This is a genomic window from Streptococcus mitis (assembly GCA_001560895.1).
GTDB lineage: Bacteria > Bacillota > Bacilli > Lactobacillales > Streptococcaceae > Streptococcus > Streptococcus mitis_Q.
Map to the genome: position 1 here is coordinate 2105489 of CP014326.1, position 57671 is coordinate 2163159.

The window sequence follows — 57671 nt, forward strand, 5'->3', positions numbered from 1 at the left end:
GAACATCTGGCGCTGCCAAACTTCGTGGAGCTATTTCACAAGCTAGCACCCTAGCAGAGATTGAAGCCCTCTTGCAATTGGATAAGGCATAAAATGGTTCATACGGCTCTACTGATTATCGATATGCAAAAAGCATTTGATAACCCTATCTGGGGAGAACGGAACAACCCTCAAGCTGAACACCAGGCATTGAGGGTACTGGCATACTTCCGTAAACACGCTCTTCCAGTCTTACATGTTCAACACATATCTGACAATCCCCAGTCGCAATTTCATAACAAACAAAATCAGGAGTTTAAAAGTGGATTTGAACCAGTTGCTTCAGAACCTGTCTTTCAAAAAACGGTTAATAGCGCCTTTATTGGAACAAATCTTGAAACCTATTTACGAAAAAATCAGATTTGTCATTTAGTCCTTGCTGGTCTGACTCTGCCTCATTGTGTATCTACTACGACACGAATGGCAGCAAATCTTGGTTTTGAAGTCACTTTACTAGCAGATGCTACTGCCAGTTTTACCCTAGCTAACAAAAACGGTCAAGTCATCTCTCCTGAGACTATCCATGAAATTAATCTCCTTTCTCTACAGGATGAATTTGCTCAAATTCTTACTACAGAAGAATTTTTAACCCAAGTATAAGTATAAAATAATCCGTCGACTCTTATTGAGCTGACGGATTTTCTTTGGTTGTAAAAATTCAAATACTGAGAACTATTATTGATTCAAAGCAACACTGGAAACCTTGCCATCCGCTCCTGTTGTAATTTGGATGACTTTTCCTACACCGATTTTGGCATTATACTTACCATCATCGAGAGTATAAGAATAGCCTTTGATAGAGTAGTTTTCTTTCTTTCCATCAGCAGATTCTACTGTAAATTGACCACCTGATGAAACTGTGATGGTTTCGCCATTGGCTCCCTTCCAGTTGCCCGCTGCAGCTGAGAAATCACCATCTGCCATAGTTAAAACACCCTTATAGCGTTTATTTTGCTCTGCTTGTTTGTCTTGAAGTTTGCGGTCAGTTGTAGGATCATAGCTTGATTGGTTAGACTGGGCTTGAGGAGCCTGTTGAGTTGAAGGAGCCTGAGCAGGAGTTTGTTGACTAGCCGCCTGTTGATTAAACACTTCTTGACCTTGTCTTTGTTCAGGTGCCGCTTGCGATGGCGTTGCAGTTGCTGAAGACTGGTCGGTAGATGTCTTGGACTTTTCAGATGAAGCTGAACTTGAGGACTTCTGAGTCTTGCTTTCTTTGCTAGAAGAAGCTACTTTAGAATTTGATGACTGGCTTGTCTTAGCAGAACTGCTTGCTTGAGTTGTTTCCTTTTTATTTCCACAAGCTCCTAATAGCAAGGTAGAAGCTAATACAGTTGCTGTCATCAATTTGATATAGGTTTTCTTTTTCATTTTTCTACTCCTTTGTAATGTTTTTGAAACATTAAGAAATCTTTTTGTAATGTAATTGTAACATTTGAATTTAAATATGTCAACGATTTATCTAAACTATTTTAAAAACCTTAAATACTTTAAATACCTTTACTCCTCCTACTTTTCTATTCGTAGTCTAATAGCAAAAACAGAAAAAAATTCCTATTTTGAGTAATATTTTTAAATCACTCTTGTGTAATCGCTTGCATTGTTTTAGACAAAGGAATATAATAACATTGAAATAGGATATTGGAGGTGTAGACTTATGTTAAGCAAATATTACAAGTATCTTCCTGGGTTGATTTTGGGAGCTATTTGCTCTTATGAAACAGCCACTTACTATGCGCGAACTGCTTTTGATGTCTTCTATCTGACTACAAGCTTTATGATTGTCTACATCGCTTTGTTATTTTTACATGAGAACTATCTCAAGTATCGATACAAAGACTTCTTTACGCACATGTTTAGTAATTCTAAGAAAGATAGCCACCCATAAAAGCAGTCACAACACAAAACCATCTCATGATGGTACATAAAGAGGTCAGGAACTTTGTCCCGACCTCGTTTTTTATTTCAATCGATAGGTTTTTCTTGGTTTCTTTTTGGGCACTCGCTTGAGTCCGACTTCTTCTACATATTCGCCGTATTTTACGAGAAAGTTATTGCTGACGATGGGACGACCTGAGTTGATAAGATTGACCAGTTCGGTTCCCTCGTAGACAGTGAACTCCTCCTCTAGCAGATAGAGGAAGGTCGGGTTCCAGTCAAGTCGTCCTTGGATTCGTTTGATAGATCCTTGGATAATGGCATAATGGTCAAAGGCGAAGGCTTGCTCGTCCAATTCGACTCCCTCCAAGAAGCATTTGCCCGTCTGAAAATCGACATCTACGAAAACGACATCCTTGGCATCGTCTCCTGCCTGAACGAGGTCTAGGGCGCGACTAGGCAGATACACCAAATGGGCAATGGTCACCGTCCAGCCCCGTGGATCACGCCCAGGAGTCGACACAGTCATCAATTGCTCGATTTTTTCTAAAGGAAGATCGAGATTGACTTCTTCACGCACCTCGCGCTGACAGGCATGAGCAGCATCTTCTCCCTTATCCATAAAACCTCCAACCAAGGCCAAACAGTTTTGATAAGGGTGAGCCTTGCGACGAATCAGCAAGAGCTTGATCTTTCCTTCAACAAAGCAGTAGGCCACCATATCCACTGTCACACTTGGTTTTTCATATTGAGGGAGTTCCTGCTTGTAGTACCAGTCTAAAAACTCCTCCTGACTGGCATGCATTTCAAAATATTCTCTTTCCGTCATCCCTTCTGGAATCTTTATATCTGCCATCTTATGACTCCTTTCGAACTGCCTTGGTCCATTGGTACCAACCCACTAGACTATTGAGTGTATAGACCCAGTACATCCCTTGGATGTGGATATTTTCACCCCACCAGAGGTAGATACTAAAGAGATTGGTTGCAATCCAGAAAATCCATTGCTCACGGTAGAGACGTGTCATCAAAAGCTGACCAACACCATTGGTCGCATCGGTAACACTATCACGGAAAGGGCGAGCACTATGGATACTTTGATAAGCTAAGCCCATACCAATCCAGATGATAGCAGTCAAGGACAAGTACTTGAACCAATCAAGAACAGATAATTTCTTAGCTTCAAAGTGAGATTCTTCTACTTTTCCTTGGTCATTGATACGGTTGGACAGCCAAGCATAGAGACCAATCGGCTGCATTACAAAGAAGTAAACGGTCGTCAAGACTTCGCCATAAAAAGTTGCATTCATGGCCAAAATCAAATAGATAGCAGAGTTAATAGCCCCGAAGAGATAATTACTTGCACGCCCTTCTGCTACCAAGATAACACAGACAATCCCAGTCCAAGAGGCAAACAAGCTCAACCAGTCATGACTTTCTGTATTTTGCGTGAATTCCAAGATCAAGGGAACACTTGACAAGGCGATGAGATATAACCACTGGAAAAGGCTACGGCCCACAAAAAGATCTCTCCAGAGCAGGTTCATGATTCCTGCAAAGCCAATCTTGCGGGCTTCGGCATGGACATTTTTAAAATTTTCGATAAATTGTGTGATTTTTTCAGTTAGTTTTTTCATATTTTTCTCCTAATCTGCTTGGTAAATGGCATCAATAGCCACTTTTGCTGCTTCATAATTACCTAGATAATCCTCTGCTAGATAAACTAGTGGAATGGTGGTTAAATATCGCTCTCTCATCTGGTCCAAATGCTGGGAAAAACTTTGACGAATATGGTCTTCTGCCATGGTCATATCTCTAAATCCGTCATTGACATAGGAGCCGATAGGCTGCACAAATAGAATCAAGTCCCATTTCTCCTTAGCCAAGATCGAGGCAAAGAGATTGTCAAATGTTTCTCCTGATAAGTCCTCTTGATCCTCAGTCTCCATATAATAATCATAGTAGCCCTTGGTTACTAAGGAGTTGGTATCTGCTATCACCAGTCCCCTATTGGCATTACTGTCAATTAACTTAGAGGTCTGGTCATACTGTCCCAACAGGAGGTAATAGTAATCCTTTGGAGTCAATTCATCATCGCGGACGTTATTTTTAATCTGATACTCACGTGCGTATTCCAGACTAACGGGCGCATCGTAATACCTTGCCAAATCCTTGGCCAGAGTGGTCTTCCCATTACTGGCACTTCCCATAATCAACACTTTCTTGGTAAACTGACGACGGAAAGGTTGAGCGATGTACTTCCAATATTTGCTTGGATTTTCTCGAATCATAGTTGCTGAAATACCAAACTTTCTTCCTTGCAGAACGGTCTCAAAGCCACGATTAGATAATTCTTGCTGGTAGTCTGCTTCTCCTACAAAAAAGATCAGCTCTTGCTGGGTTTCATCATAGGAAATCTCCGCTAACATCTGGTCCAACCACTCCTGCCAGCCCATAGGGTAACGGGGAAGATTGGTTTCATCTAACTTGCAAACAGAGGTCAACTCATCATCCCGAAATGCTTCACGAATATAGCGAAATCTCTTTTGAAGCGTTAAGCCTACCTGCTCCCCTCGGTCTCCCTCATATCCTGAAACGACCACCCAGACCTGATCACACTGACGCTTCGCTCGCTGAATCAGATCGATATGGCCCTGATGAAGAGGGGCAAAGGTCCCAAATACCACTGCTATTTTCTTTTTCATAAACGCATTACATTTTTATAATTTTCTATATTTTTGTTATCTATGTTTTTATTATAAATTATATTTTTGTTTTGTCAATAGTTTTTTATCATTTTTTATAAAAAAATTGCGAAAAAAAGAATCAAGATTGCTCCTGATTCTCCATTTTTATGCAATATCAAATTTTAACTGGCCTGCTTTGACACCAATCTTAAGTGTGCTACCTGCCACTAAATCTCCCTTAAGAAGAAGTTCTGCCAACTTGTCCTCCACTTCTGTTTGCAGAGTTCTACGAAGTGGGCGAGCTCCCATCTCTGGGTCATATCCTTGATTTGCCAACAATTTCAGAGCTGAAGCTTGTAATTTCAAGTCAATACCTTTTTCAGCCAAACTTGCCACTAAAGGTTTGACCATAATCTTCACGACTTCCTGCATATGGTCGCTAGAAAGGCTATGGAAGACCACCTTTTCATCAATACGGTTGATAAACTCAGGTCTATAAGCTTTTTTCAGTTCTTCAAACATGCGTTTTTCCATATTTTCCTGGTCAAAACGAATGTCCTTAGCTCCAAAACCGACGGTCTTGTCATCACGAAGGGCTGTCGCACCAAGGTTCGATGTCATGATGATAATGGTATTTGAAAAGTCGACCTTGCGCCCCTTGCTATCTATCAAGACACCATCATCCAAGACCTGCAAGAGCACATTAAAGATGTCTGGGTGGGCCTTCTCTACCTCATCAAAGAGGAGAACGGAATATGGTTTGTTGCGAACTTTCTCGGTCAACTCCCCACCTTCTTCATAACCCACATAGCCTGGAGGAGCTCCGTTGAGACGGCTAGCTGCGAATTTCTCCATATACTCACTCATATCAAAGCGGATAAGAGCTGATTCGTCGTCAAAGAGGACTTCTGCCAGAGCCTTGGCCAATTCGGTCTTCCCGACACCTGTGGGTCCTAGGAACATAAAGGAACCAATCGGACGCTTGTGACTGCGAATTCCTGACTGATTACGGCGAATCGCACGGCTAATGCTTGAAACAGCTTGATCTTGCCCGATAACACGTTTGTGTAGTTCAGCTTCAAGATTTAGATACTTCTTAGCATCCGTTTGAGTCAGTTTTTGGACTGGAATTCCTGACAAACGACTCAAGGTGGTCAAAATATCAGACTCTGTCACCAAGTCTTTGTAGACTGGGACTTCCTCTTCTTTTGCGATTAGCTGGGCTGCCTGTTTCCACTTACCATCCATCAGGGCCTTATCAGCTGGACTCAAGCCAGAATCGTCTGCTTTCACATGTTTGACATTATTTTGCACTGTTGCTGCTGCTTCATCTAAGAGGTCGATAGCAGAGTCTGGCAAGTGACGACTAGTCAAGTAACGATGAGCCATCTTGACAGCTGTTTCGACAGCTTCATCTGCGATTTGCACACGGTGATGCTTCTCATAAGTCGCCTTCAAGCCTTGCAAAATGGTCATGCTGTCTGCCACGCTTGGTTCTTCAATCGTCACTTTAGCGAAACGACGAGAAAGTGCCGCATCTTTTTCGATATGTTTTTGGTATTCTTCCTGAGTAGTCGCACCAACCGTTCTCAAGGTGCCACGCGCCAAGGCTGGTTTTAAGATATTGGCCGCATCCAGAGTTGAGTCAATCCCACTACCAGAACCCATGATAGTGTGAAGTTCATCGATAAAGAGGATGACTTGGCCATCTTCTTCAATATCCTTGATGATATTGTTCATGCGTTCTTCAAAGTCACCACGGAAGCGTGTCCCTGCAACGACATTCATCAAATCAAGCTCCAACACGCGCATCTTAGCCATTTCTGCAGGCACATCACCACTAGCAATACGCTGGGCAAGACCAAGCGCCAGAGCTGTTTTCCCGACACCAGCATCTCCAACCAAGACAGGATTGTTCTTGGTCTTACGACTCAAGATTTGAATCATACGCGAGATTTCCTTGTCCCGACCGATGACTGGCTCCAACTTGCCAGAACGAGCTTGCTCTGTCAAATCATGGGTATAGTCCTCGAGACCACCGCTCGGAGTCTGGGGCATACCCATCATATTAGCCATAGAATTTTGCTTGTCAGCTACTGTACGATGGCGCTGGCGTAGAGCCTTGAGGTCTTCACGAGTCCAGCCTGCACGTTCTTCTAGATTTCGACGAAGAGCAGCAATCTTAACCTGATCTTTCTTGTCTTCATAAGAAAAACCAGCCCTCTCCAAGATACGAGTCGCCAAGGCATTTCCATCATGCAAAATCGCATAGAGGACATGCTCTGTCCCTAGCACCTTAGCATGGACCACTGACGCTACATACTCTGCTTCGTCAAAGAGAACCTGCAAACGATGGGAGAACGGCAATTCCGTAAAGGTTTCATCCTGGCTATAGTCCGTTTCAGTCAGTTCCAAAGCCACCTCTTCTAAACGGTCCATCTCATATGGATAATCGTTTAATGTCGCCCCTGCCACACTATAACTGTGATTGGACATAGCAATCAACAAGTGCCAAGACTCTAGATAACGAGCTCCAAAATGGCCAGCAACCATGTAGGCACTTTCGATACATTCATTCAATGCTTTTGAATAGTTCATCTTACTTCCCTTTTCTATCTACCTCTTGTATGACCTGTCGTAGCATATTAGCACGAAGGACTGGAGCTTCTTCTCCTAGAACGCGATCCACAGCTACTGCTAGTAGCAAATTCATCTCTTGCTTGGTCATCAATTCCTGCTCAACCAAAAGCTGCAGAATATCTTCATAAATCTCTTGACTAACTCGCTCACCAATTGAATAAAGCAAATCACGGAGCATTTCATGATGACTAGAAAACTCAATCCGTCCTATGCGAATGTAGCCTCCACCACCCCGCTTACTTTCAACCAAGTAGCCTCTACTTTCCGTAAAGCGTGTCTTGATCACATAGTTAATCTGACTAGGAACAACCTGGAAGGTATCCGCCAACTGACTCCGTTGCAACTCCACGATACCAGATTGATCTAAAATTGCCTTGATGTAGGCCTCAATATGATCCGATGTATTTTTAAATCTCATTACAAACCCACCTCTCTCTTTAAACCTTGACTATCTTTGACTATACTATCATTTAACACTCTATAAGTCAAATTTTTAGAGCTCAGCCCTTGAAAATACTGACTTTCTTTAAAATCATTTAGGCATTAAATAGCCTTAGTTTTTCTTGAAAGTTCCTAAAAAAGTCCACAAAAAAGAGCCCTAAAAGGGCGTAATATTGACGAGTTCAGCAGGCAAGAAACTAGCACGGTCAAACGTGCTTTTTTAATACCTAGTAATATTATAGCATATCTTCCACAGCATTTCCATTTCGTACATTTGTACCAAATTAGACACTAATTCGAGGGTGTAATTTTTTTAATATTGACAACTTCTACTTAGTATTCAAAGTCTAGTTTAGTTTCTTCAATGCTTGTAAGTTCAATATTTAAAATGTTTATTTTTTCTTCCTTCTTAAATATGCGTAAAGAAAAGGAAAAACCTCAGAATTATCTGAGATTTTTCAACTATATAATGTTTGTCTTTCATTTTTTCTTCAATTGTTTCAATGCATCAATCTTAAGATAAATTGTAATTACAATCAAAGTGAACTGAATTAAGAATAAGCAGATTTTAACAAGATTAATTGGAACTCCAAGGAGCACTAAGATAATTCCTACAATAAATCCAAAAACAATAATTTTTTCAATGTTATAAATCATCTACAAATCATCCTTTCTTAAATTATAGAGATACTACTATAAAATAATTTAAAAACTCAATTGTTTTTATCTAAGTACAGAATAGATAATTAAATGAAAAAAGTCAAATTTTGAACTATAATTTTACTCTCTTCTACCTGCCATTTTTTCTTCGCTCTTAAAAAGAGTAATCTATTATTCTGAACATAGCCTATTTTTTAAAAATTGAGTCAATCTTTCTGAATCACTCAGTTTTTACCCCCTTTTTGTCTGGAGGTCTCCGACTTGGAAAAAGTTCCCTTCACCGGTACCCTACTGGCCAGAAAGATTTTTTAAAAGGTGGGGGGAGTCAATATCCTTTCAACTCAACAAATCTTTTAGCGATTACCTTTCTACGGCTATTTATATAACGAGTAGTTTTATTTAGTTTCTCTGCCACGTCTTCCCAAGTCGCACCAGCTTCTAAATATCTCATTTTAAAAATGACTAGATCACTTTCAATTAAGTTTTCCATCAAGGTATCTACAACTAGTTTAAAGCCTTCTAAATATCTTAGCGTTTGGTCTTCTTCAATTCTAATGATGGTTGCTTCAGTAGGACTATATACTGTCTTGCCTTTCCCACCAGTACAATCTTCAGCGCTATGTTTCTTATTATGTATTAGTTCCTGTCTTCTCAAATAAATTTTATTAGCAAGCGTTCTATATCGTCCTAACTCAATATCTATCCCGTCCAGGTCTCTATTACTCAACTCGTACATAGGCAAGTACCTCCACTTAAATTTAAAAATTTTTTTATCTTGCAATTTGTCAAATTGTAAATTCTGTCAAACTGACAAAAAGCGCTAAAAGCCTTCCAACACTCCACTTACCAGGTATCATTGTTTTAAGTTTGACAACTCTTCAGTATGACAAGTTCAAGGGAAATTTCTTTAATTTATCCCCTCAGTTTCTCATATCTTACATTCTGTGAAACTCACTCCATTCTGTAAACCCCTGATATACCTTGCTTTCAAGCTATTACATCTTTTCAGTTTATGCTTACTTTGTTATGTGAAACTTAGTAAAGCATAAAAGTAGGACTAGCGATATTTCTTTTGTTTCAGCCATATATCACTAGCCTTACTTAATTTGTTCCCTATTTTTCTAAATACACTTTGATATCCCGATATTCCTTAGAAAAATTCATCCATCCGCTAGAATCAGGGGTTAAGAATGGTAGGACAGTAAGCGGACTTACTTCTGTTCGATACGGCGATAGAGAATGTCTCTGACCTATTTCTCTGACTACACCTGTATGGATTTCTTCTACATCCTTCTTCAGTTCTTGAATTTCATCATATGCGTCCAGAATTAGTCTAAGTTTCTTTCGGTATTGTTTATAGATCTTCTTAGTTTCCATCCGTTGCTTAGTTTCTTTAAAAATGTATTCAAAGATGACTGCATTAGCTTCTGAAAAATCACTATCAAATTTTTCCTGAAGGCCATTAATAGCTTTTTCCATCTTTTCCAGCTGCTCTAAAGATTCTAAGTTATTTGACAAAAAAGAATCTATGTTCTCAAATGAAACTGCTTGATTGCCTAACAGGCTTTTCCTTTTTTCGCTTAACTGTTCTCGTGCTGAATTAATCTTACTTTTTTTATTATCTAAATCATCCAGTGTATCAAATACTTGATTAATATCCATTTCTTCCTCCTAGTTCCATTGAATAAAGTAACCACAATCTTCTTCAACTTTTTTTACATCAAATCGGGTATGTAAAATCAACCGTTTTCCAAAATAGTCATTCGCATTCACCCAACTAAGTGTATCTTTCTTGCGATCAAACAAAGTAACAAAGTTTTCTAAATCTCCGATAAAGCCTTTTTTGTCACCTTTATTCCCTAATGTTGTATCATCTACAATTAAAAAGTTATCTACAAAGAATGTTTCACTTGTCCCTGTCTCTTTATCAACTTTAAGAAGATAATTTCCTGAAGTGTCTTTCATTTTTTCTAAGACACTAAATAGTGATTGACTAACAACCATAGATACATTGCGCTCTGGATTGATTAAAGAAACAATAGATTTCAAGTCGTCTATACTTGTAGCAGTCTGCACTTTCGCAGTTTGGAGAATTTTCCCAATCTCTCTATTTCGTGTTCTACGTTTTAATTTAATAATCTTCTTACCAAGAAAATCCGTTAAATTATATTGGCCATCATCTAATTGTTCCTGTGAAAAATCAAGTTTTCCACTGAATAATTTAACTAAGTAATCAACGCTGATAGTTTTCTTTTTATCTGCTTCTGTTCTCTCAGCCGAATTTTCGCTAACTTCTTGTAATGAATCAGATTCAAAGTCAGTTACTTCATACTTCCCACCACGGGTACGAGTCTCAATAACATTTACTAGATCAACCAGCTCTTTACGTTGATGTTCATCTTCATAACTATCAAGGATTGGTTTTTCAATGAGTACATGATTATTTTCTACGTTCATCCCTCTAGTGTTATAACCTGTACTTCGGATATAAGCTTCTAAATTTTCTTTTTGTTTAACTAAGTTAGTTGTCATTTTTTTCTCCTTCATCTTTTAATATCTGATTTTTGTTTATAATTTTTTCTAAAATTCTTTGCTCTTAGTTTTTCTTTTATGACTCTCCGAGCCTTTAGAATCATTTTTTCTAGATTTTGATTTGTCTTGTTTGTTAGCATATTTTTCTAGTATTTCTTGTTTCCGTTGTTCTAAGCTATCATCTTCTTTTTTACACTGAGAAAAGATTTTCTGTCTTTTATCTGGATCCATAGAAAACTTATTGGCTACTACATACCCTAAAGAAGTATCTCCTGACATCTCCCTCACCCCCTTTCTATGCAAACAAAAAGGGACATACCACTAGCATTATATGCTTACGGTATGTCCCTGAGTTGTTCTCAATAGACTTATTTTTTAGTTTCTTTTTTGACTAGATGGGTAAATTTTCCATCTGAGTAGAATAAAGTTATCTCTCCAAACCTTGGAACTTTTTCTATCTCTATTATACCACATTTTTCGTAGACAACAAAGCCTTTTTCTGTTGAAAATCGCATTTTATCATCATTCATTGATATTCTCCCCTCACTGTGTTTATAGTGTATCTCTTATCTTTGATTGTAAAAGCCTTGAAAGTGTTCCCTTCTAAACCTTTCAAAATTCTACTTGAATTTCTAGCATTGTATACCGTCCGCAGTTCACTACTATCTAGGTTCGTGTTGAAAATCGTAGTTTCTCGATTATTGATAATATCAAACAAGAAATCCTGTTCCCAATCGCTCTTAGGGGTTACCGTCCCATTTTTTGCCCCCAGGTCATCAATGATTAGAAAATCAACATCAACAAGCTTTTTAACCGCCTCATACTCTGTTAAGTTTGCATTTCTTCCATAAGCCCAGCCTTCTTTTATCTGCTTTATAATCTCGGTTAAGCTGACAAATAAGACACTCTTAGGCTCGTTCTTCTCTCTGAAGCTCTCATTGATTTCTTTGGCCAGGGCAAGCAATAAATGACTTTTTCCTATTCCTGTGCTACCACTGATTAAAGTATTTCCCATCATACCTGCAAGGTACTTCTGGGCTTGACCTTTTACAAACTCTAACATCTGACGCTCCTCTGTCGTCTTAACAAAGAAATTATCAAATGTTGCCCCCTTCAACTCGTTAGGAATCGTACTATCACGCATTAAGACATCATAAGTTTTAAAGTAAGCCTGTCTGTCCTCAAACTGCTGTAACAAGTCTTGCTCTTTTTGTTTAATCTCTCCCTTCACACACTCTGGGCAAAAAGCTTGTACTTTTCTTTCTGAACTCCCTAACACTGGTACAGAAATTTCCCAATAATTTACCTGGTGAATATCGCAAACCGTATCCAATATTTTTCTGTTATTAAATTCTTTAAATTGTTCCTTCATCTTTGCAACTCCTAAAATGGTAGATCTGGAAAGTTGTCTTCAGACTTCCCTTTTATGGTTTTAGGCTTTTGATTCAAATAACCATCAAACTTAGATCCGAAAAGTGTTTCTGGTCTCAGATATTTAGAAAATTCAGGACTATCCTTCCATTCTGCCGTTTTTATATCTATCACCTGTTTAAAATCTTCAAGTGTATAGCCTTCTTTGAATCGTGCTAGTAAAAGCCTTTTTGTCTTATCAACAAACTTATACCTCTTATTAGCTACTTGATTCAGATAAACAATAGGAATCCAAAGTTCTTTATATTTTGTTTTCTCTAAATCTTTTATAGCTGTTTCTTCAAGCCAAGTAGGAAAATTGTAGTCGGGATTTCCCGACAATATATTATCTAAATATAAATTATTACTCTTACTACTAACTCTATTCTCTTTCTCTATCTCTGTTGGACATGAGTTGGAAATAGTCTTTTTATTTTGGACATTCTCCAATTTTGGTATATCTTGACTATTTTTTCTTTGGTCTCGCTTGTATTTTGCCCAGTTTGTTTCACTCTCAACCATGGCTTTTGCTTGTGATAATGTAGCATGGCCATCATCATCGATCTGAATTAGTCCGCATTTTGTAAAATATGCAAGCGTCATATTTATATCATCTTCAGAGACATCCAGTTTTAAAGCTAATTCCTGTACCAAACTATCAAAATATCCTTCATAGTACAAAATACAATCATCTTCTAAACTTTCCAACATAAGACGGATATAAATCACTGTCATAGTGTAGCCACCAGGCATATTTTTAAGTCGCTTAATAAAAAGATTATCAAAAAACTTCTTATCAACTTTTAACCAAAAATATATTTTAGTCTTTGCCATCATCTACCCCCAGGAACTTCAAAATGTCCGTAACTTTGTAATAGACTTTTCTAGTATCTTCAATAGGCGGTATATACTGCGGTAGTCCTGCACCTTCCCATTTTGTCAAGGTTTTATCTCCTATACCCAGTTCTTCCTTTAGTTCCACCTTGCTAATCAAATCTAATCTTTTTTGTGGCACTTTCTCATGGCTTTTTAAATACCGTTCCACTGCTTCCAAAATCTTAGACTTTAAATCTTCAATCATTTTTTCAAACATCTTAGTACCCCCATGGCTTAACACCTGCAAGCTAAATATATCGCCCATAATCAGGGTTTAATTCCTCGCTAGTCGTTTCTATCGTCTGTGTACTCTCTCGCTCGATTTGAGCGCTTTTTTTGCGGTCTCGACGGTTTAGATAAAGTAGTAGGCAAAGCAGTAGCAAAGTAAAGACAATAGACTGCGTATTGCTTAATTCTAGTTCATTCATGCTATGCCCTCGCTTGGTAATTCTTGATATATAAATGTTGGGCTTGATGTCCCATATTTTGGAAAGCTTCAACTTCCTTGATAGATACTTTTTTATTGATAAAATCAACGATAAACTGGAATAGGTTTGGTTCATTTTCATTTAAATCAACCATAAAGTTATCAAATTCTGTTTGTGTCATTTTTCTTATGTCTGGTGTTATCATCTGACTTGTACCCCAATTCTTCAAAATTCTCACAATTAAGGAGATAAACTGCAATCCCGTCCAACTCTCTATAGAGTTGTTCCATCTGGTCACGAATAACGGCCAAACCCTCTTTCATCTGTCCAGATAAGATAGCAGTATCTGCTCCGTTATTTTTCGCCATTATCAGCGAATTGCTCAACTGTCTAACTAATTCAATTCTGGGAAGCACATCTCCAAGTCTGCCCCCTTGCTCTTGAATTTCCTTTATGTTTAATGTCATATTGTTTTCCTGTGCCTTTTTCCTGCTTTTTCCTATATTGGATTGTTTCACCACCCCAAACGCTGGGCGATTGCCCCTAGTTGGCGGACGCATGTAGTGATGTTTCGTGGGTGATCCACCCACATTTTTGCTAAACAAGTGCTTAGAATCACCGTGTCAGCACTTGATTTCAAAACCTTTTCTAATTGCTTGCCTGCTCTTCGGTTTTTCTTTAGGTATTTGATAGAATAGATATTTTTTGCTATAATCAGAGCATAGAAAAAATTTCTATACCTTGAATCTCGTCGCTTGCTCGCCTTGGCCAAAATTTGAGCAAGTGATTTTTTTATTTTCTTTTTGCATGATTACTACCCGACTGTGGTTTATAAAGCAAGTCTTTACTTTCGATAAGATCCAGAATCCAGCTGAATCCCTGCTCCACCATTTCAAGAAATGCGCCCAGGTCTTCACTCTCCAGGTTCTCGTAGTTCATACAAAGATATTCGGCTAGTTGTCTGTCTTTCTCAACTAGCTTTTTAAAATCCTTGGGATACTTGGGAATTTCTAACCCCTTGGCATTTTTAACTGTCTTAAAATCATTTTCCATTTTCTATACTCCTATACTTTAAAAATGAATTCCTTAATTTCTGAATATCCCCTATTCAAGTTAATCATAGCTATTGCCATATCTTCCAAACGTTGGTAGTTTGTCAGCTCTACACTTGTTAAGCCATCAATACCGTTCTTACTTTCTCGCTCCTTCATGAGTTGCGCTTTATTCTTCCCTGTCACTCCCTTTAGTAGTAAGTTTGTAAGGGTACTATAGGCGTGCTTAGGTGCTTTCTCCCATGCTTGGATAGCTTCGGTTAAGCTTTTGCGCTTTGGCTTTTCCAGTTCTCTTTGAAGATAGCGTTTAGAAAGTTCATCACGCATTTCAAAGAAGGCTTTGACTAGGTTGGTTTTGAAGTTGGCCACTTGCTCAGTATTTTTTAAGAATGTAACTAACAAGGTCGCTTGTTGCTCATTCAAAATATAATCCTTAGTATTCTGGCCACTTTCCATAGCTTGGATTTTAAATCCAACCTTTCCGAACCCTTCAAACCTTGCTTGATGTTTGCGGATTGTCTTGGTTATTGTGTGATGCTGTAAGTTTGTACACTCTGCCACAATACTGCTCAGTGTATACGGCTCTTTCTTGCCGTCTATATATACTAGTTCCATAAGTTTCCTTTCTTCTTGTTGCTCGTGCTTGCCACCTAAAACAGTACCAAGGTAAATCATTGAGGTAGGGAAAATTTAGGAGAGAATAAACCCCTACAAACCCTTGATACTGCCATAGGTAGCAAGCAAATCACTCTATCAAATATTTAACTAGACCCGTTTATCAATCCCCAGTGGTAAAGCACCACATGAGAAATCTGTAAATGTAGAGTAGTATTACGATTAGTTCGCTCCTTTCTAATAATCTTCAGCAAGCCACTGCATGGCTTTTTGATAAATACTAGGCTTTACTTCGCCACCGTCTCGAATTTTTCGATAGGTAACTTGTGTAACTCCGATTTCTTCGCCTGCTTGCTTTGCAGTCAATTTCTTATCTGCTTGCTTTCGGCGGATCGCTTTTGCTTGTGTTGAGGTAATAAGCAATGAAGTTCCTCCTTTCTTTCGCTAACTATTTGTTAGCTTTCTTGTAGTATAGCGTATTTTTTGTTAGCTGTCAATGATTAAATAACAAAAAGTGAATTTTTTGTTAGCTTTTTATTGTTTTGTGATATAATTAAAATTGAGGTAATATATATGAACAGACTAAAAGAATTAAGACAAAAAAAAGGCGACACACAAGAGGTCGTCGCTAAAGCTATGGGCGTGACCCGTAGAGGTTACCAAAAATGGGAAAACGGAGAAAGCCAAATCAAACCAGATAAAGCCCAGCAACTAGCTGACTACTTTGGGGTAAGCGTTGGGCATCTATTGGGGTATGAGGATTATATCACTATTCAAAATGAAGCATTTGATAGCTATAGAAATATGGCAAAATTATTACTCACCAACCCAGATTTTAAAAATATAATTTCAGAATATGATGAAACTAATCGAAAAAACGGTAAGCGGGATTTATCTCTTTTTGTACAAGCTGAAAGCCTTCCCATAATCGAACAAGATATTAAGGATCTTATTCTTGAAGAGTGGGAAAAAACTCAACCCGAAGATAATTATGAAGAAATCGACGGGACTCTTTCTGATAATATTTCAAGAATCTATATAGCTCTTGGACAATTGCCACTACTTTTTCAAAATTTTTTCGGTTCTTTTCTAACCCTGTCAACATCTGATAAAAAAATCGTTATGCAACTAGTAAATAGTCTATACGAAAAAAATAAAGATATAGGTATCATAAAAGAGTATACTGATAAAAAATAATTTAGAATTTACTTAGAATTATCTAATTAAAAACTAATAAGGAGTGACCCCATGGGATTTTTTGACACTGTAAAACAAGAAGGTAGTTTTTCTACTGCTTCTGGAGTAAATGGACTACACTACGTTGTCCTTCAAGTAACCTTAAAAGAGAAATTTTTTGGTACTGGATCAGGAAATTTGACAGAATTAGAAAACGTCATTAACACCCAAGTAGCAAAAGGTTATCGCCTTCATACCATCACAACCGCCAATGGTGGAAGCAAAGGTTTAGGCGGTGGTGACCGCATTCAAGCCACAATGGTATTTGAGAAGATTCTATAAAAATTCCCCATCTTTTATTAGAAAACATCAGCATATAGGAGGCTACTTATGAAAAAATTACTAAGCACATCAGCTATTTTACTTTCTGCTACCGTCCTAGTGGCTTGCTCTAACAATCAATCAACTACTAAAGATAGCTCGGAGCAACCAAAAACGGAGCAAAAAAACACTACTTCAACAAACGTTAAAACCAAAGTAGATAACAGTAAGTACGACAATCTAATTTCTGAAATCAAATCAAAATTAGATCCTGAATCAACTGGAGCAATAAGCGTTAAAATTCAAAATAACGTAATCGATTCAGATTCATCCGAACCACATGATACAATCATAATTTTGCTAACTGGAACTGCTAAAGATAGCGCAAAAGAGACTATGGACGCAATCAATTCAAATTCTGCTACAACTAATCAGCAAAATGCAATTACCGTATTTCGGATGTCTATATCTGAGTTTGCTAAAAAATTACCAGACGACAATACTACTCTTTCCCTTGGGTATGAAAAATCTGCTGATCAATACGACTTAATCGCAAAATCTTCAAAACAAAAAGATTTTATCCCTGTTGGAGAAATCATCGTAAATTAAAAAACTCCCCCATATTCGCCAATAACGCCCCTATTTCTAAGGTCTATTGTGCAAAAACAGGGGAAATTGAAGAATAGAAAGCCGATTTTACAGACTAAAACGCAAAAATAAGCGAAATTGACAAATAGAAAAAGACAAGCCTGCTACTGCTAACTTGTCTGACAATGCAATAAAAGCAACGTTCCCAGCGTTGAGTTTTTTCGATACTCAAAAATTTTTAAAAAACAAACTAAAAATATTGACAAAAACTAAAAATTACAGTATTATTAGGCAATGAGAAGAGTTTCTGCTCCCAAGGGAACAGAGTACGCGAAACACCGCCTAGTGCTACTAGGTGGTGTTTTTGTATACAAGGAATATATATGAAACCATTTCAAACATTAGATGAACAAATAAAACTTCTCCAGTCTAGAGGTTTAGAAATAGATAACATAGAAGAATGCAAAAGATACCTTCTAACTAACAACTATTACAACGTCGTCAACGGATATAGTAAGTTTTTTCAAACATCAAAAGATAAATTTATAGCTGGTGCAGACTTTAGAGAAATAGCTGCAACACACTTTTACGATAAAGAAATTAAATCAGCTTTTTTAAAAGCAATTATAGATGCAGAAAAACACTTTAAATCCGTACTGGCATATCGTTTTTCAGAATCATATCCAAAGCCATACTCTTATCTAGATATTAATAATTTTGAAACACAAAAAGATGCAAAAAGGCTCGCACAAATTACAAATTTAATCAGTATATTAGCTAGAATACTCAATGATTATAATAGGGATAAGCAAAACAATTCTATAAAACACCACTATAAACAACATGGCGTTGTTCCTTTCTGGGTTATCATCAATGAACTTACACTAGGGCAAGCATTTAACTTTTATAGAAATCTAAACACTGATATAAAAAATCAAATAGCTAGAGATTTATCACCATTCTTACAAGAAAATATTGAATACATCCAAAATAGACCTAGTAAAGACCTTTTAAGCGGAAAGGCTTTAGAAAGTATTATTAAAAATATACTAGAAATTAGAAATATCACTGCTCATAATAATAAACTTTTCAATTATAAATGTCGGGAGAATCTTCCACAACTAGCTTATTTTCACTATTACAATAATAATGCTAATACGTCAAGACAATCTGTATATTATGTTTTTCTTGCCTTGCAATGCCTACTTGCGTCCACACAATACGCTCAATTACATAACACTATTATAAAAAGAACCAAAGCTCTAAATAAAAAAGCGCACTCCATTGAAGCCGGCATTGTATTGGATACACTTGGATTTCCGAATAATTGGTATAATATCACCGACACATTAAGATAGAACTACTTGCAATATATGGGCATTTTCAAGCCCCATATCCGCCTTATTTCCTATTCTGGTACAATTTACCGTCTGACTGCTTAAAATCGAAAATAGGGGCATTCTCGTAGCTCCTCGCATGGTATAAACTCAAAACCTTTTCTAATTGCTTGCCTGCTGATGGAAAAGGAGTTAAAACCATGAAAATTACACAACACACGAAAAAAGACGGATCAGCAGTCTACCGCTCTAGTATCTATCTTGGCATTGATTCTGTAACTGGTAAGAAGGTCAAGACTACCATATCAGCACGAACAAAAAAAGAACTCAGAAATAAGGCCACTCAGGCCAAGGTAGAATTTGAGAAAAACGGCTCTACACGGAAACAACGCTCACATATAACAACCTATAGCGAACTTGTAGACTTGTTTTGGCAAACCTACCAGCATACCATAAAGACTAATACACAGATAAAGATAAAAGGCTGCTTAAATAACTATTTCTTGCCCTCATTTGGCACTTACAAACTAGATAAACTCACCCCTGTTATTATCCAAACTCAGGTAAATAAGTGGGCGGATCAGTACAATCAGGACGGAACGGGGTATAAAGAATACAATCACCTTCATGCCTTAAATAAACGTATTCTACAATACGGAGTTTCTATCCAGGCATTAGACAATAACCCTGCTCGTGATATTGTCATTCCTAGAAAGATAACAAGAGATAAACAAGAAATTAAATACTTTCAAGATCAGGAACTTAAAAGCTTTCTCTCCTATCTCGATAACCTAGAAAATACCTTTATCAATTTTTATGATACTGTGCTTTATAAAACGCTCCTAGCTACTGGACTGCGCATCCGTGAATGTCTGGCTCTGGAATGGTCTGATATTGACCTGCAGAACGGAACGATCGATATTAACAAAACACTCAACATTTTAAACCAGGTAAACAGTCCTAAGACAAAATCAAGCTATAGAGTTTTAGATATCGATCATAAAACGGTGCTCATGCTTCGTCTCTATCGAGCGAGACAAGCGGAAAACGGTAGAAATATTGGCTTAACCTATGAAAAAGTATTCTCTGATAGCTTTGACAACTATGTCAATACTCGAAAGGTTGATTATCGCCTACATAAGCACTTAAAAAACGCTAACTGTACTGACTTAGGCTTTCATGCTTTCCGACACACTCACGCTAGTATCTTGCTTAATGCTGGTCTACCTTACAAGGAGATACAGACACGGCTTGGCCATGCAAAAATATCTGTAACCATGGACACTTACAGCCATTTATCAAAAGAGAACCAAAAAAGAGCAGTCTCATTCTTTGAAACTGCCCTCGAAAAAATAAAAAGTTCTTAAAAAAGTCCACAAAATAAAAAAAGCGATACATAAAACCCTTATGTATCAACGATTATAGAATGATTTCGGTATAATTGACTATTATACCGAAATTTTCTCATTTTTAAAAGAAAAAGGGCGCTGGTAAAGGATAATCTTCACCAACTCCCTATTTTTCTACTTATTCTAAGCCTAATTCTGCCAAGATTTGACGTTTGTAGGCAATCTTTTGAACTTCCTTGTCTTCATCTTCAGACCAATCTAGTTTAATTTCTGAAACAATCTGCCCAGGGCGATTTTTCAAGACATAGATGCGGTCGCTGAGATTGAGGGCCTCCTCGATACTATGAGTAATAATCAATGTTGTCAGGTGCAACTGCTTGTGAATCTCAAGGTACCAAGCGTGGAGTTCCATCTTTGTCATCTCATCCAAGGCGCTAAAGGCCTCATCCAAGAGAAAGAGCTTGTGCCCGAAAAGGTAGGTCCTGAGCAAGGCCACACGCTGACGCATCCCACCGCTAAGTTCATGAGGATACTTATCCCGTACCGCCGTTAGCTGAAAGGTCGCAAGGATTTCATCTGCTCGGGCAATGGCCTCCGCCTTATCCACTTTTTGAATCAAGAGGGGCAGGATGATATTGCCAAGCACCGTCTTGTGCTCCAAGAGTAGATCCTTTTGTAGCATATAACTCACCCGCCCCTTGGGATTTTCTTCACCATCAAGGACAATTCTCCCTGACTGAACTTCTAAAATCCCAGCGATTAGATTAAAGAGGGTCGTCTTTCCAACACCACTTGGACCTAGGATGGAAACCACTTCACCTGAAGTCACTTTCAGATTGATGTCCTCTAAAATCCTCTCCTGACCATAAGCATAACTGACGTGTTCTAGTCTAATTTCTGTCATTATTTCACAAATTCGTTGGTGAAGCCTTTGTCTGTCAAGTCTTCTTTAAGGATACCATTTTCTTTATCCCATTTGTAGAAGGCGTTCCAGCGAGCTGCATCAAATTGACCCCATTTTTCCTTGTCGCTTGCGTATTCTTTTGACAAGTATTTTTGAGATTCGATGACAAAGTCACGTTTTTCCTGAAGTTCAGGTGCATTTTTGATGAGGATATCAGCTGCTTCTTCTGGATGCTCCATGGCATATTGGTAACCTTTTTTGATGGCTTGGATGACTTTACGAGCTTCTTCTTTGTTGTCTTTCAAATAGTCGTTGTTTGCGATGATAACTGGTGAGTAGTAGTCAAATTCTTTAACGTAGTCTTTCAAATACATGAAATTAGCATCTACACCTTGAGATTTAGCAAGGATACCATCCCAACCGTAGTAAATCCAAGCAGTGTCAAAGACGCCATTGGCAATCGGTGTGATAGAGTTTGAGTCGTTATTTGGTACTTTTTCAACCTTCTCAAAGTCCCCACCTTGTGATTCTACCAAGGTTTTCAACATTGCAAGCTCAGTTGGGTCATTCCAAGTTCCGTATTTCTTACCAACCAAGTCCTTCGGACTGCTTACATTGTCAGATTTACGAGAAATAATTCCTGATGTATTGTGCTCAACGATAGCTGCAACGGCAGTGATTCCTGCACCTTTTTCCAATTTTTTAGCCATGTAGTCTTGGAAATACACTGCAAATGGTGCCTTACCATTGATAACCAAGTCAGAAGAACTTTCTTCTGGTGGCAATTTCAAGTCAACATCCACTCCAGCTTCTTTGAAATAGCCTTTTTCCTTGGCAACATAAAGCCCTGTGTGGTTGGTATTTGGTGTCCAGTCTAGGATAAAGTCAATTTTCTTGAGTTCTGCTTCTTTGTTATCCTTAGAAGCAGTTCCTTGACCACAGGCCACAAGCACAACAGCTACAAGAGCTGTCACAAGCGTTAAAAACACTTTCCATGTTTTCTTCATTTTGATTTCCTCTTTTCTTTTTCAGAAACATTCTAATTCTACGAACGTTTCCATTTAATAACATATTTTTCACTAATATCGACCAATTTCATACCAAGAAGGCTGATAATCGATACCAGAATAATAATAGCAAACATGGTATCATACTGAAACAGTTTCTTGGACTGAATCATGTAGACACCTAGTCCTTCAAAGCCTCCCAACCACTCAGATACCACTGTTGTGATAAAGGCGTAGGAGACACTGACCCTCAGACCTGCATAAAAGTAGGGCAGGCTGACTGGAATTTTAAAATGCCACAGGATTTGCCAAGGCTTGGCCCGCATCAGACTAAATAGGGTCAGCATATCCTTATCACAATGCCTAAAACCATCCAAAATGCTGACTATGATAGGAAAGGTTGTCGTCAAGATAATCAAGACAATCTTGGGCAAAATCCCATAACCTAGCCACAAGACCAAGATAGGAGCTATGGCAATGGTCGGAATGGTCTGGACGACCACCATCATAGGGTAAATCAGGTCATTAAGCCAAGTCAAACTGTCCATAAGCACAGCCATGAGACAGGCAATCAAGACTCCTAGAACCAACCCCAGTAAAGCCACTCTCAAGGTGGCCCAGCTATGGTGCCAGAGAAATTCTCTATCACGAGCAAAGGCCTGGAGAATTTCAAGAGGTGTCGGCAGGATAAACTTGGGGAGAAGTTTAAGAAAACCTGCTAACTGCCAAATTGACAAGACTCCGAGAAAGCCCAATAGACTAATGTGTCGTCTCAGTATACTTTTCAAGTTTCTCATCAATACTTAAAATCTCTCCTACATTTATTTTGACATTGGCAAAGACGTTATCTGCCTCCTGCCCTGCCACTTCTAGCGCTTCTTTGAGAATGCGCATGAGCTCATCAAACTCCCCTTCCAAGACCGTTTCAAATGGTGTCACTACCATGGTCACTTCTTGAGCTTGCAGATAAGCAATAACCTGATCGATAACAGTAATCCGATCAATCCCCTGTGATAGGGGTAAAACTTGCAAGGCAATGCTTGCTTTCATAACAACCTCCTCTTCTCGTTTTCCTCTTTATAAAAAGAAAAACCTTTACCATATATGGAAAAGGTGAAGAATAGACTAAGTATCGTTCCCTACGCTGGCATTACCCAGATCAGGTGCGGTCGAAGTTTAACACTTCCTCTCAGACTGTACACAGACTCCCATACATTATATGGACATATGATAGCGCAAAACAAAAAAAAAGTCAAGGAAACTGCTTACAGAAAAGAGCAGGAAATTTTTCCTACTCTCATTTTCTATACTCGTTCTCCATCACTGTTTACTCTGTAGCCATCCACTGTCGTATTAACAGCTAAAGCGCCTGAAGAGTAAGAATAATACCACTTACCAGATACTTGGTACCATCCTGTTTTCATTGCACCTGAACTGTCCAAATAGTACCACAGACCATTTTCCTTTAACCATCCTGTCTGCATTTCACCAGATGATTTCAAATAATACCAACTAGAACCGTCTTTCAGCCATCCTGTTGATTTAGAACTATTTGATTTGAAATGATACCAACTACCATTTATTTTCTTCCAACCAACAGTCAGAACATCATTGGAACTACCTTCTGTTTGATTCTGCGATGACGCAACCTCCTCTAACTGAATATAACGACGACTTCCACTATAAGATATATAACTCAACCACTTGTACCCATCTTTTTCAAGTACCTGATCATAATGAACACTCTCACCTGGAGAATAATATGCAATTGAAGTTGCACTAACTAAAGGTTGATTTTTTATAGCTGCCTTATTCTTAAAATAATGTGTTCCTCCTGTCGAAGACAACGGTTGACTATCGAATACTTTGCCACTACTTACTACATTACCCCCATCCAAATCTTTAAAATGAATAAATCCTGTCATCGTATTGGCTTTTATAATTCGTTTATTATAGGATCCTGTATAACCATAGTTGTATTCCTCAATTTCTATATTATCCCCCATTACATTTGAAACCCAGGCAACATGACCATATCCTCCTGCAGTAGACCAAGCAATCGATCCAATCGTTGGTACACTATCTACACGATAGCCTTCACGACGAGCACGATAGCCCCATTCATTCGCATTTCCATAAGCTCCTGTAATCTCAAAACCATTGACACTACTCAATCGAAAGGCTGCAAATGAAGTACACTGACGAGAGTACATGCGCCACTTATCAATTTCCTGACTCCCATTTTTATAGTAAGCAGGATAATCATCCCCACGCGCAATCGATCCATTTCCTCCAGAATAGGCATATACACTATCACTTGCTGCTAGCATCAATCCTGCTACTAAAAAAGGAACAACCTTTTTAACTGATTTTCTCAAAGAAAATCCTGTCTCTGTTACTTTGAATGGTAAAACTTTCATTCTTCCTCCTTGAAAAATAATATAAATTGAAGATTACCTTCACTTAAACTATTCGGAGAAAAAAGAAAAAGTGAGAAAATTTCTCACTTTAGTCAAGATAATGAATCAAATTCTTTTCTGTAAGAATATCTGAGTAAGTAAAGGACTCAACATAAACATTAGCTTGTTTATCTCCTTCAACGTTCCCAAATTCCACGATAAATAGGGATGGATAAACTTCAATTAGCTTACCCAATCTATTTTTTTGGCGCTTACGCCCATTTTCCAAAGTCATTTCGATTACATGACCCTCATGCGCCTTGATTTCCTCTTTAATTTTTTTCATCTTAGCTACATCTGTAAATGCATCTGTCATCTTATTTCCTCCCTTTTTGATATACTTGAAAATTTATTGTATTCTTTTTGGAAAATTAATTCCACAGTTCCACGAGCTCCACTACGGTTTTTCTCAATGATAACTTCTACCTTATTATTTGGGATACCTTCCTCTTCTTCACCACCACGCTCATAGTAATCGTCACGATAAAGAAAGGCTACGATATCAGCATCCTGCTCGATAGATCCCGATTCACGAATATCAGACAAGACCGGTCTCTTATCCTGACGTTGTTCTACACCACGAGAAAGCTGACTTAGAGCGATTACTGGAACTTTCAGTTCCTTAGCTAAAATTTTCAACTGACGTGAAATTTCTGAAACTTCTTGTTGGCGGTTTTCTCGGCCAGTTCCCGTGATAAGCTGCAAGTAATCTATCAAAATCAAACCAAGATTTCCAGTTTCTTGAGCCAATTTACGTGAACGTGATCGAATCTCTGTAATCCTAATTCCTGGAGTATCATCAATATAGATACTTGCATTGGCTAGATTCCCTTGAGCAATGGTATATTTTTGCCATTCCTCATCAGTCAGTTGACCCGTACGAATAGAATGCGACTCAACCAACCCTTCTGCAGCCAACATACGATCCACTAGACTTTCCGCACCCATTTCGAGCGAAAAGATAGCTACCGTCTTGTCCAACTTGGTCCCAATATTCTGAGCAATATTCAAGGCAAAGGCTGTCTTACCGACAGCTGGACGAGCTGCTAGGATAATCAACTCCTCCTCATGCAAACCAGTCGTCATATGATCCAAGTCACGATAGCCTGTCGCAATCCCTGTAATATCAGTCGTTTGTTGCGAGCGAGCTTCCAGATTTCCAAAGTTGACATTCAACACATCTCGAATATTCTTAAATCCACTTCGATTAGCATTTTCACTGACATCAATCAACCCTTTTTCTGCCTGAGCAATAATTTCATCAGCTGGTTGTGAAGCCTCGTAAGCTTGATTGACAGACTCTGTCAACTTAGCGATTAAACGCCGTAGCATGGCTTTTTCTGCAACAATCTTAGCATAGTACTCTGCATTAGCAGAAGTTGGCACAGAATTGACAATCTCAACCAAGTAAGACAAGCCACCAATATTCTGTAAATCACCTTGATTATCAAGAATGGTACGAACCGTTGTTGCATCTATAGCATCGCCACGATCCGATAAATCAACCATGGCTTGGAAAATCAAACGATGGGCATACTTAAAAAAGTCCCGAGACTCAATATATTCTCGTACAAAAACAAGCTTACTCTCATCAATAAAGATAGCACCCAAAACGGATTGCTCAGCTAAGATATCTTGAGGTTGTACCCGTAACTCTTCTACTTCTGCCATCTGGCTTCCCTTCCTTTTACAATCTTGTCAAGAAGGTGTAAATTTACCCTTCTTTCACACGAAGATTGATGATACTTGTGATATCTTGATAGATTTTCACTGGCACATCAATCAAACCAACTGCTCGAATCGGAGCTTGTACTTGGATATGACGTTTATCAATCTTGATCCCAAATTGCTTTTGCAATTCTTCCGCAATTTTCTTATTGGTAATAGAACCAAAAGTACGGCCATCTGGACCAACTTTTTCAACAAATTCTACAACAGTTTCCTCTGCTTCAAGTTGGGCTTTAATTGCTTTTGCTTCTGCAATCATCTCAGCGTGAGCTTTTTCTTCAGATTTTTGTTTACCACGAAGCTCACCTACCGCTTGAGCAGTTGCTTCTTTGGCTAGATTCTTTTTGATAAGAAAGTTTTGCGCATACCCTGTTGGTACTTCCTTAATTTCGCCTTTTTTTCCTTTTCCTTTAACATCTGCTAAAAAGATTACTTTCATTCTTCTTTCTCCTTTTCCTTTATTTCATTTAATACAATTTCTGTCAGTTTTTCACCTGCTTCTGACAAGGTTAAATCTTTAATTTGAGCTGCTGCCAAATTAAAGTGGCCCCCACCACCTAGCTCTTCCATAATCCGTTGTACATTCAATTTACTACGACTACGAGCTGAGATAGAGATAAATCCTTGTGTATTCTTCGCAAGAACAAAACTCGCTTCAATACCTGACATAGCTAACATGGCATCTGCTGCCTTACTAATAACAACTGTATCATAGCATTTCGAGTCCTGAGCCTCTGCTATCAATACATCTGAACCTAATTTACACCCCTGTAAAATCAGTTCGTTGACCTCACGATATTCTTCAAAATCTGTCGCAGCAATTTCTTGGATGACAATACTGTCACTTCCTCTCGTTCTGAGATAACTCGCAACATCAAATGTCCGACTAGTCACTCGTGAAGTGAAATTTTTAGTATCCAGCATCATACCAGCCATCAAGACACTGGCTTGCATACGACTCAGACGATTTTTCTTAGAATTCTGGAACTGAATCAATTCCGTTACCAACTCACTGGCACTGCTTGCACCACTTTCGATATAAGTGATAACGGCATTATCGGGAAAATCCTGATCCCTTCTGTGGTGGTCAATGACGATGGTTTGGGTAAATAAATTATAAAATTCTTTCGATAAAGTTAAGGCAGTCTTCGAATGGTCTACAAGAATCAACAAAGAACGATTGGTCACCAAGCCCATCGCCTCCTTAACAGACAACAACTTCGTAACTCCTTCTTTTTCTAAGAATGAAACAGCTCGTTCAATATCTGGTGACATTTGATCTTCATCATAAAGAGCATAACTATTTTCAGTCACATTGCTAGCAAACAACTGCATACCTACAGCAGAACCCAAAGCATCCATATCTAGATTTTTGTGACCAACTACAAAAACTTGATCCACACTCCGAATCTTATCTGAAATAGCTGTCATCATAGCGCGCGTACGAGTCCGTGTACGTTTGATTGACGCAGCAGACCCACCACCAAAATAAACGGGATTTTTCGTTTCATCATTCTCCTTGACAACCACCTGGTCTCCACCACGCACTTCAGCCAAGTTCAAGTTGAGTAAAGCAACTTTCCCTATTTCATCATGATTTCCATCACCATAAGAAAAGCCCATACTTAAGGTCAAAGGTAACTGTCTCTGTTTGGACTCTTCTCTGAAAGCATCAATAACAGAAAATTTATCATTCATCAATCCCTCAAGTACCGTGTAGTCCGTAAAGAGATAGAAACGGTCCATACTCACTCGACGAGAGAACATGGCATGTTTTCCAGCAAATTCTGAAACAAAATTGGCCACAAAACTATTGATATGACTGATATCAGACTCTGATGTTTCATCTTCTAAATCATCGTAATTATCAACAGAAACGATTCCAATCACAGGCCGACTCGTTACTAACTCAACAGTCGCTTCATATTCACCAGACACATCAAAGAAGTAAAGAACCCCAGACACCTTGTCCATATGAACCGAATAACGGGTCTCACCCAAGGTAGCATAAGAACCTGGGTTCCCCACAGAAGCCTTGATAATTGTTTGAATTAATGCCACATCAATCTCGCCCACTTCATTAGTCAAAATCAATTCAGCATAAGGATTAAACCATTCAACGTCACCTGACGACAAGTCTAATTTAATGACTCCGACAGGCATCTGTTCTAACAAGGTTGTCAAACTATCTTCAGCTTGGTGGTTTACATACTGGATTTGTTCTACTTCACTCCTTGAGTAGTAGTCTCTTTGATGGATGAATAGTAAAATATATGAACCCAAAATAAGTAGCAAAAGAAATAGCGTTACCAGTGTATTCGTTACAAAAACAAGTTGCACAGATAGCACTCCGAACGCCACTATTCCTAATATTAAGGGGAAAATAGGACTTACATAAAATTTTTTCATTCCAAACCTCTTGGCACCCATTATACCATAATAACCACCAAAAAGCGACTTTTTAAAAGTGTAATTAGCAATTCTACAAACTATAATAAAAAGGAGGTTTACAATTCAGTAAACCTTCCTTTACACATATTGAAATTAAGATTCTTTAACTTCTAACAAACCAATTTCGCCATCCTCACGACGATAAATCACATTAGTTGTTTGATCTTCAACATCCACATAGATAAAGAAATCATGTCCCAACAAATCCATCTGTAGAATAGCTTCTTCCAAATCCATTGGTTTTAAATCAATTTGTTTTGAACGAACAACTCTAGACTGGACAACATTTGGATCTTCCACCAAGGCATCTGTAAATAATTGACTAGTTGCTACCTTGTTTTTATTTTTACGCTCAATTTTTGTTTTATTTTTACGAATCTGACGTTCAATTTTATCGGTTACAAGGTCAATTGAACCATACATATCTTGAGACACATCTTCTGCACGAAGAGTAATTGATCCAAGCGGAATCGTCACCTCCACTTTAGCCGTTTTTTCACGATACACCTTCAAGTTAACTCGAGCATCCAACTCTTGTTCAGCTTGAAAATACTTTTCGATCTTTTCGAGTTTAGAAACTACATAATCACGAATTGCTTCTGTTACTTCTAGGTTTTCACCACGGATACTATATTTAATCATATGAGTACCTTCTTTCTAAACATTTTTGTTTTTCTGATTTCATTATAACGCTTTCATTTTTTTTTTGCAAATTTTTTCCTCATCTTACAAGAGAAAAAGTTTTTACATCCTCAGCACCAGCTTCTTCCAGCAATTTCTTCACACGATTTATAGTTGTTCCTGTAGTATAAATATCATCTATAAGTAGGATTTTCTTAGGAATGCTGACTCCACTTTTAATAAAGAAAGGAAGTTCTGTCGTCAAGCGTTCTGAGCGACTTTTAGAAGAACTAGCTCTCTCTTCTCTTTTCTCTAATAAATCCAGATACTTGAAACCTGCTGCTTCAACTAAACCTTCAACCTGATTAAATCCTCTGTCAAGCAATCTTTCAGGACTTAGGGGAATTACAACAAATTGATACTCTTTGTACTTTCTCAACTCCGCACTTAAAACTGAAGCGAAAACTTTTCTTAAAAGGAAGTCTCCGTCAAACTTATACCGACTGAAAAAATCCTTCATAGCTTGATTGTAAGTAAAAATCGCTCTATGACTGACTTCAACTCCTTCTTTACACCAAAATTGACAATCTTGACACTTTGTTGACAAACCTGTTTTCATACAGTTTGAACAGTGCTCTTCTCCAATCCTCTCAAGAGTAGAATCACAGCCTGAGCAAAGATAAGAGTCATCATTCTTCAAAAACAAGAGACTACTAAAAGTTAAAACAGTCTTCATAGTCTGCCCACATAACAAACACTTCATAACCCTGCCTCCTTGTTCATCTGCTGAATTTCCTTAATCGCCTTCTTGATTGAATCATTTAATCCGTCATGAAAGAAAAGCAAATCTCCTGTCGGTCTATCCATGCTTCGTCCAACTCGTCCACCAATCTGAATCAAACTAGACTTGGTAAACAAACGATGATTGGCCTCTACTACAAAAACATCCACACAAGGGAAGGTAACTCCACGTTCCAATATCGTCGTACTGATAAGTATTGTCAGTTCTCCGTCTCGAAAAGCTTGTACTTGCTCCAATCGATCTTCTGTGACAGAAGACACAAAACCAATTTTCTCATTTGGAAATTGCTCCTGTAAAATTTCTTTTAGTTGCTCTCCTTTCTTAATTTCTGATGCAAAAATGAGTAACGGATAAGCTGTCTTTCTCTGTTTCTCAATATAAGACTTTAACTTTGGTGACAAACGATTTTTATCCAAATAACGATTAAAATCCGATAACCAAACTGGTTTAGGAATAATCAACGGATTCCCATGGAATCGTCTAGGCAAGCTCAGTCTTTTTAATTCTCCTAAACGGACTTTCCTATCTAATTCATCTGTCGAAGTCGCTGTTAAAAAGATTCTCAGCCCATTCTCCTTTACACTATTCTTGACAGCATGGTAAAGCGTTAGATTATCAACATAAGGAAAGGCATCTACTTCATCCACTATCAGTAAATCAAAAGCTTGATAAAATTTCAATAACTGATGAGTCGTCGCAACAACTAATGGTGTTCGAAAATAAGGTTCCGATTCTCCATGTAGGAGGGCTACCTCACAAGAAAAATCATTTTGCAGGCGCTTGTACAGCTCCAAACAAACATCTATGCGAGGACTGGCCAAACAAACTGCACCACCCGCATTGATCACCTTAGCCACAACTTGATAAATCATTTCTGTCTTTCCAGCCCCTGTCACCGCGTGAACTAAAGTTGGCTCTTGCTTGTCTACTGCTTGAATCAGTCCCTCTGACACCTTCTCTTGAAAAGGAGTTAATTGACCACGCCATTTAAGAACATCCTGTTTAGGAAAATCCTCCTGCGGAAAATAGTATAAAGCTTGGTCACTCCTGACTCGCTTCATCAGCAAGCACTCTCGACAATAGTAAGCACCAATGGGCAAATACCATTCCTCCAGAATAGTACTATCACAACGTTGACAGAAAAGTTTCCCCTTCTCCTTTCTCATTGCTGGAAGTTTCTCCGCCAACTGACGTTCCTCTTCTGTTAATTCATTCTCCGTAAACAAACGACCGAGATAATTTGGATTTACTTTCATACTTCTTTATTCGTAAAAACCTAGCGCTTTAGATGATTTTTTAGTACAATTAAATCATGGAATTTAGAACAATTAAAGAGGACGGTCAAGTCCAAGAAGAAATCAAAAAATCTCGCTTTATCTGTCATGCCAAGCGTGTTTATAGCGAAGAAGAGGCTCATGACTTCATTACTGCCATCAAGAAAGAGCACTACAAAGCTACGCATAACTGCTCTGCCTTCATTATTGGGGAACGTAGTGAAATCAAACGTACAAGTGATGATGGTGAACCTAGTGGTACTGCTGGCGTTCCCATGCTTGGGGTGCTAGAAAATCACAATCTGACCAATGTCTGTGTGGTAGTGACGCGCTACTTTGGTGGTATTAAACTAGGCGCTGGAGGATTGATTCGTGCTTACGCTGGCAGTGTTGCCTTAGCTGTCAAAGAAATTGGCATTATTGAAATAAAGGAACAAGCTGGAATTTCTATTCAAATGTCCTACGCTCAGTACCAAGAATATAATAACTTCCTTAAAGAACATACTCTCATGGAGCTGGATACAAACTTTACAGATCAAGTCAATACAATGATTTATGTTGATAAAGAAGAAAAAGAAAATATTAAAGCTGCACTTGTAGAGTTTTTTAATGGAAAGGTCACTTTAACTGATCAAGATTTACGAGAAGTTGAAGTTCCTGTAAACTTAGTGTAAATAAAGGAGAAAAATATGGCATTTGGTAAATTCATTCAAGGACTAGCTGGTAACTTTAGCGAGCAAAACAAAGAAACTCTTATCAAAGAATATGGACAATATCTACTAGAAAATGAGGAAATTCAAAGTGGATATAAACTGATTCGTGACTCAATTATATTTACAAATATACGTATTATCTTTACAGATAAACAAGGCGCTACCGGTCGTAAGATGTCTATTAAATCAATCTTTTTGATGAACATTGTTAACGTTGAAATGGAAACTGCTGGAGCAGGTATAGATGATAGTGAAATTACTATTACTTATTTAGAAAATGTCTTTCTAAAAGCACATAATGAGCATTTTAGTGCTCATAAATTTGAATTCCCTAAGAAAACGGATATCGTTCCACTTTACACCTATTTATTAGAATTAGCTTATCACAATCGCTTGAAAATTAATGGCTTAGACCTATGATATAAAAAAATCCTATCACTTCGATAGGATTTCTATATTTTACAAATGGTATAGATAGCGTTATACTAGAAATATCTTATATAAAGAGGTATTCATATGTCTATTTATAACAACATTACTGAACTAATCGGACAAACACCGATTGTTAAACTCAACAACATTGTGCCAGAAGGTGCTGCGGACGTCTATGTAAAGATTGAAGCATTTAACCCTGGTTCATCGGTAAAAGACCGTATTGCCCTTAGCATGATTGAAAAAGCTGAACAAGACGGTATTCTGAAACCTGGCTCTACTATTGTTGAAGCAACAAGTGGAAACACTGGTATTGGACTTTCATGGGTAGGTGCTGCTAAAGGGTATAAAGTCGTCATCGTTATGCCTGAAACTATGAGTGTAGAACGACGTAAGATTATCCAAGCTTATGGTGCTGAACTCGTCCTAACTCCTGGTAGTGAGGGAATGAAAGGCGCTATTGCCAAAGCTCAAGAAATCGCTGCTGAACGTGATGGTTTCCTTCCTCTTCAATTTGACAATCCAGCTAATCCAGAAGTACACGAAAGAACAACAGGAGCTGAAATACTAGCTGCTTTCGGTAAAGATGGACTAGATGCCTTTGTTGCTGGAGTTGGTACCGGTGGAACAATTTCTGGTGTTTCTCATGCACTCAAAACAGCAAATTCAAGTATTCAAGTTTATGCAGTGGAAGCAGACGAATCTGCTATTCTATCTGGTGAAAAACCTGGTCCTCACAAAATTCAAGGTATCTCAGCTGGATTTATTCCTGATACACTGGATACAAAGGCTTATGATGGTATCGTTCGTGTAACATCAGACAACGCTCTCGCACTCGGTCGTGAAATTGGCGGAAAAGAAGGCTTCCTTGTAGGGATTTCTTCAGCTGCAGCCATCTACGGAGCCATCGAGGTTGCCAAAAAATTAGGTACAGGTAAAAAAGTCCTTGCTCTAGCACCAGATAACGGTGAACGTTATTTGTCTACAGCACTCTATGAATTTGAAGTGTAGTCTCCTAAATACATTTAGCCCTTATTATAGGGCTTTTTATTTATACCTTAAAAGTAGGAACATCTCCCTATAAAGATCGATTGCATAGAAAAAGGAAGCAATTTGGCTTCCTTTTTATTATTAGTTATTCAAGGCTGCTGCCATTGTAGCTGCAACTTCAGCTTCAAAGTCATTTGCAGCTTTCTCAATACCTTCACCAACTTCAAAGCGAGCGAACTCAACTACTGAAGCGTTAACTGATTCAAGGTATGCTTCAACTGTCTTGCTGTCATCCATGATGTAAACTTGTGCAAGAAGTGTGTAAGCTTGGTCAACTTTAGTGTTATCAAGCATGAAGCGATCCATTTTACCTGGGATGATTTTGTCCCAGATTTTTTCTGGTTTACCTTCTGCAGCCAATTCAGCTTTGATGTCAGCTTCAGCTTGCGCAATTACTTCATCAGTCAATTGAGCTTTTGATCCATACTTCAAGTGTGGAAGAGCTGGTTTGTTAACCATTGCACGGCTTTCGTTGTCTTGGTCGATAACGTGGTTCAATTGTGCCAACTCATCTTTAACGAATTGCTCATCCAATTCTTTGTAAGAAAGAACTGTTGGTTTCATCGCTGCGATGTGCATTGACAATTGTTTAGCAAGAGCTTCGTCTCCACCTTCAACAACTGAAATAACACCGATACGTCCACCATTATGTTGGTATGCTCCAAAGTGTTGTGCATCTGTTTTTTCAATCAATGCAAAGCGACGGAATGAGATTTTTTCTCCGATAGTTGCTGTTGCAGATACGTATGCAGCTTCAAGAGTTTCACCTGAAGGCATTGTCAAAGCAAGTGCTTCTTCATTATTAGCAGGTTTTCCTTCAGCAATAACTTTAGCTGTAGTATTTACCAATTCAACGAATTGAGCATTTTTCGCAACGAAGTCAGTTTCAGCGTTTACTTCAATAACTGCTGCAACATTACCGTTAACGTAAACACCAGTCAAACCTTCTGCAGCAACACGGTCAGCCTTCTTAGCTGCCTTAGCCATACCTTTTTCACGAAGCAATTCAATCGCTTTTTCGATGTCACCGTCTGTTTCTACAAGCGCTTTTTTAGCGTCCATAACACCGGCACCAGATTTTTCACGCAACTCTTTTACAAGTTTAGCTGTAATTTCTGCCATTTTGATTCTCCTATATTTTTTAAAAATAGGAGAGCCGGGCTAAGCCCCGCCCTCCTAGGTAATTACTATTTATATGAATTAAGCGTTGTCGCCTTCTACGACTTCAACGATTTCTTCGATTGAATCTGCTTGAGCTTCTGAAGCTGCAAATTCTGCTTCAACTGCTGCTGCATCTTCACCTTGACGTCCTTCGATGATAGCGTCAGCCAATTTAGCTGTAATCAATTTAACAGCGCGGATAGCGTCATCGTTAGCTGGGATGATTACATCGATATCATCTGGATCAGTGTTTGTGTCAACCATCGCTACAACTGGGATTCCCAATTTTTTAGCTTCTTTAACAGCGATTTGCTCTTTATGTGGGTCAACTACATACATCACATCTGGAATACGAGGCATATCTTCGATACCACCCAAGAATTTTTCAAGACGTGCACGTTGTTTGTTAAGAAGTGCAACTTCTTTTTTAGGAAGAACTTCGAAAGTTCCATCTTCTTCCATACGTTTGATTTCTTTCAAACGAGCGATACGTTTTTGGATTGTTCCCCAGTTTGTAAGAGTTCCACCCAACCAACGGTGGTTGATAAAGTATTGACCTGAACGTACTGCTTCTTCAGCAACTGCATCAGCCGCTTGTTTCTTAGTACCAACGAACAATACAACTGCATCGTTAGCTGCTGCATCACGCATGAAGTCGTATGCTTGGTCAGCGTATTTTACAGTTTGTTGCAAGTCGATAACGTGGATTCCGTTACGCTCTGTAAAGATGTATTTAGCCATCTTAGGGTTCCAGCGACGAGTTTGGTGACCAAAGTGTACACCAGCCTCAAGAAGTTGTTTCATTGAAATTACTGCCATGAGTATTTCTCCTTTTTGTTTTTTTCCTCTTCTTGACTTCAACTCGCAAAACGACCCAAGGGCAACTGTCTCACAATTCATCAAGAATGAGTATTATCGTTCACACGACAAGTTTCATTTTACCATACTTTTTCAATATTTTCAAGTTTTTTAAGAATTTTTTTAGAGAGACTATCGCCACTAAAAAAGAGACTCTATTAAGTCTCCTTTTCTAATTAATCTGCATAAATATATGTTACAAAACCTGACGACGTAGTTGTCGGATTGAACCATCCACGATGATTTCCAAGCGTGCGATTACCAGCATAATTTGATTCTGACACTTGGATACGTGTTGTTGATTCTACAGCAGTGACTACCGCTACGTGTCCATATCCACCATCATTCCAACATGCAATCGCACCAACTTGAGGTGTTGAACCTGTACGGAATCCTGCAGCAGCTGCACTTGTAGCCCACTGTGCTCCATTACCCCAATAGTCTCCAGCCCAAGGTGCTAATGTTTTAACTCCCCATGTACATTCTCCAATTGGATAACTTGAAGCATTTGTACTGTATGTTGGGCGTTGTTTGACTGCCACAGGAGTGTATGTTGTTGATTCCGAAGAAGCTACAGCTTGAACCTGTGCTGCAAAAGTCGTATTTCCAGAAGCAACAACTGTTTGTTGTTGACTTACTTGTTTTGCCTTGTAAGCTGCTTCTGCCTCTGCTGCTGCTTTTGCTGCCGCTTCTGCTTCTGCTTTTTTCTCTAGCAAACTTGCTTTTTCATCTTCTGCTGTCGCTTTTTCAGCAGCAAGATTTAATTCTGCAGCCTTCAACTCAGCTTGTTTCGTTGTTAGAGCTTGTGCATCATCAGACAATTTCTGTTGATTTGCAATTACTGTATTAATTGCGTCATTGTTTGCCACTTGCTTCTCAGAAATTGCTTTTTTATCTGCTTTTTGTTGTTCCAACATTTTGTTGTTAGCAGATACAATTTCATTCATTGCTGCTACACGTGAAATAGCTTCTGTAATTGATTTTGAGTTTACAATCGTATTGATGTAGCTAGTTGCAGCTCCATTTGTTTGAGCACTACGAGCTTGTTTTTCCAAAGAATCATTGCGAGATACAATGTTTTTAGAAAGTTCTGTGATCTCACTCTCAAGTTTTTTGGATTCTGCTTGCAATCTATCATTTTCAGCTTGCAAGTTAGATTGCTCAGCTTGAATAGCTGATACTTGCTCCTGAATTTGGTCAACTTGTTTTTGGGCTTCTTGTTGTTGTGCTGTTAAGTTACTAATTTTATTATCTTGAGCAGCAATTTTGTCATCAGTCGTTTCTGCATGCGCAGTTGTTAAAACAGCTACTTGAGAAACCATTACTGTACTTAATAAAAGTGACGCTAAGATTTTTTTCTTCATATTACGTAGATACTCCTTCTTTTAAAGACAATACTAGTATACCAAAAAAAGGCCTAATGAATATTACGCCTTTGTTACATTTTTGTTTCTTTCTCATAGATAATATTTTTCAAAAATAAACTGAAAAATAAGCATCCACACAAGATTTAAAATCATGGATGGTACTAGACTATAAACGATAAAAATCGGCAGACTATCTACAGTTAAACCTACCGCTAATGCAAAGAGATAAGCTCCCATATCAAATAGAAAACTCATAACAATCATAGCCAAGATTCTTGTCCAACGATTCAATAAAATAACACTATTCAACTTATAAAGAAAGGCTCCCAATAAGATAAATAAGAGAGTTGCAATCCCTATTAGATGGAAAAAGTAAACATCATAAACCAAGCCTATCACAAAACAATAGACGAGGTAGAAATACTCTGATACTTCTATCGTCTCAAATAATAGAAATAAAAACAGAAAATGACTAGCCAAATGTACATGTGGGGAAAATGAGCCCATAAGCTGACTAATATGGGCGTCAATTAGAACAAAGAAAGGAAGCAATAAAAACACTCCAACCCGCTTCAGCTGTCTCATTATGAATTCCCCACTAATTCTATCACATCCACATTATGAGTATCTGCACTCAATTTAACAGTTACTTCCCGTGTCAAATAGTCTGTACTATGCGTTGTGGCAACCACTTCACCAACAGGAATATCCGCAACGTTAAAGTTTCCTAATCCACCCGTTATCACCTTATCTCCTGCACTAATATCGCTATTGCTATTTAATTGGCTAATTTTAAGAACTTCATTTTCCTTGTCAAAACCAACAATAATCCCATAAATTGTAGTAGAACCATGTTGAATTTTAACAGAAATCTTATCAGCATTTTCCGTATTTGTCAGAAGGTTGACTATAGTAGAGTTCTCCTCTACTTTTGAAACACTCCCAATCAAGCCACCATTTGCAATAGCTAACATGTTCTCAGAAGCCCCTTTTGATTTGCCTACATCTAAGGTCAATTCCTGCTTCCAAGATACCGGAGAACGCATAATAACATCTGCTGCTAAAGTCTTTGTGGCTTGCAACTTGGACTTCATATCAAGCAATTGGCGCAGTTGTTCATTTTCCGTCTTTAAACTTTCCGCCTCATTTGATTTAACTTCTAACTGGTAAATCTGTTTCTTCAAACTTTCATTTTCATTATATGTTCGTGTTAAGTGAACCAAATCTGATTTGACAGAATCAAACCACTGAAAAGGTTTTTGTACAACCCTATCAACCAATGAGATTCCATCTCCTAATTTTGTCACAATTGTACTTGAATAAGTCGTCGCCAAGAGAGCTGACACAAGCAGAACAATGACAAAAACAATAATGACATATTTTGATTTTTTAAAACGGTTCATATCCCTACCTTTATATCAAAAACTGTTACAGTAACTTTTAATCAATTCCTGAAATCTACTAAGATTTTAAGAAAAATAAACAACAACCAAGTACGAGAATAACAAGAATTACTAGCGTATCCTTTCGAGTCCATTTCAATTGTCTGTATTGACTTCTGCCTTTTCCACCCTGATAACCACGCGCTTCCATGGCGATAGCCAAGGAATCTGCACGTTTTAAACTTGTCGCAAAAAGAGGAATCAAAATAGGAATCATAGCCTTTACTTTTTGAACAATACTTCCTTCTCCAAAATCCACTCCACGCGCTTTCTGCGCATTCATAATCCGCGTCGTATCATCCATCAAGGTTGGGACAAAACGTAGACTCATGGACAGCATCAATCCAATTTCATGAACTGGAACTCTCACACGTTTTAAAGGCGCTAACAAAGCTTCGACAGCTGAGGCCAAACTTAAGGGCATGGTCGTTAAGGTTAACAAAGTTGAAAAGAAAATGATCAATACAAAGCGACAAAAAATAATTCCAGCTTGTTGCAAAGCATAATCCGTGATTCTCACAAATGAAAACTCAATTAAAACATTCCCATTAGAAATGAAAAACAGTTGAAAAATAGTTGTGAAGGCAATCAAGAAAAACATAGACTTCAAGCCCTGAATAAAAAATGAAAGAGATACTCCTGACAAGGCAATAAATATCCCTATCGCTATAAAAAGAATAAGATTCGTCAAGGGATTATTAGCCCAAAAAACGATCAAAATTAGTAGCATCATGGCCAGCAATTTGCTGCGTGGGTCCAACCGGTGAACAATCGAATCCCCTGGGATATAACGCCCCAAAATCATACTATCCATTTAGAGACTCCTTGAACTCCTCTATCTTAATCGGTAATCGTTTAAATGACACACCTCTATCAGCCAATCGTTTACAAAATGCTGTAATCTTAGGTACTCCCAACTGAACTTCTTCCATAAAAACAACATCTTGAAAGACATCACTTGGTTTGCCACCCTTCACTAAACGTCCCTTTTCCATTACATAGACTTGATTCGCATATTCAGCAACATCATCCATCAAATGCGTTACCAAGACGATAGTCATCCCTGACTGGTGGAGTTTTTTAAACAAATTCATCAACTCTTTTCTCCCCAGGGGATCTAGGCCTGCTGTAGGTTCATCTAAGACTAATATAGCTGGCTCCATGGCAAGTATGCCTGCAATGGCTACACGTCTCATTTGTCCACCTGACAACTCAAACGGACTGCGATTAAAAAGTGATTCGTCAATTCCAACCAGAGCCAGTTTCTCACGCGCAATCTTCTCCGCATCTTCTTCAGAAACTCCAAAATTTTGCGGTCCAAAAGCAACATCCTTCAAAACTGTTTCTTCAAAGATCTGATTTTCAGCAAACTGAAATACCAAGCCAACCTGTTTTCTAATTTGACGAATATCTTTATTTTTAGAAGTCGAGGTGATTAAGGTATCAAAAACTCGTACACTTCCTTGACTTGGCACCAATAACCCATTTAAGAGTTGTAAAATAGTTGATTTGCCACTACCTGTATGCCCAATTAAAGCCGTATAAGAACCATCCTCAATCGTCAAAGAAACATCCGACAAAGCTGTTGAAGCTAAAGGAGTACCTTCTTGATATGTAAAACTCACATTTTCTAGAGCAATTCCCATAGCTTATCCTCTAGCTCACTTTCTGTCAAATAATTTTCAGGCAAATCATAGCCATGCTGGTGCAAAGAATGTTTTAATTGATTGGCAAAAGGATCGTCTAATCCAATTTGATCTAAATCATTTCGAGAGAAAAGCTCCCTTGGACTACTAGTTGATTCAATTGCTCCTTTTTTCATGACCAATACGCGATCACTCATAGCAACTTCTTCCAAATCATGTGTAATGGAAATGATCGTCATATCATAGTCTTTTCGAATTCCTTGTACTGTCTCAATCAGTTCTCTACGCCCCTCAGGATCCAACATACTCGTTGCCTCATCTAGGATTAGAATCGCTGGTCTTAGGGCTACAACGCCTGCAATAGCCACACGTTGCTTTTGACCACCTGATAGACGCGCTGGCTCTCTCTTTTTGAAGTCCAACATGCCAACCAAATCCAGGGCTTCTTCCACTCTCTTTTTCATTTCTTGACGAGAAAGTCCCTGATTTTCCAAACCAAAGGCAACATCATCTTCAACAGTCGCTCCAACAAATTGATTGTCTGGATTTTGAAAAACCATACCGATTTGACGACGTATGCTCCAAACAGTCTCCTCAGTCAACTGTTGGCCATTGATTACAATCTCTCCAGATTCTGCTTCAAATAATCCATCAATTAACCGTACTGTCGTTGATTTACCACTACCATTATGCCCTACAATCGAAAGCCATTCTCCACGTTTCACGTGAAACGTAATATCCTTCACATCATAGTATTCCTGACTTTCTTTATAGCGAAAAGAAAGATTTTTTACATCAATTATTGATTTCATTTCGAACCAAATGTCCCTTTAAATACATAGGCACTACCCTTGAAATAGTCATAGCCAGAGTAGATAGTGAAAAATAAGGCTACATAAAGTAGAACTTGACCAATCAAAGTCCAATGTAATAGCAAGAAAATAATCGCAAACATCTGACTGAAAGTTTTAATTTTCCCAGGCATTGCTGCTGCTAAGACTGTCCCACCAGTTTCAACCAATAAAAGCCTTAAACCTGTCACAGCCAACTCTCGACAGATAATCACTGCAACAATCCAAGCCGGAGCCATCCCTAACTCAATCAACATAATAAAAGCCGACATAACTAGTAGCTTATCCGCCATAGGATCTGCAAATTTACCAAAATTACTGACCACATTCCATTTACGAGCTAAATATCCATCTAAATAATCTGTAATACTAGCAATAGCAAAGATAATAGCTGCTACTATATGACTCTCTATCGAATTTCCTACTGTTAAAATAAAGATAAAAATAGGTATAAAAAGAATTCGACCTATTGTTAAGAGATTTGGAATTTGTTCTTTTTTCATTCGTTTTTCCTTAATTCTTAGTGAAGGTTATCGTAATTGTCCCAGTATAAGCTGTTAATTTAGATAAATCCACAGTCTGATTATCTACTGTCAAAGCAACACCTTTGACAACACCTAATGTAATGATAACAGGATTTGTTGTTGAAACGGTTGTTTCCGAACTTTTATTATCCGGTGATAAAGTCACACCACCCTCAAGCTCGCTTTCTGAAACACTGACCCAACTTCTAGCATCTGAAACTGCCAATTGCAATTTAACTGTTTCCTTACTTGTCTTATAAGCTATTTCTACATGATTTCCTTCACCTGATACACTTATATCTGATTCTACACTAGAGGAACTGCTAGATGAACTACTACTTGAGGAGTGGGGAATAGAGCTAGTTGAACTTATTGAACTTGTTGATTGAACCACACTGTAATTAGAAAGAGAAGGCCCTTCTGGTTGAGTCTGGATATAATTCCAAACATAATAAGTCACAAAAATTACAATCGATAGTGCAAAGAGTACAAAATAAAATAAAGGTAAAAATGATGTTTTTTTCTTATTTTTCTTACTTGAACGTCTGCGCCCTGTCAACTCATCTTCATCAACATCCACTTCCTCATAAGTAATCATACTCCCAGAATCATAAGCATCCAAAACAATTTGGTCATCTAACTCAACAGCCCATGCATATTTTTTCAAGAAAGAACGCGTGTAAAAAGGACTTGGAAGTTGATCGAAATCGTCTGCTTCCATTGCTTCCAACATATCTAACTGGATTTCTGTCTTTTTCTGCAATTCATCTAAACTCAATCCCTGATTGATTCTAGCTAATCGTAAAACCTCACCAATTGTTTTTTTCCTCATACTTGTCATCCCTTCTTTCTAGTGTCTATTATGATAGGTTACTACGATGGGAATATTGTAAAATCAACTATATCCCCTTCATCTATTAAGTGATGCCCTGCTTCAAGGACATCCTCTAAAGTAATTTCCTGTAAAATCTTTGGTAAATCAAAAATTGTCTCACCATGTTCAAAAGCATCATATTGCGTTGCAATAAATTCAAGAGAGTTCATACTACTGAAAAATTCTCCAAACATCTCTCTTTTGATAATATCTAAATGATCCTCTGTAATATCCAAATCCTTTGTAAAATTACGAATGGTCTTCCTAAATTGATGAGATAAAGCAACTGGCTCTTTCGTATCCATTGTCAACATAACAAAATGAAAGCGACTTGTAACTTCAACTTCAAGAGATAAGGAAGCATCTATCTTACCTGATTCATATAATTTTTGAAAACGATCCGAAGTCCAACCAAACATCATTGCAAACAATAATTTTAATAAAATATGATGTCGATAGCAATACACCTCAGCAACTTCTCGATTACCTCTAACCCCAATCGCTAGTTTGGGAGAAGATACTTCCATTCTCATACTGTCCGTTTGCTTTACATCTTGTAAAAGCAACTTTTCTTTTGATACTTCCTGAACATTTAGATCTTCCAGTTCTTTTCTTTCAAAATAGTCCTGTACTTGCTCCACATCAAAATTACCGACTAAGAACAAAGACATATTTACAGGCTTGTAAAACCTTGTGAAATTTTCTTGCAAATTAGTTAGATTGATTTGGGAAATGGACTCCTCACTTCCAACTATATCAGTCGCTAAAGGTGTGCCAGGATATAAATTCGCTAAGGTTGAAAAGAATAAACACGAATCGGGATCATCTTGGTACATTTCTCGTTCTTGCTGGATAATATCCTGCTCTCTCAGAATGGAATCTTCGGTAAAATGTGCCGATGTTACCAATTCATCAAGTAAGTCTAAATTTTCTAAAAAATGAGCCGTTGCTGAAAAAAGATAACTTGTTTTTGTAAAGCTTGTAAAGGCATTACTATCTGCACCTAGACTCGTAAAAGCCGACATCAAGTCGCTAGAATCTTCTCTCTCAAATAATTTATGTTCAAGAAAATGAGCAATTCCTGCAGGATATTCTTTTACATCTCCGTCAACTTCTGTGACAAGCATATCTACCGAACCAAACTGTACAGTTACACTCCCGTAAACCTCTTTAAATTCCTTTTTAGGCAAAAGAGCAACTGTCAATCCATTTGACAAACGAGTTCGATAAACCATTTCTTTTACAGCTGGATAGTATTTTTCTTCAAAAACAACCTTTGTCATTCTATTCCTTCCATAAAGTAAATCGCCTGTAGTTTCACATTATTAGCTGCTCTACAAATAGCATCTTTGTCAACTTGCTCGAGTTTTGCAATCCAACCTTTAAAGTCTGATGAAGATTTTCCAAGTAAGGCATTTTGATAAGTACGTTCAATCAATGAACTTTGATTATCTTGAGAAAGTAACAAAGACCGACGAATCATTTCCTTGGTCTGCTCTAACTCAAGCTCTGTAAAATAACCTTTTTTTAAATCAAGCAGTTGATTATTCATCATTTTACGAGCCTGGTTCCGATTTTCTCGATCAATACCAGCATACATCCTCAAGAACCCACTAAATAAATCGAGCTGACTGGAAATGGTATAAGCTAATCCAGCATTTTCACGGACATTTGTAAAGAGTTTAGAATGAGCAAATCCACCAAGTAAACCATTCATTACAATCATGGGTAAATGTTGCTCATCACCATATTCAGCAGAGCAATGATAGCCCAACTCTAAAATGGACTGTCCCACATTTTTCCGAACCATACCTTCTTGTAGTATATTGGAATAAGGTTGACAATACTGAACCTTCACATCTCCTTTTCTACCTTTAAAACCAAATGATTCTAATACATTTAGAATTTCAACCTCATTAAAATCACCTAGGAAAAAGAAATCTATTCTGTCATTGGCCAAAAATTCTTGGAAACAAGAATAAGAACTTTGTGAAGTTTCAGCTAAAATACGATTTCGTAAATCACTATATTCCAATTGGAGACGTTCGTCATGAAAAAATAATTTATCTAATTCTTTATGTGCAAAATAAAAAGAATCATCCATATCAGCTGCTAAACTTGCTAGCAATTGTTTTTTCTCAATTTCAAATAAGGCCGAATCAAACCCATTATCAACTACAACAGGTGAAAAAAGAGTTTCTTTTACTAGTTCCAAAACCTGTGAAGTTAACACATTTTTCTTACTTAAAAACTCATCACGAACATATGTGAATGTCAATTCTACAATGTGGCTTTGTCCTCTTCTAAAACAATTGGTTGACATATCTGTACCATATAGACTAGCCAAGTGTCTTCTCAAATCTTGAGAAGTAGGGTACCTCAGATTAGCAGTCTCTAGCATACTCGCACTCAACATGCGACCTGCGATCGTATCAAGAGATAATGGAGCTGTAAAACGCACGGTGATTTTGTTCGTTTTAAACTTCTTTGATTGGATAAAATGTGTTGAAACTCCATGCACTAACTCCATGATTTACCTCCTTATATACAGACTTCTATTATATCACGAAAACCTGAAATTTTCTTGTTCTCTGTAACAGTTTTGAAATAAAAATCGCTTACATTTCTTCCTGTTTCTATCACTATTTTTAGGAAAATATGATATAATACCAAAGATTGAGGTGAATTATGGAATACAAATTATTTGAAGAATTTATTACCCTCCAAGCACTACTCAAAGAACTTGGAATTACACATAGCGGAGGAGCTATCAAATCATTTCTCTCTGAACATTCTGTTTACTTTAATGGGGAATTAGAGAGTCGTCGCGGTAAAAAACTTCGTATTGGCGATAAAGTTGACATCCCTGACATGGACATTGACATCTTGTTGACACAACCCACTTCTGAAGAACAAGATGAATACCAAGCTGATAAGGTTGAAAAAGAACGGATTGCTAAACTTGTCAAAGAGATGAATAAGGGAGTTAAAAAAGACAAATCGAAACCTACTTCATCACCTAAAAGCAAACAAGCTCCACGATTCCCTGGTAGATAATCATGTGGCTACAAAACCTATCTGTCAAAACTTTTCGTAATTACAAAGAGACGAAAATAGACTTTAATCCTAAATTGAATGTCTTTTTGGGACGTAATGCACAAGGAAAAACAAATATGCTAGAGGCTATCTATTTTTTAGCCTTAACGCGTAGTCATCGAACTCGAACAGATAAAAATCTCATTCATTTTGATGAAGAACAACTTCATCTTTCAGGTCTCGTTCAGAAAAAAACTGGATCCATTCCTCTAGAAATCGAACTAACACAAAAAGGTCGTGTGACAAAAGTTAATCATTTAAAACAGGCACGCCTTTCAGATTATGTGGGACACATGAATGTTGTCTTATTTGCTCCTGAAGATTTACAACTAATTAAAGGAGCACCTTCAGTTCGACGAAAATTTATTGATATGGAGCTTGGACAAATTAAGCCAATCTATCTATCTGACTTAACCAATTATAATCACATCCTAAAACAAAGAAATACTTATCTAAAATCAGCTCAAAAAATAGATGAAACCTTCCTTTCTGTGTTGGATGATCAGCTAATTGATTATGGATGTCGTGTAATGAATCACCGCTTAGATTTCATAAAAAAACTAGAATCATTTGGACGTCAGAAACATTTTGAACTCTCTAATCAGATTGAAGAGTTGTCAATTTCCTATCAATCTTCTGTCAACCCAACTGACCAAGAAGATTTATCTGAATCTTTCAAAATTGCTTTAGAAAAAAGTAAACCCCGAGATTTATTTAAAAAGAATACTGGTGTTGGTCCTCATCGAGATGACATTTCTTTTTATATAAATGGGATGGATGCTAGTTTTGGAAGTCAAGGCCAACATCGTAGTCTCGTCCTTTCTATAAAATTAGCAGAAATCGAGTTAATGGAAAGTATTACTACAGAATCTCCGATATTATTACTTGACGATGTTATGAGCGAGCTTGACAACACTAGACAGTTAAAATTATTAGAAACGATTTCTCAATCAATCCAAACCTTTATTACAACAACAAGCTTAGACCATCTTCAAAATCTACCAGAAAATCTAAGTATTTTCACTATTCAAGATGGTAAAGTTGTTGTAAATAAAACTTGACAACATTGTAAAAGAACTCCTATTTTTGCAGGAGTTCTTTTTATTTCTTTTACATAGAATAATTTGGTGCCTCATTAGTAATTTGTACATCATGAGGGTGGCTTTCTTTCAAACCAGCACCAGACATTTCAATAAATTGAGCGTTATCATGTAGTTCTTTAAGGTTAGCCGCACCACAGTAACCCATACCAGATCGGATACCACCAATCATTTGGAAGACGATATCAGCTGCCGCTCCTTTATAAGCAACACGACCTTCAATTCCTTCTGGAACAAGTTTATTTGCTTCATTGACAGAACCTTGGAAGTAACGATCGCTTGAGCCTTTTTTCATAGCAGCAATTGATCCCATACCACGGTAAGTCTTAAACTTACGTCCTTGGAAGATTTCAGTTTCGCCTGGAGCTTCGTCTGTTCCAGCAAACATTGATCCAAGCATAACTGCATTTCCACCTGCAGCAAGAGCTTTTACAATATCTCCAGAATACTTGATTCCACCGTCAGCAATGATCGTTTTACCATATTCACGCGCAACAGCTGCAGCATCATAGATAGCTGTTACTTGTGGAACACCAACACCAGCAATCACACGAGTAGTACAGATAGAACCTGGTCCAATACCAACCTTGACAACGTCTACACCTGCTTCGTAAAGTGCGCGCGCTCCCTCAGCAGTTGCAATATTTCCAGCAATCAAAGTACGATCTGGGAAGTGATCACGAATCTCAGCAATTTTACGCAAGACACCTGCAGAATGACCATGTGCAGTATCAATAACAATCGCATCCGCTCCTGCTTCAAAAAGAGCCTCTGCACGTTCAAATGTATCTGAAGTAACACCTACTGCACCTGCAACTAAGAGACGACCAAACTCATCTTTAGCAGCATTTGGAAACTCAATAACTTTTTCAATATCTTTGATAGTAATCAAACCAGAAAGACGACCTTCTTCATCTACCAAAGGAAGTTTTTCAATACGGTGTTCTTGAAGAATACTCTCAGCTGTTGCAAGGTCTGTACCCACAGGAGCAGTCACAAGATTTTCACTAGTCATATGGTTTGAAATTGGTTGGTTATAATCTGAAATAAAACGAAGATCTCGGTTTGTCAAAATACCAACTAATTTACGATTTTCAAGTGTTTCAACAACTGGAACACCACTGATGCGGTAACGTCCCATAAGCTCATCAGCTTCAGCAATTGTATGTTCAGGCGTCAAGAAGAACGGATCAATAATAACTCCATTTTCAGAACGTTTTACCTTGCGAACCTCGTCTGCTTGTTGAGCAATAGACATGTTTTTATGGATAACTCCGAGACCACCTGCACGAGCAATAGCAATAGCCATTTGACTCTCTGTTACTGTATCCATAGCAGCGGTAATAATTGGGATATTTAAAATCAAATTATTTGCCAATTTAGTTGTTAAATCTGCATCGTTAGGCAATACATGACTTTCAGCTGGAATAAGCAATACATCATCAAAGGTAAAACCTTTTTTCAAAAATTTAGTGTCCCAATTAGACATTCGATGTTTCCTCTTTTCTTTCTTTTGGAGCTTGACTCTTTTTATATTGTATCTATCATACCATTCTATAAAAATTTGTCAAATGTTACAGGAAGAAATAAAAAACTATCTTTTCTTTGAGATAGAAATGATAGTTTCTTGTAAAATAAACCTAGTTAAAGTAATGAAGTCCCATTGCTCCTTTAACCTCAGATAGGGTTTGACCTGCAACTTCACGCGCTCTTTCACTACCTTTTTGAAGCATATTATAAACTTCTCCCATATCCTTAGCAAATTCGATACGGCGCTCACGAATAGGACCCAGTTCACGTTCTAATATTTCAAGTAGATAACGCTTGGTCTTCACATCACCAAGACCACCTCGTTGATAATGTTCTTTCATGTCAGCAATTTCTTGAGCATCTTCTGGACGACCAAAAACATCTAGATAATGGAAAACCATATTTCCTTCAATTTTACCTGGATCCTCAACGCGGATATGATCTGGATCTGTATACATACTCATTACTTTTTTACGCAAAGTATCCGCATCATCAGCTAAATAAATACCGTTATTGAGTGATTTAGACATTTTAGCATTTCCATCTAAACCAGGTAAACGCCCTGCTCTCTCATTTTCTGGATAAATACCTTCCGGTTCTACCAAGACATCACAGTTATATGCATTGTTAAAAGAACGAACAATCTCGCGAGTTTGCTCAATCATTGGTTTCTGATCTGTCCCAACAGGAACATAATTAGCCTTGAAAGCCGTGATGTCAGCTGCTTGAGCGATTGGATAGACCAAGAATCCTGTCGGAATACTTTCCCCAAATCCTTTCTGAGCAATTTCTGTCTTGACAGTTGGATTACGCTCCAGACGTGCTAATGAAACCAGATTCATATAATACATAGACAACTCAGCCAACTCTGGAATTTGACTTTGAATAAAGATTGTCGATTTACTGGGATCCAATCCAACTGCAAGGTAATCCAAAGCCACATTTCCGATAGACTCTATAATGGTTTGAGGTTCTTTGGCATGATCTGTCAAGGCTTGTTGGTCAGCCAAGAATACAAACATGTCATACTTATCCTCTTCCTGTAATAATACTCGATTTTTGAGACTTCCAACATAATGTCCAATATGCAATTTGCCTGTTGGACGGTCTCCTGTTAAAATAATGGGTTTAGTCATTTTGTTCTCCTTCGATATAGTCCCTTCAATTATAGCATTTTTTTAATGAAATAACCGAAATTTATCAAAATAAATCAACTTTGCTATTTACTGCTTTTTGTAAAGAGAGTTGTAAACATAATTTACACAAAATTGACAGATAAAAATTTGAATATTTCCGTATTTTCTAGTAGAATAAATATATTACACATATAGGAGAAAAACATTGCTTACAGTATCTGATGTTTCACTACGTTTTAGTGATCGCAAACTTTTTGATGATGTCAATATCAAATTTACAGAAGGAAATACTTATGGATTAATCGGTGCTAATGGTGCCGGAAAATCAACCTTTTTAAAAATTTTAGCTGGAGATATCGAACCTACTACTGGTCACATCTCTCTTGGTCCAGATGAGCGTCTCTCTGTTCTTCGTCAAAATCACTTTGACTATGAAGATGAACGTGCAATTGACGTCGTTATCATGGGAAATGAAAAACTTTATAGCATCATGAAAGAGAAAGATGCTATCTACATGAAGGAAGATTTCTCAGATGAGGATGGAGTGCGTGCTGCCGAACTCGAAGGAGAGTTTGCCGAACTTGGAGGTTGGGAAGCAGAGAGTGAAGCCTCTCAACTCCTTCAAAATCTAAACATTCCAGAAGAATTGCACTACCAAAATATGAGCGAATTGGCCAATGGTGAGAAAGTAAAGGTTCTCCTCGCCAAAGCACTTTTTGGTAAACCAGATGTTCTTCTCTTGGACGAGCCTACCAACGGTTTAGACATCCAATCAATTACATGGTTAGAAGATTTCTTGATTGACTTTGATAACACAGTCATCGTAGTATCCCATGACCGTCACTTCTTGAATAAAGTATGTACCCACATGGCAGACCTTGACTTTGGAAAAATCAAACTCTATGTCGGAAACTATGACTTCTGGAAGGAATCTTCTGAGCTTGCTGCTAAATTGCTAGCAGACCGTAATGCCAAAGCAGAAGAAAAAATTAAGCAATTGCAAGAATTCGTTGCTCGTTTCTCTGCCAATGCTTCTAAATCAAGACAAGCAACATCGCGTAAGAAAATGCTTGATAAGATTGAGCTAGAAGAGATTGTACCATCTAGTCGTAAATATCCATTTATTAACTTTAAAGCAGAACGTGAGATCGGTAATGATCTCTTGACAGTAGAAAATCTAACTGTAAAGATTGATGGTGAAACTATTTTAGATAATATCAGCTTTATCTTGCGTCCAGGTGATAAGACAGCTCTTATTGGACAAAATGATATCCAAACGACTGCATTAATTCGTGCAATCATGGGAGATATTGACTATGAAGGAACTGTCAAGTGGGGAGTTACAACTAGTCAATCTTACCTGCCAAAAGATAACTCAGCTGATTTTGCAGGGGGAGAATCAATTCTTGACTGGTTGCGTCAATTCGCAAGTAAAGAAGAAGATGACAATACTTTCCTACGCGGTTTCCTTGGCCGTATGCTCTTCTCTGGGGATGAAGTTAACAAACCTGTCAACGTCTTGTCAGGAGGAGAAAAAGTTCGTGTTATGCTTTCAAAACTCATGCTCTTGAAATCAAATGTGCTTGTCCTCGATGATCCAACCAATCACTTGGACTTGGAATCTATCTCAAGTTTGAATGATGGATTGAAAAACTTTAAAGAATCAATCATCTTTGCCAGTCATGACCACGAGTTTATTCAAACTCTAGCCAACCATATCATTGTCTTGTCTAAAAATGGCGTCATTGACCGTATCGATGAAACCTATGATGAATTCCTAGAGAATGCAGAAGTACAAGCAAAAGTTAAAGAACTTTGGAAAGACTAAATAAAACTTCAAAACTCAGTTGGGTTAACCAGCTGAGTTTTCTAACATCTTATGAGGTAACATGAAATTATTTTTTAAAACATATTGGACCTATTTTATTTCTTTCATCATTCCTGTAGTCATTATGACAGGAGTATATCTATCTCAAGGTATCTACTGGAATAGTGACAACTCTCCTCTATTAGGAGATGGCTTTCATCAATACATTATTTTTGATATAGCTCTAAGGAATATCCTACATGGAAATGGTAGTTTGTTTTACACCTTTACAAGTGGCCTCGGATTGAATTTCTATGCCCTATCTAGTTATTACTTGGGTAGTTTCCTTTCACCTCTAGTTTACTTTTTTGATCTAACGAATATGCCAGATGCTGTTTATCTGACAACTCTCTTAAAATTTGGATTGATTGGTCTGTCAACCTTCTTTAGTCTAAATAGATTATTTAAAGATATTCCGAAATCTTTAAAACTAGCCTTATCCACTTCTTATGCTCTGATGAGCTTTACCGTTAGTCAACTAGAGATAAAAACATGGCTGGATGTTTTTATCTTGATTCCTTTCATTATCACTGGTTTACACCTACTTATAACTGAAAAGAAATTCCTATTATACTTTACAAGTCTGTCAATTTTGTTTATTCAAAATTATTATTTTGGCTATATGACAGCATTGTTTCTTATTTTCTGGTATCTCTATCAAATTTCGTGGGACTTTAAAACCCGAAAATCATCTGTACTTGATTTTGTTGTTACCTCCTTTTTAGCTGGTATGGCTAGTTTGATTATGACTCTTCCAACTCTGTTTGATTTACAGACACATGGGGAAAAATTGACTGAAGTTACAAAGTTTCAAACTGAAAGTAGCTGGTATCTTGATCTCTTTGCTAAGCAATTCATTGGTTCCTTTGACACAACAAAGTATGGGGCCATCCCAATGATTTTTGTTGGACTACTTCCCTTTATTTTGACCATTTTATTTTTTACGCTGAAATCTATTAAGTTTCACGTGAAACTTATCTATGCAATCTTCTTTACATTTCTAATTGCAAGCTTTTATATAGAAGTGCTTGATTTATTTTGGCAAGGCATGCATACTCCAAACATGTTTTTACATCGCTATTCTTGGATTTTCTCTACCTTGTTAATTTACACAGCAGCGGAAGTATTAAATCGTCTGAAAGAAATTAAAATCTGGAACTTTTTAGTTTCGCTTTTTCTTGTAGTAACAGGATTTTTAGCTACCATCTATCTAAAATCACATTATTCTTTTTTAACAGATTTGAATATTCTGCTTACTTTTGAATTTTTGATTGTCTATTCGCTTTTACTCCTTGCAGTTATCAAAAAGTTTATCTCTGTAAATCTATTTGCCATTCTAATCTCTTTATTTATAATGGTTGAAATGAGTTTAAATGCTTCATCTCAAATGGACGGAATTGCTAAGGAATGGGGATTTGCTTCTCGAAGTGCATATAGTAGAGATATCCCAGCTATGGAATCTTTCTCAACATATATTGGAAATCAATTTACTCGTACTGAGAAACTAGAGACTCAGACAGGAAATGACAGTATGAAATTCAACTACAATGGAATCTCTCAATTTTCATCTGTTCGAAATCGTTCAGCAAGCTCTACTTTAGATAAACTTGGTTTTAAATCATCTGGGACTAATCTCAATCTCCGTTATGCAAATAATAGTATTTTGGCTGATAGTTTATTTGGTATCCAGTATAATATCTCAGACAGTCCTATTGATAAGTATGGTTTTAAAGATATCTATCAAAAAAATAATCTTACCCTATATGAAAATCAATACTCACTTCCGATTGCATTTGCTAGTCAATCTGTTTACAACGATGTCAAGTTCACTGAACACACTCTAGATAATCAGGCCTCGTTTTTAAATCAACTTGCTGATGTCAATTTTGATTATTTTTCTCCAATACCCTATGAAAAAACAGAGAATACTGATGATTTGATTAGTGTTACAAGTTCTTCAAATGAAGATGCAGCAATCCAGTATCAAATTGAAGTGCCAGAAAACAGCCAAGTTTATCTTTCTTTCACAAACCTTCACTTTTCTAATGACAAACAAAAAAAGGTTGACATCCTTGTAAATGGGGAAAATAAAACTTTTACAACTGATAATGTCTTCTCCTTCTTTAATCTAGGATATACTAAAGAGAAAAAAACTTTCAATATTCATGTTAGTTTCCCTGGAAATTCACAGGTATCATTTGAATCTCCTACCTTCTATCGTTTAGATACCAAAACTTTTACCGAGGCAATTCAAAAAATTAAAGAACAACCTGTCACAGTATCAACTTCTAAAAACAAAGTCTTTACTACATATGATGTCAAACAAGATACATCCATTTTCTTCACCATTCCTTATGACAAAGGCTGGTCTGCCTACCAAGATGGGAAGAAAATAGAAATTAAACAAGCTCAAACTGGCTTTATGAAAGTTGACGTTCCTAAGGGAAAAGGAACTATTACACTTTCCTTTATTCCCAATGGTTTTGTTATTGGAGCAATCTGTTCCTTTACTTCTCTTTTACTATTTGCAATCTATAATCACAAACGAAAGTCATCTAAGACATAAAAAAATCGACCAGTTGGTCGATTTTTTTAATTTTCTTCCATTTTCTTAGGTCGATAGGCTAGCATACCTAAACCAGTAAATAGGGCTAATATCACAGCAAGGAAAATGACTTGATGATGAATATTTCCTGTCATAGAGATTGTTTGTCGTAATCCCGAAACTGAATAACTCATTGGTAACCAAGGATTAATGGCTCTAAAGAAATCATTTGTCAAAGCAAGTGGGTAAGTACCTGCACTTGATGCTAACTGTAATAAAAGCAAGATAAGAGAGAAGAAAGCTCCTATACGGCTATTCCATGTTGTTAAAGCGGTCACCATGGACATGAATACTAAACTTGTTAGGATAATGAGAATAAATGTTCTCATCTCATGATTTGCAGTTAAACCAATAAGATGAACTCCTCCATATACCAAAATTCCTGCTAAAACAGCTATAATACCATTTATTTCAGCTCGAGATTTCAACCAAGCCCAACGGCTCTCTGGATGACGTCCTGAAGGCAACTTCGCAAAGATCATATTCGTTGATATTGCTGCAACAAAGAGAGCAACTGATATCATATAAGGAGCCATTGCGATTCCATTTACAGAAACTTGGTCATTGTCTGTTTTGGAAAGATTGAGTGGATTTGACAAAATCTCTGCATTTTTAGATTCCGTTGATGCTGATTTAAGTTGATCACTAGCATTACCTAGTCCTTGTCCCAAAGAAGCAACTCCTGACTGTAAATCTTCCAATCCAGAAGTTAACTTTGTTCCACCCTCTGCAAGTTTCCCAGATCCATCTGCCAATTTATTAGCTCCACTTTCTAATTGAGAAGCACCTGAAATTAACTGACTGGATTTGTCAGCTAGTTGGCTAGATCCTGACTGCAATTTATCAACTCCTGCTATCAATTCTTGACTCTTTTGATTCAATTGACTGGAGCCAGTTGATAATTTTTCAATACCAGACACTAATTCTGGAGTTTTTTCAACTAATTGACCAACTCTTGCTGTCAAGTTAGAAGATTTTTGTGTCAAGGTAGTTAAGCCTGAAACTAGTTGATCCAAACTACCTGTCAAGGTGGAATTCTTTTCACTTAGTTGACTTGCGCCTTGAGAAACTTTATCAACACCTGCAGTATATGCATTTACCCCCGATGTAATCGACTGACTAGCAGGAACTAATTTACTCGTCACTGCTCCCTGTATTTCTGTTAATCCACTTGACAATCCTGTCAAAGAAGTAGAAGCAAGCGATAATACTTGATTAGCTTGATTTTTTAATGTCGAAAGATTTGAAGATTGATTTTGTAAGTTTTCCAAACTTCCCTGTAAACCTTGTACTAAAGCTATAATTGACTGACCCGATTGAATACTATCAGTCGAATTTTGAGATACAGAAGCGCTTATCTCAGCTTGTTGCTCACTTGTCAATGATTGATAAGCTGCTGTCGATTGAATATTGGCTAATGTAGTTGCTTTTTCAGACTGAGCACTTGCTAACATTTGATTAGAAAGAGATACTATACTTGATAAAACAGAGTCTAATTGTTTTGTATCTCCAACATCAATATTTTGAATAGCTTGATTTAACTGATTCAGACCAGAAGATAATTGATTAATTTGATCTTTTTTCTCAGACGAAGCATCTAACTTGCTAGAAAGTTGTTGAATCCCTTCACTTAATTGCTCCACCCCCATTCGAAGTGTAGCTGATTGATTAGATAACTGATTCGCACCTGTTGCAAGATTTCCCACTCCATTTGTATAGGCACTAACACCAGATGAAAATTGGTTAAGACCAGTATTGAGCTGAGAAACACCGCCAGTATAGGCCTCTACACCAGTATATAACTGAGTGATTCCCCCTACTAATTCAGGACTTTTAGAAGCTAATTGACCTAGCCCGCTATCTAATTGACTCACTGCACCAGTATATGTAACTAAGCCACTATTAAAATTCCCTAATCCAAGATGAAGTTGTTCAACACCAGAAACATAAGAGGATAATCCTTTAGTAAACTGCTCCGTTCCATTTGAAAATGTTAAACTTGAATCTGCTAAAGAGTGTAGGTTAGTAGTCAATGTTTGACTTCCTGTCACTAACTGATTCGCTCCATCAGTTAATTTTTCACTACCAGAAGCTGCTTGACTCATACCATCCTTTAATTCGACCATCTTATCAAATAAAGCTTTAGTATAGGTCTCAGTTACATTGGTAGAAACATTCTGCTTCAATTGTGTCATCGCAGAATCACTCATCTTGCTAGCAATAAAACTATGACCACTTGAAGTCTGATAATCGATTTGCATTTGCTCTGGATGATCCGTTAAAATAGAAGCTGCTTTTTCAGATAAATCACTTGGTAAAGTCACTACCATATAGTAATCGCCATCTTCCAATCCCTTCTTACCTTCCTCTTCATCTACGAAATGAAAATCTAAGCTTTTATTTTCTTTTAAATTTGACACCATGTCTTTTCCTATAGCCATGGTATTACCGTTATAGGAAGCTTCTTTATCATTATTGACAACTGCCACAGGTAAGTCAGACAATTGCCCATATGGATCCCACATTGATGACAAAAATATGATATTGTACAGAGCTGGAATAAGAGAAATCCCTATCATGACAATAATAAAGGTTGGTTTTTTAAAAATTGCTTTCCATTCTTTAAACATATCTTCTCCTTTTTTAAACATATTGTCTAAAATTTTGATATAATAGATTATACATTAAAAAATCTAAATTACAAGATAAAAAATTCATTTTTAGACAGATAGTCTAATTTGTTTACAAGGAGGAAATATGCAAGAAAGTAACAAACGCTTAAAAACAAAGCGAACTATTGAAAATGCTATGGTACAATTACTGATGGAACAGCCATTTGATCAAATTTCTACTGTCAAGTTAGCAGAAAAAGCCGGAATTAGTCGTTCCAGCTTCTATACTCACTATAAGGATAAGTATGATATGATTGAACACTATCAAAGCAAGCTATTCCATACATTTGAATATATTTTTCAAAAACATGCTCATCACAAAAGAGATGCTATTTTAGAAGTATTTGAATATCTAGAATCAGAACCACTTCTGGCTGCCCTTCTTTCTGAAAATGGGACTAAAGAAATCCAAAATTTCTTACGAAATAAACTTCATATCATGCTCAGTACGGATTTACAAAAACGCTTTATGCAACTAAATCTAAATACCACTGAATTAGAATATAGTAGCGTCTATCTAACTCACGCACTTTTTGGTGTCTGTCAAACTTGGATTGCACATGGAAAAAAAGAAAGTCCTCAAGAAATAACAGACTTCCTTATGAAGATGCTTGGTGATGCAAATTAATACAAAAAGAGGAACACAGTTGTGTTCCCTTTTATCTATACTCCGCCAGTAGGACTCGAACCTACGACATCATGATTAACAGTCATGCGCTACTACCAACTGAGCTATGGCGGATAAAATAGTCCGTACGGGATTCGAACCCGTGTTACCGCCGTGAAAAGGCGGTGTCTTAACCCCTTGACCAACGGACCTTCTATCTGTAGCAGATATAACCATTATATCAATTTCTTACTAATTGTCAATCACTTTTGAGATTTTTTCTCTAAAATATCTTTCAATTTTCTAATTTTTAACCTTGAAATAGGACAGCGATGGTCTTCATAGAAAACAACTTCTAGATTCTTTCGGTCAATTTCTCTGATATTGCCTATATTTACCAAAAATGACTTATGAGGAGAATAAAATCGCTGAGTATGTTTGTCTTTCTCTTGAATATCCGTCATTGTTCCATAGAACTCTTTTGCAAAATTCTTACCAATGATACGCAATTTATGAGAGACCCCTGTTGTTTCAATATACAAAATATCATGGTAAGGGATTTTTAAATCATTTCCCTTATAATTGTAGTCAAAATAATCTACAACATCTTCATTTTCAAGTAACATACTCTTCGTGTAGAAGATATTTTGCTCAATTCTCTTCTTAAACATCTCATCATTGATATCCTTATCAACAAAATCTAGGGCTGATACTTGATATTTATAGGTCAAAGTAGCAAACTCTGATCGACTGGTGATAAAGACGATAATAGCGTAAGGATTGTAATGACGAATGAGCTGAGCTACTTCAAATCCCTTTTTCTCAATACCATGAATATCGATATCTAGGAAATAAAGCTGATTTACTT

Annotated in this window: 62 protein-coding genes, 2 tRNA genes and 1 other annotated feature (2 of these 65 running past the window's edge); of the genes, 16 read left to right on the forward strand and 48 right to left on the reverse strand. The window is 37.5% G+C overall.

The window, feature by feature from the left end; translation table 11 throughout:
* Together AXK38_09795 and AXK38_09800 are read left to right on the forward strand one after the other, a co-directional pair.
* Window positions 1-92 carry the 3' end of a nitrogen fixation protein NifR gene (locus AXK38_09795; protein AMH89521.1) on the forward strand. 889 nt of this gene lie to the left of the window's left edge, so the window shows 92 of its 981 coding nt (coding positions 890-981); the start codon falls outside the window, past its left edge; its stop codon occupies window positions 90-92.
* Between the two features lies 1 nt (window position 93).
* Window positions 94-639: an isochorismatase gene (locus tag AXK38_09800; protein AMH89522.1), complete on the forward strand. Its 546-nt coding sequence runs from the start codon at window positions 94-96 to the stop codon at window positions 637-639.
* Between the two features lie 75 nt (window positions 640-714).
* Here AXK38_09800 and AXK38_09805 read toward each other — a convergent pair whose 3' ends face one another.
* A complete protein-coding gene (locus AXK38_09805; protein AMH89523.1) occupies window positions 715-1407 on the reverse strand; it encodes a hypothetical protein in 693 nt (230 codons plus the stop codon).
* Between the two features lie 286 nt (window positions 1408-1693).
* On the opposite strand from AXK38_09805, the gene AXK38_09810 reads away from it, so the two are divergent.
* A complete protein-coding gene (locus AXK38_09810) occupies window positions 1694-1924 on the forward strand; it encodes a hypothetical protein (GenBank protein ID AMH89524.1) in 231 nt (76 codons plus the stop codon).
* A gap of 72 nt (window positions 1925-1996) precedes the next feature.
* Here AXK38_09810 and AXK38_09815 read toward each other — a convergent pair whose 3' ends face one another.
* The 17 genes from AXK38_09815 to AXK38_09895 all read right to left on the reverse strand — a co-directional run bounded on the left by AXK38_09815 (window position 1997) and on the right by AXK38_09895 (window position 15678).
* Complete coding sequence (locus tag AXK38_09815) at window positions 1997-2770, reverse strand: DNA mismatch repair protein MutT (GenBank protein ID AMH89525.1); 774 nt, start codon at window positions 2768-2770, stop codon at window positions 1997-1999.
* Between the two features lies 1 nt (window position 2771).
* A complete protein-coding gene (locus AXK38_09820) occupies window positions 2772-3551 on the reverse strand; it encodes a nicotinamide mononucleotide transporter PnuC (GenBank protein ID AMH89526.1) in 780 nt (259 codons plus the stop codon).
* A 9-nt stretch (window positions 3552-3560) separates the two neighbouring features.
* Window positions 3561-4619, reverse strand: coding sequence for a transcriptional regulator (locus AXK38_09825; protein ID AMH89527.1), 1059 nt, complete (start codon window positions 4617-4619; stop codon window positions 3561-3563).
* 147 nt (window positions 4620-4766) lie between these two features.
* Complete coding sequence (locus AXK38_09830) at window positions 4767-7199, reverse strand: chaperone protein ClpB (protein ID AMH89528.1); 2433 nt, start codon at window positions 7197-7199, stop codon at window positions 4767-4769.
* A gap of 1 nt (window position 7200) precedes the next feature.
* Window positions 7201-7659 carry a CtsR family transcriptional regulator gene (locus AXK38_09835; protein AMH89529.1) on the reverse strand — a complete coding sequence of 153 codons (459 nt, stop codon included), beginning with the start codon at window positions 7657-7659 and terminating at the stop codon, window positions 7201-7203.
* Window positions 7660-8667: 1008 nt separating this feature from the next.
* Window positions 8668-9078: a transcriptional regulator gene (locus tag AXK38_09840; protein AMH89530.1), complete on the reverse strand. Its 411-nt coding sequence runs from the start codon at window positions 9076-9078 to the stop codon at window positions 8668-8670.
* 377 nt (window positions 9079-9455) lie between these two features.
* Complete coding sequence (locus AXK38_09845; protein ID AMH89531.1) at window positions 9456-10004, reverse strand: hypothetical protein; 549 nt, start codon at window positions 10002-10004, stop codon at window positions 9456-9458.
* Between the two features lie 9 nt (window positions 10005-10013).
* Window positions 10014-10874 (reverse strand): capsid protein, encoded by an 861-nt coding sequence (locus AXK38_09850; protein ID AMH89532.1) that lies wholly within the window; start codon window positions 10872-10874, stop codon window positions 10014-10016.
* 48 nt (window positions 10875-10922) lie between these two features.
* Window positions 10923-11153 (reverse strand): hypothetical protein, encoded by a 231-nt coding sequence (locus tag AXK38_09855; protein ID AMH89533.1) that lies wholly within the window; start codon window positions 11151-11153, stop codon window positions 10923-10925.
* A 247-nt stretch (window positions 11154-11400) separates the two neighbouring features.
* Window positions 11401-12246, reverse strand: coding sequence for a GTP-binding protein (locus AXK38_09860; GenBank protein ID AMH89534.1), 846 nt, complete (start codon window positions 12244-12246; stop codon window positions 11401-11403).
* An 11-nt stretch (window positions 12247-12257) separates the two neighbouring features.
* Complete coding sequence (locus AXK38_09865; protein ID AMH89535.1) at window positions 12258-13118, reverse strand: replication protein; 861 nt, start codon at window positions 13116-13118, stop codon at window positions 12258-12260.
* Window positions 13105-13377 carry a hypothetical protein gene (locus tag AXK38_09870; GenBank protein ID AMH89686.1) on the reverse strand — a complete coding sequence of 91 codons (273 nt, stop codon included), beginning with the start codon at window positions 13375-13377 and terminating at the stop codon, window positions 13105-13107. Before AXK38_09870 ends, AXK38_09865 begins: the two co-directional genes overlap by 14 nt.
* A 212-nt stretch (window positions 13378-13589) precedes the next feature.
* Entirely contained in the window at window positions 13590-13790 is a 201-nt protein-coding gene (locus AXK38_09875) for a hypothetical protein (protein ID AMH89687.1), read from the reverse strand.
* Window positions 13750-13956: a hypothetical protein gene (locus AXK38_09880; GenBank protein AMH89688.1), complete on the reverse strand. Its 207-nt coding sequence runs from the start codon at window positions 13954-13956 to the stop codon at window positions 13750-13752. Before AXK38_09880 ends, AXK38_09875 begins: the two co-directional genes overlap by 41 nt.
* 424 nt (window positions 13957-14380) lie before the next feature.
* Window positions 14381-14641: a hypothetical protein gene (locus AXK38_09885; protein AMH89536.1), complete on the reverse strand. Its 261-nt coding sequence runs from the start codon at window positions 14639-14641 to the stop codon at window positions 14381-14383.
* Window positions 14642-14652: 11 nt separating this feature from the next.
* A complete protein-coding gene (locus tag AXK38_09890) occupies window positions 14653-15255 on the reverse strand; it encodes a hypothetical protein (GenBank protein AMH89689.1) in 603 nt (200 codons plus the stop codon).
* Between the two features lie 237 nt (window positions 15256-15492).
* Window positions 15493-15678, reverse strand: coding sequence for a repressor (locus tag AXK38_09895; GenBank protein AMH89537.1), 186 nt, complete (start codon window positions 15676-15678; stop codon window positions 15493-15495).
* Window positions 15679-15828: 150 nt separating this feature from the next.
* On the opposite strand from AXK38_09895, the gene AXK38_09900 reads away from it, so the two are divergent.
* From AXK38_09900 to AXK38_09920, 5 genes are all read left to right on the forward strand, one after another.
* A complete protein-coding gene (locus AXK38_09900; protein ID AMH89538.1) occupies window positions 15829-16452 on the forward strand; it encodes a DNA-binding protein in 624 nt (207 codons plus the stop codon).
* Window positions 16453-16503: 51 nt separating this feature from the next.
* The gene (locus AXK38_09905) at window positions 16504-16773 is read left to right on the forward strand and encodes a hypothetical protein (GenBank protein AMH89539.1); all 270 of its coding nucleotides are present in this window, start codon (window positions 16504-16506) and stop codon (window positions 16771-16773) included.
* Window positions 16774-16821: 48 nt separating this feature from the next.
* On the forward strand, window positions 16822-17361 hold the full coding sequence (locus tag AXK38_09910; GenBank protein ID AMH89540.1) for a hypothetical protein: 540 nt from the start codon (window positions 16822-16824) through the stop codon (window positions 17359-17361).
* Between the two features lie 362 nt (window positions 17362-17723).
* Complete coding sequence (locus AXK38_09915; protein ID AMH89541.1) at window positions 17724-18698, forward strand: DNA-binding protein; 975 nt, start codon at window positions 17724-17726, stop codon at window positions 18696-18698.
* Window positions 18699-18877: 179 nt separating this feature from the next.
* Window positions 18878-20044, forward strand: a complete 1167-nt coding sequence (locus tag AXK38_09920; GenBank protein ID AMH89542.1) for an integrase — start codon at window positions 18878-18880, stop codon at window positions 20042-20044.
* 160 nt (window positions 20045-20204) lie between these two features.
* Here AXK38_09920 and AXK38_09925 read toward each other — a convergent pair whose 3' ends face one another.
* From AXK38_09925 to AXK38_09980, 12 genes are all read right to left on the reverse strand, one after another.
* Complete coding sequence (locus tag AXK38_09925) at window positions 20205-20930, reverse strand: nitrate ABC transporter ATP-binding protein (GenBank protein ID AMH89543.1); 726 nt, start codon at window positions 20928-20930, stop codon at window positions 20205-20207.
* Window positions 20930-21937: a nitrate ABC transporter substrate-binding protein gene (locus AXK38_09930; protein AMH89544.1), complete on the reverse strand. Its 1008-nt coding sequence runs from the start codon at window positions 21935-21937 to the stop codon at window positions 20930-20932. Before AXK38_09930 ends, AXK38_09925 begins: the two co-directional genes overlap by 1 nt.
* A 38-nt stretch (window positions 21938-21975) precedes the next feature.
* Entirely contained in the window at window positions 21976-22692 is a 717-nt protein-coding gene (locus AXK38_09935) for a nitrate ABC transporter permease (GenBank protein ID AMH89690.1), read from the reverse strand.
* A gap of 4 nt (window positions 22693-22696) precedes the next feature.
* Window positions 22697-22987: a hypothetical protein gene (locus AXK38_09940; GenBank protein AMH89545.1), complete on the reverse strand. Its 291-nt coding sequence runs from the start codon at window positions 22985-22987 to the stop codon at window positions 22697-22699.
* Between the two features lie 69 nt (window positions 22988-23056).
* Window positions 23057-23159: a binding site (TPP riboswitch), on the reverse strand.
* Between the two features lie 82 nt (window positions 23160-23241).
* Entirely contained in the window at window positions 23242-24357 is a 1116-nt protein-coding gene (locus AXK38_09945; protein AMH89546.1) for a choline-binding protein D, read from the reverse strand.
* A gap of 88 nt (window positions 24358-24445) precedes the next feature.
* Window positions 24446-24712 (reverse strand): hypothetical protein, encoded by a 267-nt coding sequence (locus AXK38_09950; protein AMH89547.1) that lies wholly within the window; start codon window positions 24710-24712, stop codon window positions 24446-24448.
* Window positions 24709-26067, reverse strand: a complete 1359-nt coding sequence (locus AXK38_09955) for a replicative DNA helicase (protein AMH89548.1) — start codon at window positions 26065-26067, stop codon at window positions 24709-24711. The genes AXK38_09950 and AXK38_09955 overlap by 4 nt, the downstream gene beginning before the upstream one ends.
* Window positions 26068-26110: 43 nt before the next feature.
* Window positions 26111-26563, reverse strand: a complete 453-nt coding sequence (locus AXK38_09960; protein AMH89549.1) for a 50S ribosomal protein L9 — start codon at window positions 26561-26563, stop codon at window positions 26111-26113.
* Window positions 26560-28533, reverse strand: coding sequence for a phosphoesterase (locus AXK38_09965; GenBank protein AMH89550.1), 1974 nt, complete (start codon window positions 28531-28533; stop codon window positions 26560-26562). Before AXK38_09965 ends, AXK38_09960 begins: the two co-directional genes overlap by 4 nt.
* Before the next feature lie 135 nt (window positions 28534-28668).
* Entirely contained in the window at window positions 28669-29217 is a 549-nt protein-coding gene (locus AXK38_09970) for a ribosome-associated factor Y (GenBank protein ID AMH89551.1), read from the reverse strand.
* Window positions 29218-29296: 79 nt separating this feature from the next.
* Window positions 29297-29959, reverse strand: coding sequence for a competence protein ComF (locus tag AXK38_09975; protein ID AMH89552.1), 663 nt, complete (start codon window positions 29957-29959; stop codon window positions 29297-29299).
* Window positions 29956-31254 carry a helicase gene (locus tag AXK38_09980; protein AMH89553.1) on the reverse strand — a complete coding sequence of 433 codons (1299 nt, stop codon included), beginning with the start codon at window positions 31252-31254 and terminating at the stop codon, window positions 29956-29958. The genes AXK38_09975 and AXK38_09980 overlap by 4 nt, the downstream gene beginning before the upstream one ends.
* 56 nt (window positions 31255-31310) lie before the next feature.
* Between AXK38_09980 and AXK38_09985 the strand changes: the two genes are divergently transcribed.
* From AXK38_09985 to AXK38_09995, 3 genes are all read left to right on the forward strand, one after another.
* Window positions 31311-31946 (forward strand): Xaa-Pro dipeptidase, encoded by a 636-nt coding sequence (locus AXK38_09985; GenBank protein AMH89554.1) that lies wholly within the window; start codon window positions 31311-31313, stop codon window positions 31944-31946.
* Between the two features lie 15 nt (window positions 31947-31961).
* Window positions 31962-32405 (forward strand): hypothetical protein, encoded by a 444-nt coding sequence (locus tag AXK38_09990; protein AMH89555.1) that lies wholly within the window; start codon window positions 31962-31964, stop codon window positions 32403-32405.
* Window positions 32406-32501: 96 nt separating this feature from the next.
* Window positions 32502-33428 carry a cysteine synthase gene (locus AXK38_09995; protein ID AMH89556.1) on the forward strand — a complete coding sequence of 309 codons (927 nt, stop codon included), beginning with the start codon at window positions 32502-32504 and terminating at the stop codon, window positions 33426-33428.
* Between the two features lie 120 nt (window positions 33429-33548).
* Here the strand turns inward: AXK38_09995 and AXK38_10000 are convergent, their stop codons facing one another.
* The 12 genes from AXK38_10000 to AXK38_10055 all read right to left on the reverse strand — a co-directional run bounded on the left by AXK38_10000 (window position 33549) and on the right by AXK38_10055 (window position 44720).
* The gene (locus AXK38_10000; protein ID AMH89557.1) at window positions 33549-34589 is read right to left on the reverse strand and encodes an elongation factor Ts; all 1041 of its coding nucleotides are present in this window, start codon (window positions 34587-34589) and stop codon (window positions 33549-33551) included.
* Between the two features lie 78 nt (window positions 34590-34667).
* The gene (locus AXK38_10005; protein ID AMH89558.1) at window positions 34668-35447 is read right to left on the reverse strand and encodes a 30S ribosomal protein S2; all 780 of its coding nucleotides are present in this window, start codon (window positions 35445-35447) and stop codon (window positions 34668-34670) included.
* Window positions 35448-35662: 215 nt separating this feature from the next.
* Window positions 35663-36850, reverse strand: coding sequence for an amidase (locus AXK38_10010; protein AMH89559.1), 1188 nt, complete (start codon window positions 36848-36850; stop codon window positions 35663-35665).
* Between the two features lie 93 nt (window positions 36851-36943).
* Window positions 36944-37438 (reverse strand): rod shape-determining protein MreD, encoded by a 495-nt coding sequence (locus tag AXK38_10015; GenBank protein AMH89560.1) that lies wholly within the window; start codon window positions 37436-37438, stop codon window positions 36944-36946.
* Window positions 37438-38256, reverse strand: a complete 819-nt coding sequence (locus tag AXK38_10020) for a rod shape-determining protein MreC (protein ID AMH89561.1) — start codon at window positions 38254-38256, stop codon at window positions 37438-37440. The genes AXK38_10015 and AXK38_10020 overlap by 1 nt, the downstream gene beginning before the upstream one ends.
* A 58-nt stretch (window positions 38257-38314) precedes the next feature.
* Entirely contained in the window at window positions 38315-39109 is a 795-nt protein-coding gene (locus AXK38_10025; GenBank protein ID AMH89562.1) for a cobalt ABC transporter permease, read from the reverse strand.
* A complete protein-coding gene (gene cbiO, locus AXK38_10030; protein ID AMH89563.1) occupies window positions 39102-39941 on the reverse strand; it encodes an energy-coupling factor transporter ATPase in 840 nt (279 codons plus the stop codon). The genes AXK38_10025 and cbiO (AXK38_10030) overlap by 8 nt, the downstream gene beginning before the upstream one ends.
* Window positions 39926-40753, reverse strand: a complete 828-nt coding sequence (gene cbiO / locus AXK38_10035; protein ID AMH89564.1) for an energy-coupling factor transporter ATPase — start codon at window positions 40751-40753, stop codon at window positions 39926-39928. Before cbiO (AXK38_10035) ends, cbiO (AXK38_10030) begins: the two co-directional genes overlap by 16 nt.
* A complete protein-coding gene (locus AXK38_10040) occupies window positions 40750-41295 on the reverse strand; it encodes a CDP-diacylglycerol--glycerol-3-phosphate 3-phosphatidyltransferase (GenBank protein ID AMH89565.1) in 546 nt (181 codons plus the stop codon). Before AXK38_10040 ends, cbiO (AXK38_10035) begins: the two co-directional genes overlap by 4 nt.
* 10 nt (window positions 41296-41305) lie before the next feature.
* Window positions 41306-42148 carry a DNA-binding protein gene (locus AXK38_10045; GenBank protein ID AMH89566.1) on the reverse strand — a complete coding sequence of 281 codons (843 nt, stop codon included), beginning with the start codon at window positions 42146-42148 and terminating at the stop codon, window positions 41306-41308.
* A 41-nt stretch (window positions 42149-42189) separates the two neighbouring features.
* Complete coding sequence (locus AXK38_10050) at window positions 42190-43473, reverse strand: peptidase M16 (protein ID AMH89567.1); 1284 nt, start codon at window positions 43471-43473, stop codon at window positions 42190-42192.
* On the reverse strand, window positions 43470-44720 hold the full coding sequence (locus AXK38_10055) for a peptidase M16 (protein ID AMH89568.1): 1251 nt from the start codon (window positions 44718-44720) through the stop codon (window positions 43470-43472). The genes AXK38_10050 and AXK38_10055 overlap by 4 nt, the downstream gene beginning before the upstream one ends.
* 158 nt (window positions 44721-44878) lie before the next feature.
* Between AXK38_10055 and AXK38_10060 the strand changes: the two genes are divergently transcribed.
* Window positions 44879-45247, forward strand: coding sequence for a hypothetical protein (locus tag AXK38_10060; GenBank protein AMH89569.1), 369 nt, complete (start codon window positions 44879-44881; stop codon window positions 45245-45247).
* Between the two features lie 2 nt (window positions 45248-45249).
* The gene (locus tag AXK38_10065) at window positions 45250-46347 is read left to right on the forward strand and encodes a DNA replication/repair protein RecF (GenBank protein ID AMH89570.1); all 1098 of its coding nucleotides are present in this window, start codon (window positions 45250-45252) and stop codon (window positions 46345-46347) included.
* A gap of 49 nt (window positions 46348-46396) precedes the next feature.
* Here the strand turns inward: AXK38_10065 and AXK38_10070 are convergent, their stop codons facing one another.
* Both AXK38_10070 and AXK38_10075 read right to left on the reverse strand, forming a co-directional pair.
* A complete protein-coding gene (locus AXK38_10070; protein ID AMH89571.1) occupies window positions 46397-47875 on the reverse strand; it encodes an IMP dehydrogenase in 1479 nt (492 codons plus the stop codon).
* 151 nt (window positions 47876-48026) lie between these two features.
* Entirely contained in the window at window positions 48027-49052 is a 1026-nt protein-coding gene (locus AXK38_10075) for a tryptophan--tRNA ligase (GenBank protein AMH89572.1), read from the reverse strand.
* Between the two features lie 205 nt (window positions 49053-49257).
* Here AXK38_10075 and AXK38_10080 point away from each other — a divergent pair, with 205 nt between their 5' ends.
* Together AXK38_10080 and AXK38_10085 are read left to right on the forward strand one after the other, a co-directional pair.
* A complete protein-coding gene (locus AXK38_10080; protein AMH89573.1) occupies window positions 49258-50880 on the forward strand; it encodes an ABC transporter ATP-binding protein in 1623 nt (540 codons plus the stop codon).
* Window positions 50881-50941: 61 nt separating this feature from the next.
* A complete protein-coding gene (locus AXK38_10085) occupies window positions 50942-53485 on the forward strand; it encodes a copper ABC transporter permease (GenBank protein AMH89574.1) in 2544 nt (847 codons plus the stop codon).
* Window positions 53486-53511: 26 nt separating this feature from the next.
* Here the strand turns inward: AXK38_10085 and AXK38_10090 are convergent, their stop codons facing one another.
* On the reverse strand, window positions 53512-56154 hold the full coding sequence (locus AXK38_10090) for a hypothetical protein (GenBank protein ID AMH89575.1): 2643 nt from the start codon (window positions 56152-56154) through the stop codon (window positions 53512-53514).
* Between the two features lie 127 nt (window positions 56155-56281).
* On the opposite strand from AXK38_10090, the gene AXK38_10095 reads away from it, so the two are divergent.
* Window positions 56282-56824, forward strand: a complete 543-nt coding sequence (locus AXK38_10095) for a TetR family transcriptional regulator (protein AMH89576.1) — start codon at window positions 56282-56284, stop codon at window positions 56822-56824.
* Window positions 56825-56864: 40 nt separating this feature from the next.
* On the opposite strand, the gene AXK38_10100 is transcribed toward AXK38_10095, so the two are convergent.
* The 3 genes from AXK38_10100 to AXK38_10110 all read right to left on the reverse strand — a co-directional run.
* A tRNA-Asn gene (locus AXK38_10100) sits at window positions 56865-56938 on the reverse strand.
* A gap of 5 nt (window positions 56939-56943) precedes the next feature.
* A tRNA-Glu gene (locus AXK38_10105) sits at window positions 56944-57015 on the reverse strand.
* Between the two features lie 51 nt (window positions 57016-57066).
* Window positions 57067-57671: the 3' portion of a LytR family transcriptional regulator gene (locus tag AXK38_10110; protein AMH89577.1), read on the reverse strand. The gene runs 148 nt beyond the window's last position; the window shows 605 of its 753 coding nt (coding positions 149-753); its start codon lies beyond the right edge, outside the window; its stop codon occupies window positions 57067-57069.

Excerpts from the sequence above, each read along its gene's own strand:
- AXK38_10040 (AMH89565.1), bottom strand. The coding sequence starts at position 41,295 with ATGAAAAAAGAACAAATTCCAAATCTCTTAACAATAGGTCGAATTCTT.
- AXK38_09835 (AMH89529.1), bottom strand. The coding sequence starts at position 7,659 with ATGAGATTTAAAAATACATCGGATCATATTGAGGCCTACATCAAGGCA.
- AXK38_09860 (AMH89534.1), bottom strand. The coding sequence starts at position 12,246 with ATGAAGGAACAATTTAAAGAATTTAATAACAGAAAAATATTGGATACG.
- AXK38_10065 (AMH89570.1), top strand. The coding sequence starts at position 45,250 with ATGTGGCTACAAAACCTATCTGTCAAAACTTTTCGTAATTACAAAGAG.
- AXK38_09800 (AMH89522.1), top strand. The coding sequence starts at position 94 with ATGGTTCATACGGCTCTACTGATTATCGATATGCAAAAAGCATTTGAT.
- cbiO (AMH89564.1), bottom strand. The coding sequence starts at position 40,753 with ATGAAATCAATAATTGATGTAAAAAATCTTTCTTTTCGCTATAAAGAA.
- AXK38_09890 (AMH89689.1), bottom strand. The coding sequence starts at position 15,255 with ATGGAACTAGTATATATAGACGGCAAGAAAGAGCCGTATACACTGAGC.
- AXK38_09855 (AMH89533.1), bottom strand. The coding sequence starts at position 11,153 with ATGTCAGGAGATACTTCTTTAGGGTATGTAGTAGCCAATAAGTTTTCT.
- AXK38_09905 (AMH89539.1), top strand. The coding sequence starts at position 16,504 with ATGGGATTTTTTGACACTGTAAAACAAGAAGGTAGTTTTTCTACTGCT.
- AXK38_10045 (AMH89566.1), bottom strand. The coding sequence starts at position 42,148 with ATGAGGAAAAAAACAATTGGTGAGGTTTTACGATTAGCTAGAATCAAT.
- AXK38_09915 (AMH89541.1), top strand. The coding sequence starts at position 17,724 with ATGAAACCATTTCAAACATTAGATGAACAAATAAAACTTCTCCAGTCT.
- AXK38_09940 (AMH89545.1), bottom strand. The coding sequence starts at position 22,987 with ATGAAAGCAAGCATTGCCTTGCAAGTTTTACCCCTATCACAGGGGATT.
- AXK38_10000 (AMH89557.1), bottom strand. The coding sequence starts at position 34,589 with ATGGCAGAAATTACAGCTAAACTTGTAAAAGAGTTGCGTGAAAAATCT.
- AXK38_09930 (AMH89544.1), bottom strand. The coding sequence starts at position 21,937 with ATGAAGAAAACATGGAAAGTGTTTTTAACGCTTGTGACAGCTCTTGTA.
- AXK38_09995 (AMH89556.1), top strand. The coding sequence starts at position 32,502 with ATGTCTATTTATAACAACATTACTGAACTAATCGGACAAACACCGATT.
- AXK38_09880 (AMH89688.1), bottom strand. The coding sequence starts at position 13,956 with ATGGCGAAAAATAACGGAGCAGATACTGCTATCTTATCTGGACAGATG.
- AXK38_09825 (AMH89527.1), bottom strand. The coding sequence starts at position 4,619 with ATGAAAAAGAAAATAGCAGTGGTATTTGGGACCTTTGCCCCTCTTCAT.
- cbiO (AMH89563.1), bottom strand. The coding sequence starts at position 39,941 with ATGGGAATTGCTCTAGAAAATGTGAGTTTTACATATCAAGAAGGTACT.
- AXK38_10075 (AMH89572.1), bottom strand. The coding sequence starts at position 49,052 with ATGACTAAACCCATTATTTTAACAGGAGACCGTCCAACAGGCAAATTG.
- AXK38_09945 (AMH89546.1), bottom strand. The coding sequence starts at position 24,357 with ATGAAAGTTTTACCATTCAAAGTAACAGAGACAGGATTTTCTTTGAGA.
- AXK38_09885 (AMH89536.1), bottom strand. The coding sequence starts at position 14,641 with ATGGAAAATGATTTTAAGACAGTTAAAAATGCCAAGGGGTTAGAAATT.
- AXK38_10015 (AMH89560.1), bottom strand. The coding sequence starts at position 37,438 with ATGAGACAGCTGAAGCGGGTTGGAGTGTTTTTATTGCTTCCTTTCTTT.
- AXK38_09980 (AMH89553.1), bottom strand. The coding sequence starts at position 31,254 with ATGAAAGTAAATCCAAATTATCTCGGTCGTTTGTTTACGGAGAATGAA.
- AXK38_09965 (AMH89550.1), bottom strand. The coding sequence starts at position 28,533 with ATGAAAAAATTTTATGTAAGTCCTATTTTCCCCTTAATATTAGGAATA.
- AXK38_09840 (AMH89530.1), bottom strand. The coding sequence starts at position 9,078 with ATGTACGAGTTGAGTAATAGAGACCTGGACGGGATAGATATTGAGTTA.
- AXK38_10060 (AMH89569.1), top strand. The coding sequence starts at position 44,879 with ATGGAATACAAATTATTTGAAGAATTTATTACCCTCCAAGCACTACTC.
- AXK38_09865 (AMH89535.1), bottom strand. The coding sequence starts at position 13,118 with ATGGCAAAGACTAAAATATATTTTTGGTTAAAAGTTGATAAGAAGTTT.
- AXK38_09845 (AMH89531.1), bottom strand. The coding sequence starts at position 10,004 with ATGGATATTAATCAAGTATTTGATACACTGGATGATTTAGATAATAAA.
- AXK38_10020 (AMH89561.1), bottom strand. The coding sequence starts at position 38,256 with ATGAACCGTTTTAAAAAATCAAAATATGTCATTATTGTTTTTGTCATT.
- AXK38_10090 (AMH89575.1), bottom strand. The coding sequence starts at position 56,154 with ATGTTTAAAGAATGGAAAGCAATTTTTAAAAAACCAACCTTTATTATT.
- AXK38_09820 (AMH89526.1), bottom strand. The coding sequence starts at position 3,551 with ATGAAAAAACTAACTGAAAAAATCACACAATTTATCGAAAATTTTAAA.
- AXK38_10070 (AMH89571.1), bottom strand. The coding sequence starts at position 47,875 with ATGTCTAATTGGGACACTAAATTTTTGAAAAAAGGTTTTACCTTTGAT.
- AXK38_09960 (AMH89549.1), bottom strand. The coding sequence starts at position 26,563 with ATGAAAGTAATCTTTTTAGCAGATGTTAAAGGAAAAGGAAAAAAAGGC.
- AXK38_10050 (AMH89567.1), bottom strand. The coding sequence starts at position 43,473 with ATGACAAAGGTTGTTTTTGAAGAAAAATACTATCCAGCTGTAAAAGAA.
- AXK38_09830 (AMH89528.1), bottom strand. The coding sequence starts at position 7,199 with ATGAACTATTCAAAAGCATTGAATGAATGTATCGAAAGTGCCTACATG.
- AXK38_09900 (AMH89538.1), top strand. The coding sequence starts at position 15,829 with ATGAACAGACTAAAAGAATTAAGACAAAAAAAAGGCGACACACAAGAG.
- AXK38_09975 (AMH89552.1), bottom strand. The coding sequence starts at position 29,959 with ATGAAGTGTTTGTTATGTGGGCAGACTATGAAGACTGTTTTAACTTTT.
- AXK38_09970 (AMH89551.1), bottom strand. The coding sequence starts at position 29,217 with ATGATTAAATATAGTATCCGTGGTGAAAACCTAGAAGTAACAGAAGCA.
- AXK38_09950 (AMH89547.1), bottom strand. The coding sequence starts at position 24,712 with ATGACAGATGCATTTACAGATGTAGCTAAGATGAAAAAAATTAAAGAG.
- AXK38_09810 (AMH89524.1), top strand. The coding sequence starts at position 1,694 with ATGTTAAGCAAATATTACAAGTATCTTCCTGGGTTGATTTTGGGAGCT.
- AXK38_10085 (AMH89574.1), top strand. The coding sequence starts at position 50,942 with ATGAAATTATTTTTTAAAACATATTGGACCTATTTTATTTCTTTCATC.
- AXK38_09925 (AMH89543.1), bottom strand. The coding sequence starts at position 20,930 with ATGACAGAAATTAGACTAGAACACGTCAGTTATGCTTATGGTCAGGAG.
- AXK38_09920 (AMH89542.1), top strand. The coding sequence starts at position 18,878 with ATGAAAATTACACAACACACGAAAAAAGACGGATCAGCAGTCTACCGC.
- AXK38_09815 (AMH89525.1), bottom strand. The coding sequence starts at position 2,770 with ATGGCAGATATAAAGATTCCAGAAGGGATGACGGAAAGAGAATATTTT.
- AXK38_09805 (AMH89523.1), bottom strand. The coding sequence starts at position 1,407 with ATGAAAAAGAAAACCTATATCAAATTGATGACAGCAACTGTATTAGCT.
- AXK38_10010 (AMH89559.1), bottom strand. The coding sequence starts at position 36,850 with ATGAAGAAAAAAATCTTAGCGTCACTTTTATTAAGTACAGTAATGGTT.
- AXK38_10025 (AMH89562.1), bottom strand. The coding sequence starts at position 39,109 with ATGGATAGTATGATTTTGGGGCGTTATATCCCAGGGGATTCGATTGTT.
- AXK38_09850 (AMH89532.1), bottom strand. The coding sequence starts at position 10,874 with ATGACAACTAACTTAGTTAAACAAAAAGAAAATTTAGAAGCTTATATC.
- AXK38_09870 (AMH89686.1), bottom strand. The coding sequence starts at position 13,377 with ATGTTTGAAAAAATGATTGAAGATTTAAAGTCTAAGATTTTGGAAGCA.
- AXK38_10005 (AMH89558.1), bottom strand. The coding sequence starts at position 35,447 with ATGGCAGTAATTTCAATGAAACAACTTCTTGAGGCTGGTGTACACTTT.
- AXK38_09955 (AMH89548.1), bottom strand. The coding sequence starts at position 26,067 with ATGGCAGAAGTAGAAGAGTTACGGGTACAACCTCAAGATATCTTAGCT.
- AXK38_10055 (AMH89568.1), bottom strand. The coding sequence starts at position 44,720 with ATGGAGTTAGTGCATGGAGTTTCAACACATTTTATCCAATCAAAGAAG.
- AXK38_10095 (AMH89576.1), top strand. The coding sequence starts at position 56,282 with ATGCAAGAAAGTAACAAACGCTTAAAAACAAAGCGAACTATTGAAAAT.
- AXK38_09910 (AMH89540.1), top strand. The coding sequence starts at position 16,822 with ATGAAAAAATTACTAAGCACATCAGCTATTTTACTTTCTGCTACCGTC.
- AXK38_09990 (AMH89555.1), top strand. The coding sequence starts at position 31,962 with ATGGCATTTGGTAAATTCATTCAAGGACTAGCTGGTAACTTTAGCGAG.
- AXK38_09985 (AMH89554.1), top strand. The coding sequence starts at position 31,311 with ATGGAATTTAGAACAATTAAAGAGGACGGTCAAGTCCAAGAAGAAATC.